Annotated in this window: 47 protein-coding genes (2 of these 47 cut by a window edge); 30 read left to right on the forward strand and 17 right to left on the reverse strand. The window is 71.9% G+C overall.

The features are described from left to right. Nucleotides 1–505 carry the 3' portion of a sugar ABC transporter permease gene (locus tag ABZT93_RS17035; protein WP_356104963.1) on the forward strand. It extends 509 nt beyond the left edge of the window, so the window shows 505 of its 1014 coding nt (coding positions 510–1014); its start codon lies beyond the left edge, outside the window; it ends in the stop codon at nucleotides 503–505. Next, nucleotides 502–1386, forward strand: coding sequence for a carbohydrate ABC transporter permease (locus ABZT93_RS17040; protein ID WP_356104966.1), 885 nt, complete (start codon nucleotides 502–504; stop codon nucleotides 1384–1386). Before ABZT93_RS17035 ends, ABZT93_RS17040 begins: the two co-directional genes overlap by 4 nt. Here the strand turns inward: ABZT93_RS17040 and ABZT93_RS17045 are convergent. Continuing rightward, nucleotides 1350–3566: a glycoside hydrolase family 3 N-terminal domain-containing protein gene (locus ABZT93_RS17045; RefSeq protein WP_356104969.1), complete on the reverse strand. Its 2217-nt coding sequence runs from the start codon at nucleotides 3564–3566 to the stop codon at nucleotides 1350–1352. The two genes, ABZT93_RS17040 and ABZT93_RS17045, sit on opposite strands and share 37 nt — an antisense overlap. Beyond that, nucleotides 3563–4639, reverse strand: coding sequence for a BadF/BadG/BcrA/BcrD ATPase family protein (locus tag ABZT93_RS17050; protein WP_356104971.1), 1077 nt, complete (start codon nucleotides 4637–4639; stop codon nucleotides 3563–3565). The genes ABZT93_RS17045 and ABZT93_RS17050 overlap by 4 nt, the downstream gene beginning before the upstream one ends. Nucleotides 4640–4744: 105 nt before the next feature. Between ABZT93_RS17050 and ABZT93_RS17055 the strand changes: the two genes are divergently transcribed. Continuing rightward, nucleotides 4745–5968 (forward strand): glycosyl hydrolase, encoded by a 1224-nt coding sequence (locus ABZT93_RS17055; RefSeq protein ID WP_356105351.1) that lies wholly within the window; start codon nucleotides 4745–4747, stop codon nucleotides 5966–5968. Nucleotides 5969–6054: 86 nt separating this feature from the next. On the opposite strand, the gene ABZT93_RS17060 is transcribed toward ABZT93_RS17055, so the two are convergent. The 7 genes from ABZT93_RS17060 to ABZT93_RS17090 form a co-directional block, all read right to left on the reverse strand. Then, nucleotides 6055–7533, reverse strand: coding sequence for a glycoside hydrolase family 3 N-terminal domain-containing protein (locus tag ABZT93_RS17060; RefSeq protein WP_356104974.1), 1479 nt, complete (start codon nucleotides 7531–7533; stop codon nucleotides 6055–6057). Nucleotides 7534–7589: 56 nt separating this feature from the next. Next, the gene (locus ABZT93_RS17065; protein ID WP_356104976.1) at nucleotides 7590–9065 is read right to left on the reverse strand and encodes a tryptophan 7-halogenase; all 1476 of its coding nucleotides are present in this window, start codon (nucleotides 9063–9065) and stop codon (nucleotides 7590–7592) included. A 60-nt stretch (nucleotides 9066–9125) separates the two neighbouring features. Further along, complete coding sequence (locus ABZT93_RS17070; protein WP_356104979.1) at nucleotides 9126–17144, reverse strand: SDR family NAD(P)-dependent oxidoreductase; 8019 nt, start codon at nucleotides 17142–17144, stop codon at nucleotides 9126–9128. Nucleotides 17145–17421: 277 nt separating this feature from the next. After that, entirely contained in the window at nucleotides 17422–17829 is a 408-nt protein-coding gene (gene msrB / locus ABZT93_RS17075) for a peptide-methionine (R)-S-oxide reductase MsrB (protein WP_356104982.1), read from the reverse strand. A 5-nt stretch (nucleotides 17830–17834) separates the two neighbouring features. Beyond that, nucleotides 17835–19235: a UDP-N-acetylmuramate--L-alanine ligase gene (gene murC / locus ABZT93_RS17080; RefSeq protein ID WP_356104985.1), complete on the reverse strand. Its 1401-nt coding sequence runs from the start codon at nucleotides 19233–19235 to the stop codon at nucleotides 17835–17837. A gap of 118 nt (nucleotides 19236–19353) precedes the next feature. Next, entirely contained in the window at nucleotides 19354–19827 is a 474-nt protein-coding gene (locus ABZT93_RS17085; protein WP_356104988.1) for an indole-3-glycerol phosphate synthase, read from the reverse strand. Between the two features lie 153 nt (nucleotides 19828–19980). After that, nucleotides 19981–20778, reverse strand: coding sequence for a pyrimidine reductase family protein (locus ABZT93_RS17090; RefSeq protein ID WP_356104991.1), 798 nt, complete (start codon nucleotides 20776–20778; stop codon nucleotides 19981–19983). A gap of 73 nt (nucleotides 20779–20851) precedes the next feature. Here ABZT93_RS17090 and zapE point away from each other — a divergent pair, with 73 nt between their 5' ends. The 14 genes from zapE (at nucleotide 20852) to ABZT93_RS17160 (ending at nucleotide 34313) form a co-directional block, all read left to right on the forward strand. Then, nucleotides 20852–21916, forward strand: a complete 1065-nt coding sequence (gene zapE / locus ABZT93_RS17095; RefSeq protein WP_356105354.1) for a cell division protein ZapE — start codon at nucleotides 20852–20854, stop codon at nucleotides 21914–21916. Between the two features lie 185 nt (nucleotides 21917–22101). Beyond that, nucleotides 22102–22494, forward strand: a complete 393-nt coding sequence (locus ABZT93_RS17100; RefSeq protein ID WP_356104993.1) for a hypothetical protein — start codon at nucleotides 22102–22104, stop codon at nucleotides 22492–22494. 112 nt (nucleotides 22495–22606) lie between these two features. After that, nucleotides 22607–23185, forward strand: coding sequence for a carbonic anhydrase (locus ABZT93_RS17105; RefSeq protein WP_356104996.1), 579 nt, complete (start codon nucleotides 22607–22609; stop codon nucleotides 23183–23185). Between the two features lie 5 nt (nucleotides 23186–23190). After that, entirely contained in the window at nucleotides 23191–24672 is a 1482-nt protein-coding gene (locus ABZT93_RS17110) for a SulP family inorganic anion transporter (RefSeq protein ID WP_356104999.1), read from the forward strand. A gap of 99 nt (nucleotides 24673–24771) precedes the next feature. Beyond that, a complete protein-coding gene (locus ABZT93_RS17115; RefSeq protein WP_356105002.1) occupies nucleotides 24772–25548 on the forward strand; it encodes a slipin family protein in 777 nt (258 codons plus the stop codon). 100 nt (nucleotides 25549–25648) lie between these two features. After that, nucleotides 25649–27016: a PhoX family protein gene (locus ABZT93_RS17120; RefSeq protein WP_356105005.1), complete on the forward strand. Its 1368-nt coding sequence runs from the start codon at nucleotides 25649–25651 to the stop codon at nucleotides 27014–27016. Nucleotides 27017–27096: 80 nt separating this feature from the next. Beyond that, nucleotides 27097–27984 carry a polyphosphate kinase 2 family protein gene (locus ABZT93_RS17125; RefSeq protein WP_356105008.1) on the forward strand — a complete coding sequence of 296 codons (888 nt, stop codon included), beginning with the start codon at nucleotides 27097–27099 and terminating at the stop codon, nucleotides 27982–27984. Nucleotides 27985–28005: 21 nt separating this feature from the next. Continuing rightward, nucleotides 28006–29523 carry an FAD-dependent oxidoreductase gene (locus ABZT93_RS17130; protein ID WP_356105011.1) on the forward strand — a complete coding sequence of 506 codons (1518 nt, stop codon included), beginning with the start codon at nucleotides 28006–28008 and terminating at the stop codon, nucleotides 29521–29523. 60 nt (nucleotides 29524–29583) lie between these two features. Further along, nucleotides 29584–30408: a polysaccharide deacetylase family protein gene (locus ABZT93_RS17135; RefSeq protein WP_356105013.1), complete on the forward strand. Its 825-nt coding sequence runs from the start codon at nucleotides 29584–29586 to the stop codon at nucleotides 30406–30408. A 10-nt stretch (nucleotides 30409–30418) separates the two neighbouring features. Beyond that, on the forward strand, nucleotides 30419–30598 hold the full coding sequence (locus ABZT93_RS17140; RefSeq protein ID WP_356105016.1) for a hypothetical protein: 180 nt from the start codon (nucleotides 30419–30421) through the stop codon (nucleotides 30596–30598). A 16-nt stretch (nucleotides 30599–30614) separates the two neighbouring features. Then, nucleotides 30615–31331: an aminoacyl-tRNA hydrolase gene (locus ABZT93_RS17145; RefSeq protein WP_356105018.1), complete on the forward strand. Its 717-nt coding sequence runs from the start codon at nucleotides 30615–30617 to the stop codon at nucleotides 31329–31331. Continuing rightward, nucleotides 31328–31930 carry a TetR/AcrR family transcriptional regulator gene (locus ABZT93_RS17150; RefSeq protein WP_356105021.1) on the forward strand — a complete coding sequence of 201 codons (603 nt, stop codon included), beginning with the start codon at nucleotides 31328–31330 and terminating at the stop codon, nucleotides 31928–31930. The genes ABZT93_RS17145 and ABZT93_RS17150 overlap by 4 nt, the downstream gene beginning before the upstream one ends. 255 nt (nucleotides 31931–32185) lie before the next feature. Continuing rightward, nucleotides 32186–32800 carry a TIGR03086 family metal-binding protein gene (locus ABZT93_RS17155; protein WP_356105024.1) on the forward strand — a complete coding sequence of 205 codons (615 nt, stop codon included), beginning with the start codon at nucleotides 32186–32188 and terminating at the stop codon, nucleotides 32798–32800. Nucleotides 32801–33002: 202 nt separating this feature from the next. Further along, nucleotides 33003–34313 (forward strand): DUF692 domain-containing protein, encoded by a 1311-nt coding sequence (locus ABZT93_RS17160; protein ID WP_356105027.1) that lies wholly within the window; start codon nucleotides 33003–33005, stop codon nucleotides 34311–34313. Nucleotides 34314–34682: 369 nt separating this feature from the next. Here the strand turns inward: ABZT93_RS17160 and ABZT93_RS17165 are convergent, their stop codons facing one another. Next, nucleotides 34683–35135, reverse strand: coding sequence for an ACT domain-containing protein (locus ABZT93_RS17165; RefSeq protein WP_356105030.1), 453 nt, complete (start codon nucleotides 35133–35135; stop codon nucleotides 34683–34685). A gap of 255 nt (nucleotides 35136–35390) precedes the next feature. On the opposite strand from ABZT93_RS17165, the gene ABZT93_RS17170 reads away from it, so the two are divergent. From ABZT93_RS17170 to ABZT93_RS17180, 3 genes are all read left to right on the forward strand, one after another. Continuing rightward, nucleotides 35391–36179: a DUF4142 domain-containing protein gene (locus ABZT93_RS17170; protein ID WP_356105032.1), complete on the forward strand. Its 789-nt coding sequence runs from the start codon at nucleotides 35391–35393 to the stop codon at nucleotides 36177–36179. A gap of 99 nt (nucleotides 36180–36278) precedes the next feature. Next, nucleotides 36279–37118 (forward strand): TIGR04222 domain-containing membrane protein, encoded by an 840-nt coding sequence (locus tag ABZT93_RS17175; RefSeq protein ID WP_356105035.1) that lies wholly within the window; start codon nucleotides 36279–36281, stop codon nucleotides 37116–37118. A gap of 116 nt (nucleotides 37119–37234) precedes the next feature. After that, nucleotides 37235–38845, forward strand: a complete 1611-nt coding sequence (locus tag ABZT93_RS17180) for an alpha/beta hydrolase (protein WP_356105037.1) — start codon at nucleotides 37235–37237, stop codon at nucleotides 38843–38845. Here ABZT93_RS17180 and hemQ read toward each other — a convergent pair whose 3' ends face one another. Both hemQ and hemG read right to left on the reverse strand, forming a co-directional pair. Beyond that, entirely contained in the window at nucleotides 38846–39577 is a 732-nt protein-coding gene (gene hemQ, locus ABZT93_RS17185; RefSeq protein ID WP_356105040.1) for a hydrogen peroxide-dependent heme synthase, read from the reverse strand. A gap of 5 nt (nucleotides 39578–39582) precedes the next feature. After that, nucleotides 39583–41022 carry a protoporphyrinogen oxidase gene (hemG, locus tag ABZT93_RS17190; RefSeq protein WP_356105042.1) on the reverse strand — a complete coding sequence of 480 codons (1440 nt, stop codon included), beginning with the start codon at nucleotides 41020–41022 and terminating at the stop codon, nucleotides 39583–39585. A 157-nt stretch (nucleotides 41023–41179) separates the two neighbouring features. Here hemG and ABZT93_RS17195 point away from each other — a divergent pair, with 157 nt between their 5' ends. Together ABZT93_RS17195 and ABZT93_RS17200 are read left to right on the forward strand one after the other, a co-directional pair. After that, the gene (locus ABZT93_RS17195) at nucleotides 41180–42199 is read left to right on the forward strand and encodes a DUF4349 domain-containing protein (RefSeq protein WP_356105045.1); all 1020 of its coding nucleotides are present in this window, start codon (nucleotides 41180–41182) and stop codon (nucleotides 42197–42199) included. 27 nt (nucleotides 42200–42226) lie between these two features. Beyond that, the gene (locus tag ABZT93_RS17200; RefSeq protein WP_356105047.1) at nucleotides 42227–43621 is read left to right on the forward strand and encodes an FAD-dependent oxidoreductase; all 1395 of its coding nucleotides are present in this window, start codon (nucleotides 42227–42229) and stop codon (nucleotides 43619–43621) included. Nucleotides 43622–43633: 12 nt separating this feature from the next. Here the strand turns inward: ABZT93_RS17200 and ABZT93_RS17205 are convergent, their stop codons facing one another. Next, nucleotides 43634–43960: a hypothetical protein gene (locus tag ABZT93_RS17205; RefSeq protein WP_356105050.1), complete on the reverse strand. Its 327-nt coding sequence runs from the start codon at nucleotides 43958–43960 to the stop codon at nucleotides 43634–43636. A 135-nt stretch (nucleotides 43961–44095) separates the two neighbouring features. Between ABZT93_RS17205 and ABZT93_RS17210 the strand changes: the two genes are divergently transcribed. Further along, nucleotides 44096–44923: a rhomboid family intramembrane serine protease gene (locus tag ABZT93_RS17210; protein WP_356105356.1), complete on the forward strand. Its 828-nt coding sequence runs from the start codon at nucleotides 44096–44098 to the stop codon at nucleotides 44921–44923. Between the two features lie 7 nt (nucleotides 44924–44930). Here ABZT93_RS17210 and hemE read toward each other — a convergent pair whose 3' ends face one another. Further along, a complete protein-coding gene (gene hemE, locus ABZT93_RS17215) occupies nucleotides 44931–45986 on the reverse strand; it encodes a uroporphyrinogen decarboxylase (RefSeq protein WP_356105056.1) in 1056 nt (351 codons plus the stop codon). Nucleotides 45987–46102: 116 nt separating this feature from the next. On the opposite strand from hemE, the gene ABZT93_RS17220 reads away from it, so the two are divergent. The 3 genes from ABZT93_RS17220 (at nucleotide 46103) to ABZT93_RS17230 (ending at nucleotide 49061) form a co-directional block, all read left to right on the forward strand. Continuing rightward, nucleotides 46103–46771: a DUF3000 domain-containing protein gene (locus ABZT93_RS17220; RefSeq protein ID WP_356105058.1), complete on the forward strand. Its 669-nt coding sequence runs from the start codon at nucleotides 46103–46105 to the stop codon at nucleotides 46769–46771. A gap of 211 nt (nucleotides 46772–46982) precedes the next feature. Next, nucleotides 46983–47645 (forward strand): response regulator transcription factor, encoded by a 663-nt coding sequence (locus tag ABZT93_RS17225; protein WP_356105060.1) that lies wholly within the window; start codon nucleotides 46983–46985, stop codon nucleotides 47643–47645. Nucleotides 47646–47780: 135 nt separating this feature from the next. After that, nucleotides 47781–49061 (forward strand): ribonuclease D, encoded by a 1281-nt coding sequence (locus ABZT93_RS17230; protein WP_356105062.1) that lies wholly within the window; start codon nucleotides 47781–47783, stop codon nucleotides 49059–49061. A gap of 16 nt (nucleotides 49062–49077) precedes the next feature. On the opposite strand, the gene ABZT93_RS17235 is transcribed toward ABZT93_RS17230, so the two are convergent. From ABZT93_RS17235 to ABZT93_RS17245, 3 genes are read right to left on the reverse strand one after another with little or no spacing between them, the layout of a single operon-like run. Next, nucleotides 49078–49908: a carbohydrate ABC transporter permease gene (locus ABZT93_RS17235; RefSeq protein WP_356105064.1), complete on the reverse strand. Its 831-nt coding sequence runs from the start codon at nucleotides 49906–49908 to the stop codon at nucleotides 49078–49080. Next, nucleotides 49905–50846: a sugar ABC transporter permease gene (locus ABZT93_RS17240; RefSeq protein ID WP_356105067.1), complete on the reverse strand. Its 942-nt coding sequence runs from the start codon at nucleotides 50844–50846 to the stop codon at nucleotides 49905–49907. Before ABZT93_RS17240 ends, ABZT93_RS17235 begins: the two co-directional genes overlap by 4 nt. Next, the gene (locus ABZT93_RS17245; protein ID WP_356105070.1) at nucleotides 50846–52159 is read right to left on the reverse strand and encodes an ABC transporter substrate-binding protein; all 1314 of its coding nucleotides are present in this window, start codon (nucleotides 52157–52159) and stop codon (nucleotides 50846–50848) included. Before ABZT93_RS17245 ends, ABZT93_RS17240 begins: the two co-directional genes overlap by 1 nt. Before the next feature lie 154 nt (nucleotides 52160–52313). Here ABZT93_RS17245 and ABZT93_RS17250 point away from each other — a divergent pair, with 154 nt between their 5' ends. The 4 genes from ABZT93_RS17250 to ABZT93_RS17265 form a co-directional block, all read left to right on the forward strand. Further along, nucleotides 52314–54713, forward strand: coding sequence for a glycoside hydrolase family 2 protein (locus ABZT93_RS17250; protein ID WP_356105073.1), 2400 nt, complete (start codon nucleotides 52314–52316; stop codon nucleotides 54711–54713). Further along, nucleotides 54710–55747: a LacI family DNA-binding transcriptional regulator gene (locus ABZT93_RS17255; RefSeq protein WP_356105075.1), complete on the forward strand. Its 1038-nt coding sequence runs from the start codon at nucleotides 54710–54712 to the stop codon at nucleotides 55745–55747. The genes ABZT93_RS17250 and ABZT93_RS17255 overlap by 4 nt, the downstream gene beginning before the upstream one ends. A 118-nt stretch (nucleotides 55748–55865) precedes the next feature. Further along, the gene (locus tag ABZT93_RS17260) at nucleotides 55866–57092 is read left to right on the forward strand and encodes an acetyl-CoA C-acyltransferase (RefSeq protein WP_037720402.1); all 1227 of its coding nucleotides are present in this window, start codon (nucleotides 55866–55868) and stop codon (nucleotides 57090–57092) included. After that, nucleotides 57089–57671, forward strand: partial view of a 3-hydroxyacyl-CoA dehydrogenase NAD-binding domain-containing protein gene (locus ABZT93_RS17265; protein WP_356105078.1) — the beginning only. It continues 1544 nt past the right edge of the window; the window shows 583 of its 2127 coding nt (coding positions 1–583); its start codon is at nucleotides 57089–57091; its stop codon lies beyond the right edge, outside the window. The genes ABZT93_RS17260 and ABZT93_RS17265 overlap by 4 nt, the downstream gene beginning before the upstream one ends.

The raw sequence follows: 57671 nt of genomic DNA on the forward strand, positions 1-57671 counted from the left end.
CGACGACGGCCTGGTCAACACCTGGCTGGAGAAGGCCCACTTGATCAAGTCGGCCATCCCCTTCCTCTCCGACTCCTGGCTGATCCTGCTCTCCGCGATGGGCCTGACCCTGTGGAAGGGCCTCGGCTGGTACATGATCTTCTACCTGGCCGCCCTCGGGAACGTGCCGAGGGAACTGCACGAGGCCGCGCAGATGGACGGCGCCGGTGCCGTGCGCCGCTTCTGGCACATCACGGTCCCCGGCGTCCGGCAGGCCATGATGCTCGTCGGCACCCTCACCGGCATCGGCTCGCTCAGGGTGTTCACCGAGATCTACATGCTCGGCAGCTCCACCGGCGGCCCCGGCGGCGCCGACCGCACCCTGCCGTTCTACATCCGGGACGTCGGCCTGGACCCGATCACCGGCAACGCGGGATACGGCTCGGCCGTCAGCGTGGCCCTGTTCGCGCTGACGCTGGGGCTGACCCTGCTGGCACAGCGTCTGACCAAGGAGGACGAGTCATGACGACGACCGTCGTCGAGACCAAGGGCCGTCGCCTGATGCCGCGTTGGCGGGACTACGGCCGTCCGCGCGAGCTGGTCGTCCGCTATCTGCTCCTCCTCCTGGTGCTCGGCCTCACCGTGGGCCCGCTGCTGTGGCAGCTGCTGGCCTCCCTGAAGGGCACGAGCGAGGACGTCTTCGGCGCGGACGCCACCCTGCTGCCGCACCACCCGACGCTGCGCGCCTACCGGACCGTCTTCGACCAGGTGCCGGTGTGGTCGTACATCAAGAACAGCCTGATCGTGGTCGCCCTGTCGATCACCAGCCAGCTGGTCTTCTCCACGACGGCCGGCTACATGCTCTCCAAGCCCGCCTGGAAGGGCCGCAAGGCGGTCTGGGTGGTGCTGGTCGCCTCGATGATGTTCCCGTTCGAGTCGATCATGGTGTCGCTGTTCATCAGCATCCGCGACCTTGGTCTGGTCGACAGCCTGGCGGGCGTGTGGCTGCCCGGCTTCGTCGGCGCCATCAACGTCCTGCTCATGCGCGGCGCGTTCCTCGCGGTCCCGCGTGAGATCGAGGACTCGGCGATGCTCGACGGCGCGAACGAGTGGCAGCGCTTCCGGTACCTGTATCTGCCGTCCGCGTGGGGCGCGATCATGGTGGTCGTCATCAACACGTTCATCAGCGCCTGGGACGACTTCCTGTGGCCGCTGATCGTGCTGCGCTCCGAGAGCAACATGACGCTGACGCTGGGGCTTTCCCGTCTGCAGAGCTCGTCGTTCGGCTATGACCAGCGGATGGTCATGGCCGGTTCGGTGATCTCCGTGATCCCGGTGCTGGTGCTGTTCGTGATCACCCAGCGGTGGTTCTACAAGGGCGTGTCGTCGGGGGCCGTCAAACTCTGACCCCGGGCTTCGAGCGCCTCCCGGGCGGAGGCGGCGACCCTGATCTCGACCGTGCCGCTGAGGCCTTCCAGCGGCACGGTCACCGTACGGCGCTCGCCCGGCGCCAGGCCGACACCCTCGAACGCGCACAGTTCGAGGGTGCGCGGCCAGGTGGGGGTGATCAGGCGGCGCAGGTAGACCTGGACGACCGAACGCCCGTACCGATGACCGGTGTTGGTGACATCAACCTCGACCGCCGGTCCCGTCAGGCGTGGCTCGCCGTACGCGAAGCTCGTGTACGACAGCCCGTGCCCGAAGGAGTACCGCGGCTCGGCGCTCTCGTCGACGTATCCGGCGTACTCGGTGTCCTTGTGGTTGTAGTAGACGGGGAGCTGGGCCGCCGAGCGGGGCACGGAGACGGGCAGGCGGCCCGCCGGCTCCGTCAGCCCGAGCAGCACCTCGGCGATCGCCTCGCCGCCCCAGGGGCCGGGATACCAGGCGGACAGCAGGGCGGGCGCGGTGTCCGGGACGATGTGGGGGCGCCCTTGGACCAGCACGACCGCGGTCGGCGTGCCCGTCGCCACCACGGCGTCCAGCAAGGCGTACTGGGCTGCTCCGAGCCGCAGTTCGGCCAGGTCGACGCCCTCGCCGCAGGTCATCTCGGAGACCGCTTTGAGCGCGGCCCCGTTGGCGTCGAACTCGGTCTCGGAGGTACGGGCGCTGCTGCCCCCCAGCACCAGTACGGCGAAATCGGACGCGGCGGCCTGGGCGATCGCCGCCGGGACGCCGGAGAGGTCGTCACCGGTGAGCGAGCAGCCGGGGGCGTGGCGGATGTCGAGGCCGGGCGGGGCGAGCCTGCGCAGGGCGTCCAGGACGCTGCTGCCGGTGCCGGGGCGCTGCGGGGCCGTGTAGTCGCCCGACTGGTGGGCGGTGGTGGCCGCTTGGGGGCCGAGTACGGCGATCCGTGAGACGTGCCCGCCGACGGGGAGCACCCCGTCGTTGCGCAGAAGGGTGACGGCGGCCCGGGCGACGTCCTTGCTGAGCTCCTCTCCGCCGGGCGGAGCAGAGCGCGTCGTGTGCTGCGGATCGAACAGCCCCAGCCGGAACTTGAGCCGCAGCACGCGGGCGACGGCGGTGTCGAGGTCGGTCTCCTTGACGAGCCCTCGCTCGACCGCCTCCTCCAGGTGGGTGAAGCCCTCGTCCCAAAGGCTCAGATCCACCCCGGAGTTGAGGGCGAGGGCGCCCGCGGAGACCTTGTCGCCGGTGATCCGGGCCAGCCGGTCGACGGCGAGGCCGTCCGCCATGACGAGTCCGTCGAAACCCCACTCCTCGCGCAGCAGTCCGGTGAGCAGGGCGCGGTTGCCGGAGCAGGGCATGCCGTCGACCTCGTTGTAGGCGGCCATCACGGCGGCGGCGCCCGCGCGGACACCGGCCCGGGCGGCGGGGAGGTGGATCTCGTGCAGCTCACGCCAGCCCAGCTCGGACTCGGCGGAGTTGCGGCCGCCGACGGTGGCGCCCTGCCCGGCGAAGTGCTTGAGGACGACCGGGGCCTTGTCGGCGGCGAAGAGGCCGTCCGGAGAGGCGCCCTGCATTCCCCGGACCAGCGCCTGTGTCAGCCGGCCCGCGAGATGGGGGTCCTCTCCGAAGCACTCCTCGGTACGGCCCCAGCGCGGGTCGCGGGCGATGTCCAGTGCCGAGACGAGGGCCACGTGGCCGCCACGGGCGCGCAGTTCGGCGGCGGCGTGGGCGGCGGCGCGCTCGTACAGCTCGGGATCCCAGGTGGCGCCGACCGCCAGGTTGACCGGGAGGACCGTGCCGTCGAGGGCCATGAGGCCGTGCGGGACCTCCTCCACGAACAGTGCCGGGATGCCGAGCCGGCTCCGGGCCACGACATGCCGCTGCACCAGCTCGGCGAGGGCGGCCCCGTCCTCCGCCCCCGGTCCGCTCCCGTGATCCACGCCGGACCAGGCGTCGGCGCGCTGGACGCCGTACAGGGCGCCGAGTCCCTCGAAACGGTCGGTCTCGGCGTGCAGGGCCTCGGTGAGTTCGAAGCCGCCGTCGGGGGTGCGGCGATAGGCGTCCCAGCCGCACATCCGCTGGTTGAGCTGGCCGACCTTCTCGCGCAGGGTCATCCGGGACAGCAGGTCCCGGACCCTCGCGTCGGTCGGGGCGGTGGGGTCGCGGTAGGCGGCGTCGCTCATGACGGGTGCGCCAGCCGTGCGAGGGCGACCGCGCCGGGGCAGCCGTCGGCCACCCAGTCCAGGCTCAGGCCGTGCGCGTGGAGGCGTTCGGCCAGCGGGGCGGTGAGCGGCCCCTCGGGTCCGAGGAGCCCGCCCGTGGCGACGATCCGCTCACCGGGTCGCGGTTCCAGCGCCCGTACGGCCTCCAGCAGGTGGTCCGCCGCCTCGTTCAGGATCGTCTGAGCCACGGTGTCCTTCTCGGCGGCGGCCTCGGCGACCAGCGGGGCGAAGCGGGCCAGCCGGATCGGCGGATCGGCCATGACGGCGGGCAGCAGATGGCGGCGGAAGTCCTCACGCCGGGCGCGTGCCCAGCCGGGGACGCCGGTGGGGTGGGGCGCGGTACCGCTCGGCGGGACGGTGCCGCCGCGGTCGTAGGAAGGGATTCCGCCCTTCGGGAGGACGTCGACCGGCAGGCCCAGGGTGCTGCCGACCCAGCCCGCGAGGACCGTCGGACGGCCGCGGCCGTCGGCCATGCGCAGGGCGGCGCGGACCGCGCTGCGGCCGATCCAGAAGCCGCTGCCCTCGTCGCCGAGGAGCCAGCCGTCGCCGTCCACGGTGGTCGTGGCGTGCCGGCCGGTGATGCGCATGGCGACCGCGCCCGTGCCCGCGACCAGGGCGAGGCCCTCGGAGGGGGTGCCGGGGGCGGCGGCGAAGGCGGCCTCGATGTCGCTGCAGACGCCGACCCGGCCGGTCGGGATGCCCAGGCGGCGCAGCGCCTCGGTGAGGGCCGTGCGGGCCCTGCCGGTGCCGGGGTCGTCCTCGGAGGCCGCCGTGGCGCCCGCGAAACCGCCGGTCACGGCCACGACGCGGACGCGCGCCTCCTCGGGCACCACCCGGGCCAGTGCCTCGGTGAGGTGGTCGGTGAGCTGCGGGACCGGGACCGTCATGGCGTTGCCGGCCCCGCCGGTGCCCTCGCCCAGCACGCGGCCGTCGGCGGCGGCGGCGAGGACCACGCGGGTGCGGGTGCCGCCGGCGTCGAGGCCGATGACCAGGTCGCGCCCGTCGCGCGGTTCGTGGTTCAAATCATTACCCATCGATGACTATGGTGATTGATACATTCGCGCAGGACAAGAGCAGGACTCAAGCCGGACCCGCGCAGAACTAGAAGCCGGACCGGGCCCGAACCCGAGGAGGATCCCATTCCCACGCTCCGCTTCGGCGTCAACTACACGCCCCGCCACGGCTGGTTCCACGCCTGGCACGACTTCGATCCGGACCGCACCCGCGAGGATCTGGCCCAGATAGCCGGGCTCGGCCTCGACCACGTCCGGGTCTTCCACCTCTGGCCGCTCCTGCAGCCCAACCGCACACTGATCCGCACCGCCGCCGTGGACCAGCTGGCGCAGCTGGTCGACCTGGCCGCCGAGGCCGGCCTAGACGTGCTGGTGGACGGCGTGCAGGGCCATCTGTCGAGCTTCGACTTCTACCCGGAGTGGACCCGCAGCTGGCACCACCGCAATGTCTTCACCGACCCGGACGCGATCGACGCCCAGGCGAGTCTGCTCCGCACCCTCGGCCACGCCCTCGCCGGCCGTCCCAACCTCATCGGCCTCCAGCTGGGCAACGAGCTCAACAACCTCGTCGAGCACAACCCGGTGACGGTGGCGGAGGTCGACCACTACCTGGACTCGCTGCTGGCGGCCGCCCGGGAAGGCCTCGGCACCGACGGCGGCCTGGTCACGCACTCCGCGTACGACGCGGCCTGGTACGGCGACGACCACCCCTTCACCCCGGAGGCCTCGGCCCGCAAGGGCGACGTCACCACCGTCCACCCCTGGGTCTTCTCCGGCGGCTGCGCGAGCCTGTACGGCCCCCGCTCCCCTCAGGTCCTGCACCTCGCCGAGTACGGTACGGAACTCGCCAAGGCCTACGCCGAGGACCCGTCCCGCCCGGTCTGGGTCCAGGAGACGGGCGCCCCCGAACCCCACATCCCGGCCGCCGACGCCCCGCACTTCGCCCGCGAGACGATCCTCAACGCGTCGGGGTGCGAGGACCTGTGGGGCGTGACCTGGTGGTGCTCCCACGACGTGGACCGGTCACTGGCGGACTTCCCGGAACTGGAGTACACGCTGGGGTTGTTCGACTCGGACGGCAGGCCCAAGCCGATCGCGCGGGCGCTGTCGACGACGATCGCCGAACTGCGGGCGGGGCCGCCTTCGGTGGAGCCGCGCGCCACGGCCCTGGTCCTGGACTGCACGCCGTCCACGCGGTCGGTGTCGGGGCCGGGCGGGGCGTACTTCGAGGAGTGGATGCGCCTGCGCCTGCAGGGGGTGCGTCCGGCGGTGGTACTGGCGGAACGGGCGCAGGACGCCGAGTATCTCGCGGCCCGCGGGATCAAGGAGGTCATGGGTCAGGGCTTCTAGGGGCGCGGGGCTGTCTCGATGTGCGGCTCCGCCGCGTGAGCACGACCAGCCCCCACCGACCCCCACCGGCCCCCACCGGCCCCCGGCTAACGCGCGGCGTTGAGCACTTCGGCAACGGCCCGCAGATTGACCTTCCCGCGGCCGTAGGAACACAACGCCCCGTCCTCCGGCAGCCCGGTGGCGACCCGCACCGCCCCCGGCCTCCGGACCAGCAGCTCGTCCCGCACGCGGGCCTGCCACGGGTACAGGCCCGCGTCACACGTGGCCACGACCAACGGCGCGCTCCCGGCCTCGGCCAGTACCACGTCCACGAGCGCGGAAGGATCAACCGGTTCCCCCGCCACCGCCGTCCCCGTGGCCGTCGGATCAAGCGCGAGCAGCTGGGTCAGCAGATCCTCCCCACCCCAGTTCAACGCGGGATGCGGAGCCGGGAACAGGTCGACGACGTGCGCGCCGGCCACGGGTACGGGGAGCGCCTGCGAGCACACCGCCCGCCGAGCCGCCTCCAGCCCCGCCCCCTCGTCCCATACGGCGATCTCGCTCGCCGGGGTCGCGTACCGCTCGACCAGCCGTTGAACCCGCCGGGCGGCCTCCGCCACCCGCTCCTCGCCCAGCACCCCGTCCCGCAACGCCTCCAGAAGCGCGTCCCGGCACTCCAGGGTGACCCCCAGATCCGCCACGGCGACGATGACCTGGTCCGCCCCGGCCGCGAGAGCGATCCGCGCGCCCGCCGCCTCCCCGTACAGGTCGGAGATCGCCTTCATCTCCAGCGCGTCGCTGACCAGCACCCCGTCGAAGTCGAGCTCGTGCCGCAGCAGATCCCCGAGGACGCGCCGGCTGAGCGTGGCCGGACGGTTGGCGTCCAGTGCCGGGAAGACGACGTGCGCGCTCATCAGCATCGGCACGCCCGCGGCGATCGCGGCCCGGAAGGGTTCGAGGTCGAGTTCGTCGTACGGCCGCGGGTCGACGGCGAGTTCGTGGTGGCTGTCGGTGAGGGTGCCGCCGTGCCCGGGGAAGTGCTTGGCGCAGGACGCGATGCCCCGGGCCTCGGTGGCCGCTATCCAGGCGCCGAGGTGCCGGGACACCAGCGTGGTCTCCTCGCCGAAGGCACGGGTGCGCACGATCGGGTTGCCGGCCTGCCGCTGCACGTCGGCGACGGGGGCGTAGGAGGCGGTGATGCCGAGGGTGGCCAGGTGTCCGGCTAGGGCGTCGGCGCAGCGGGCGGTGAGGTCCAGGTCGTCGACGACGCCGAGGGCGTAGGAGCCGGGGACCTCCGGGGCGCCGGCGGCGACCAGGTGTCCGATGCCGCCGCCCTCGTTGTCGATGGCGACCAGCAGGTCGGGGCGCAGGGCCCGCAGGGTGTCGGTGAGCCGGCGCACCTGTTCCGCGTCGCGCACGTTGCGGGTGAACAGGATGACCCCGCCGAGGCCGCGGTCGATGAGCCGCTTCAGGGTGTCGGGGACGGCCGTGGTGCCTTCGAACCCGGCGACGAGACAGCGGTGGGCGGCCTCGTCGAGGTCGACGGGGAGGGCGGTGCGGGCAGACGGGTGCTCGGAGTGGGTCACCCCCGGAATCCTCTGGCTCGCTCAGCCGAAAGTCAACATACCAATGGTTCGGTCATTCATCCCGCGCTCTCCCAGCCCAGCCCGTCGGCGGAGGCGAGGAGGTGGCCCGACGGGGTGGGCACGGTGTCGTCCAGGGGGCCGCCGTACAGGGCCTGCTCCTGGAGGTCGTTGCCGGTCCGGAAGGTCTCGCCGACGACCCGCGTGGACAGCAGCGGGTTCGTCCGGTCGCCCGAGGACGCCAACCGGCCCACCGCGCCGTCCAGTTCGGCCGCGGCCGCACTCCACCGGTCCCCGAACCGCTCGGCTCCCAGCACCGCCGTGTCACCCGAGACCAGTCCGCCCGCCAGCTCGGCGAAGGCCGCCGCCTCGGTGCCGTCGACCTTCGTGACCTTCTTCGCGGACCAGAAGTACGACTCGTCGTTGCGTTCCATGTCGTAGAAGGCGATCAGGAACTCGTAGAACACCCCGTACTCGCGCCGGTAGCGGTCCTCGAACTCGGCGAAGCCGCGCTCCTCGGGCACACTGCCGTCGAGCGCGGAGTTGACCGCGCGGGCCGCCAGCAGGGCGCCGTAGGTGGCCAGATGGACCCCGGAGGACAGCACCGGGTCCACGAAGCAGGCGGCGTCGCCGACGAGCGCCATGCCGGGCGTCCAGAAGGACGTCCTCCAGTACGACCAGTCCTTGCGCACCCGCACCCGGTCGTACGGCGGCTCGGTCGCGGCCGGCACGCCGTCCAGCAGCTCGGCCACCTCCGGGCAGGCCCCGATCATGTCCTGCCAGGCGGCGCGCGGATCCCGCTGGACGGCCGGGTTGTGCTCGGGCGAGATCACGGCGCCGACGCTGGTCAGGTCGTCGCGCAGCGGGATGTACCAGAGCCACCCCGCGTCGAAGGCGGCGCAGAAGATGTTGCCCCGGTTCGGTTCGGGCAGCCGGCGTCCGCCCGCGAAGTAACCGAACACGGCGAGGTTGCGGAAGAAGTCGGAGTACACGCGCCTCCCGCCCACCCCGGAGTGGACCCGGCTGGTGTTGCCGGACGCGTCGATGACGTGACGGCCGTACGCCGTACGGGAGTTGCCGTCCTTGTCGGTGTACTCGACCCCGCGCACCCGCTCTCCGTCGGCGACGATCCGGCGCACCGGGCTGCCCTCGCGCACCTCGGCGCCGACGCGGACGGCGTTGCGCAGCAGGATCTCGTCGAACCGGGACCGCTCCACCTGGAAGGCCGTCGCCGTGGGCTCGGGCAGCCGGGGCGTCATGGCGAAGGAGAACTGCCACGGCTTCGGATCACGCCCCCAGCGCAGTGTGCCGCCGCGCTTGAGGGTGAACCCGGCCGCGGCGACCTCGTCGGCGACACCGAGGATGCCGCACAGGCCGTGCACGGTCGCGGGCAGCAGCGACTCACCGATCTGGTACCTCGGGAAGGTCTCCCGCTCCAGCAGGAGCACCCGGTGTCCGCGCATCGCGACGGCGGCCGCGGCGGTCGATCCGGCCGGGCCGCCACCGACGACTATCAGGTCGTACTCGGGGTCCATCGGGAACTCCTGTTCTCGGTCGGCGTCAGTCGTGTCAGGGATCAGCCGTCGTTCTCGGGGTCATTCGGTCAGCCAGGCGCGGATCGCCTCGGCCGTCGCGTCGGCGTCCCGGTGGACGACGGAGTAGTGGTCACCGGGGACGTCGGCGGTGTCGTGCGGCAGCGGCCAGTGCGGCAGCCAGTCGCCGTCGGGGTCGGCCCGCCGCATCTCGGCGGTCGGGCGGCCGCGCAGCAGCAGCGTCGGCACGGGCGGGGACCCGGGGACCGGCTCGGGGCGCCATCCCTCGAGAACGCGCGCATAGCCACCGCCCGCGATCAGCAACGAGTCGTCGAACTCCTCGACCACGTCCTCCGGCAGGGTGGCGCCCGCGGCCATCAGGGCGAGTGCGCGTGCGTCTCCGCGCTGGAGGACGCCCGCGTGCGAGTCGACCAGCACCACACCGGCCGGCGGCTCTCCGGCGCTCGCCAGGTGGCGGGCCACCTCGTGGGCGATCACACCGCCGGCGCAGTAGCCGACCAGGACGACGGGACCGCCCCGGGCGATCTCGCGCACCGCGTCGGCGTGCGCCCGCCTCAGCGTCTCCATCGAGTCCGGAACGGCCCTGCGGGCGCCGAGTCCGGGGTGTTCCAGCAGGTACAGGTCCCGTTCCCCGTCGAAGTGTGCGGCCAGCCCGGTCGGGACCCGCTGGAAGGGCGCGAGGTAGTCGGGGAGGTAGGCGAGCGCCGCGGCACCTCGGCCCTCGCTGGTGCCGCCCCGGGCGAGCCGGACGGGCCCGACGGCATGCCGGGCACGGTCGGCCGCGGTGAAGGACGGCAGGGCGTACGAGGCGACGTACCGCAGGGTCATCGCCTCCAGCGGGCCCCGCTCGCGCAGGACCCGGTGGTAGAGGGCGCTGAACCGGTAGGCGGAGGACGGCACTTGAGCCGCCGTGTCCGTCGCCGGAGTGTCCTTCGACTCCGCGGGCTCCTCCGGCTCCCCCGGCTCCCCCGGCTCCCCCGGCTCCGGCAGCGCGCCCGCCTTCCCCAACGCACCGAGGATGTGCGCCGAGAGCCCTTCCAGCGTCGGATGTTCGAGGACGACCGTGGGCGCAAGCCGCACCCGGGTGAACGCGCTGAGCCGGTTGCGGAACTGAAGGGCCGTCAGTGAGTCGAAGCCGAGCTGTCCGAACTCCCGGTCGGCGGGGAACGCGTCCGCGTCCGGGAAGCCGAGCACCGCGGCCAGTTCGGCGCGGAGCAGACCGGCCAGCACTTCCTCGCGGTGGCCCTGGGGAGTCGCGGCGAGCTTCTTGCGCCAGGCGCCGGGAGCCTGGTCGGCCGCCGGTGACACGGCGACCGGGGCCGGTCGCGACGGGCGTAGGTCCGCGAGCAACGGCAGGGGCGAGCCGCTCTGCGTGGCGCGGGCGAACGGCACGGGCACCAGCACCGGTGCCGCCGTTCGCAGCGCGGAGTCCAGCAGTTCGACGCCCTCCCGCTCGGTGATCGCGGGCACCCCGCCCTCGGCCAGCAGGTCGGGCGCGACCCGGCCCGCCATGCCGTCGTCGTGCGCGGTGGTCCACGGGCCCCAGGCGAGGGACCGGGCGGGCAGCCCGCGGGCGGCCCGGTGCCCGGCGAGCGCGTCGAGGAAGCCGTTGGCGGCCGCGTAGTTGGACTGTCCCGGCCTGCCCAGCACTCCGGCGGCCGAGGAGTACAGCACGAACGCGGACAGTGCCAGGTCCGCGGTCGCCTCGTGCAGATGCCAGGCGGCGTCCGCCTTGGGCGCCAGCACTTCGGCCACCCGCTCGGGCGTCATCCCGTGCACCACACCGTCGGCCACCACCCCGGCGAGATGGAACACGCCGGTCAGGGGCGGCCTGCAGGACGCGACCAGCGCGTCGACGGCCGCGCGGTCGCTCACGTCACACGCCACCACCCGCACGTCCGCGGGGAGTTCGGCGGCCCAGTCCGGAGTGCGGCCGCCACGGCTCGCCAACAGCAGGTGCCGGACCCGGTGTTCGGTCACGAGATACCGGGCGAGGCTCGCGCCGAGCGCTCCGGTGCCGCCGGTGATCAGCACGGTGCCGTCGGGGTCGAGGGCGGGTGGGGCGGCAGGCGCGGGGCCGGTGGTGACCAGCCTGGGCACCAGGACGGTGCCGTCGTGCAGGGCGAGTTGGGGCTCGCCGGTGCGCAGGGCCGCCTCCAGTGCCGTCGCAGTGGCGGTGCCGCCGCGGAGGTCGAGCTGCACGATACGGCCGGGGTGCTCGGACTGCGCGCTGCGCAGGAAGCCGGCCAGCGCGGCCTGCGCCGGGTCCGGGTCGTCGCCGGTGGCCTGATGGGTGAGCACCAGCAGTCGGCCCGGACGGGTGTCGGCGACCCAGTCGCGCACCCGGGCCAGGGCGGCCGTGACGAGATCCCGGGCCCGGCCCGGCATGTCCTCGGGCGGCTGGGCCGAAAGGTCTGCCGTATCGAGCAGTTCGTGCTCGACATCGGCGTCGCCGGCTTCCGTGGCGGGCCGCCAGGCCACCTCGTACAGCTCGGTGGGCCGGACCTTCATCACCCGCGTGACCAGGGATTCGACGGTGGCCAGCGGCCGCCCGTCCACGCCGGTCAGCGTCACCCGTACCTCGTCGGCCCCGAGCCGCTCCAGACGTACCCTCGCGGCGGTGGCGCCGGTCGCGTGCACGGTCACGCCGGTGCAGGCGAGCGGGACCCGCGCCTCGCCCGGCCCGTCGGCCAGCAGCGCGGCGTGCAGGGCTGCGTCGAACAGCGCGGGGTGCAGGGTGTACGAGCCCACGCCCGCCGCCTCCTGAGGCCGCAGCGCCACCTCGGCGAACGTCTCGGCACCGCGCCGCCAGAGCCTGGTGACCACACGGAAGGCGGGCCCGTAGTGGTGCCCGTACGCGGCGAGCCGCTGATAGTCGACGGCGAGCTCCTCGGCGCCGACAGGGGGCCACGGCGTGTCCTGAGCCGCTGCGGGAGGCGTACCGACCGGGGCGACCGACGCACCGGCATGGCGGGTCCACGTCTCACCCGTTCGCGCCCACACGGTGACCGGGCGGTTGCCCTCCCGGTCCGGGGCGTCCGCGACCACCTGGATCCGCACCTGGTCCGACGCGGGCAGCACCAGCGGCTCGTGGAAGGTCAGCTCGGACAACCGTGGCGGCCCCTGCTCCGGCGGTGTCCCCGCCGCCCGGAGGGCCAGCTCGGCGAAGACCGTCGCGGGCACCAGCACCCGGTCGCCGATGACATGGTCCGCGAGCCAGGGCTGCCGCGCGGTGGACAGCACGCCGCTGTACCGGGTGCCGGGCCCGTCGGCGTCCGGCTGCGCCTCACCGACCAGCTTCCGGTCGTCGCCGTCGCCGTGGTCACGGACGTCGAGCCAGTAGCGCTGCCGCTGGAAGGGGTACGTCGGCAGCGGCCGCCGCCGGGCGCCGGTTTTGGCGTACACGGACCGCCAGTCCACCGGCACCCCGTGGACGTGCAGCTCCGCCAGGGCCACGGCCGTCTCGGCACCGGACGTGAACAGGGCTCCGGAGCCCGGCTCGACGCACTCCTCGGCCGCCGTGATCAAGGCCGCGGAAGGACCGGTCGCCACGTAGGCCGTCACACCCCTCCGCGCCAGCCACTGCACCGCGTCGGCGAACCGCACGGTCTCACGCGCCTGCCGTACCCAGTACTCGGCGGTCCGGATCGCGTCCGGCTCCGGGCGGCCGGTCAGCGTCGACACCACCGGTACGGACGGCCGGTGGTAGGTGACCGACTCGGCGACCTCCCGGAACGCGTCCAGCATGGGGTCGAGCAGCGGTGAGTGGAAGGCGTGGCTGACCCTCAACCGGGTCGCGGACCGACCGAGTCGGGCAGCCAGGGTCGACACCGTCTCCTCGTCGCCGGACAGCACCACGGACTCGGGTCCGTTGACCGCCGCGACGGCGATCCGGGCACCGGGCACCTCGTCGAGCCGCTTCAGCACGTCCGCCAGCGGGGCCCGTACGGCGAACATGGCGCCCCCTGCTGGCAGTTCGGCCATCAGACGGCCACGCGCGGCCACCAGCCGTACCGCGTCGGCCCGCGAGAACACACCCGCGATGTGTGCGGCGGCCAGTTCGCCGATCGAATGGCCGACCAGGAAGTCCGGCCGTACACCGCAGTGAGCGAGGAGCGTGTGGAGGGCGACCTCATAGGCGAACAGGGCGGCTTGGGTGTAGTCGGTGCGGTGCAGGAGGTCGCTGTCGGGGTCGTCGATCACCTCCCTGAGGGGGCGGTCGAGCAACGGGGTGAAGGCGGCGCACAGTTCGTCGAAGGCGTTGGCGAACACGGGGAAGGAGGTCGACAGTTCGCGGCCCATGCCCGTCCGCTGGGAGCCCTGGCCCGCGCAGAGCAGCGCCACCTTGGAGGTGCCGCGTGCGGTGTCCTTGCGCAGTGCGGGGCTGTCGGTGCCTTCGGCCAACTCCCTCAGCCCGGCGAGCAGTCCGTCGGTCCCGGTGGCCAGGACGGCCGCTCGGCGCTGAAGGGGGGCGCGGGTGGTCGCGAGCGAGTACGCGACATCCAGGGCCGCCGTCTCCCCGTCGACGTCGGCCAGCGCTGTGGCCAACTCCCGGGCGTGGGCGCGGAGTCCGGCCTCGTCGCTGCCGCCGACGAGCCAGGAGGTGACGGTACGCGGGCCCGAGCTAACGTTCCGGGGCTCCTCCTCGGCGCCCGCCGGCTCCTCGATGATCACGTGCGCGTTGGTCCCGCCGATCCCGAACGACGAGACCGCCGCCCGGCGCGGCCGGTCGCGTTCCGGCCAGGGCCGGGCCCGGTCCAGCAGCCGTACCGCCCCGTCCGACCAGTCGACGTGCGGCGACGGCTGCTCCGCGTACAGCGACCTGGGCAGTTCGCCGTGGCGCATCGCCTCGATCATCTTGATGACGCCGGCCACCCCGGCCGCGGCCTGGGTGTGCCCGAAGTTCGACTTGACCGAGCCGAGCCACACCGGGTCCGCGGGCTCGCGGTCCTGGCCGTATGTGGCCAGCAGGGCGCCCGCCTCGATCGGGTCGCCGAGCGCGGTGCCGGTGCCGTGGCCCTCGACGACGTCGACGTCGTCCGTGTTCAGCCCGGCATCGGCCAACGCCAGCCGGATCAGCTCCCGTTGGGCCTCGCCGTTGGGGGCGGTCAGGCCGTTGGAGGCACCGTCCTGGTTGACGGCCGAGCCGCGCAGAACGGCCAGCACCGGGTGTCCGTTGCGCCGGGCGTCCGACAGCTTCTCCAGGAGCACCAGGCCGACGCCCTCGGCCCACGCGGTGCCGTCGGCGCCGTCCGCGAAGGACCGGCAGCGGCCGTCCGCCGACAGGCCGCGCTGCCGGCTGAACACCACGAACGGCTTCGGACTGGCCAGCACGGTCACCCCGCCGGCCAGCGCGAGGGTGCACTCACCCGCGCGCAGGGCGGCCGCGGCCAGGTCCATGGCGACGAGGGAGGACGAACAGGCCGTGTCGACGGTCAGGGCGGGACCGCGCAGGCCCAGCACGTAGGAGATCCGCCCGGAGGCCACGCTGCCGGCCGACCCGACGCCGATGTGCGACTCCAGCGCGTGCGCCGAGGCCCCGCCGCCGTATCCGCCGTGCATCAGACCGACGTAGACGCCGGTGGCGCTGCCGCGCAGGGAGGGCGCGGGGATGCCCGCGCGCTCCAGGGTCTCCCAGGCGACTTCGAGCAGCAGCCGGTGCTGCGGGTCGGTGGCCGTGGCCTCGCGCGGCGAGATGCCGAAGAACAGCGGGTCGAAGTCGGCCGCGTCGGTGAGGAAGCCGCCGCGTCGGGTGTACGTCGTCCCGAGCCGGTCGGGGTCGGGGTGGTACAGGGCGTCGACGTCCCAGCCCCGGTCGGCCGGGAACTCGCCGGTGGCGTCCGCCCCCTCGGACACCAGCCGCCAGAGGTCCTCGGGCGAGCGCACCCCACCCGGGTAACGGCAGCCGACGGCCACGATCGCGATCGGCTCGGCGGCGGGGCCGCGGCGCGGGTGTGCCGTCTCACGGGCACCGCCGTGCAGGCGCTCGTCCAGGTGTGCGGCGACGGCGGCGGGGGTCGGGTGGTCCCAGACCAGGGTGGCGGGCAGCCGCAGTCCGGTACGGAGGCCGAGCCGGTGCCACAGGGTCATCGCCCCCATGGAGGTGAGACCGAGGTCGGCGAAGGCGGTGTGCGGATCGATCGCCGCGGCGTCGGTGCCGGGCGCCTCACCACGGACGGCCGACGGGGCGCTCACGGAACGGCCGGGGACCGGCGGGGCGCTCGCGGAACGGCCGGGGACCGGCGAGGCGCTCGCGGCTCGACCGGGGACCGGCGAGGCGCTCGCGGAACGGCCGGGGACCGGCGAGGCGCTCGCGGAACGGCCGGGGACCGGCGGGGCGCTCGCGGCTCGACCGGGGACCGGCGGGGTAGTCACAGAACGACCGGGGACCGGCGGGGCGCCGGGCGGGAACGGCTCACCGGGGTTCTCCGGCCCCCCGGGCCTCCCCGCCCCACCGACGGTGGCCGTCTCCGCGCACACCAGCTCGGTCAGTACCGCGCGTCGCTCCGCCGGGGTCCGGTCGGCCAAGCCCGCGAGGGTCTCCTCGGACGGGCGGGCGGCGAGGCCCTCGCGGAGGACCGCCCGTCGTGGCTTGCCGGCCGCGGTGCGTGGGACGGCCGGGGTGAACAGGACGTCCTCGGGCACCTTGTGCGCGGAGAGCACCTCGGCGCAGGCCCGCAGCAGCTCGCCCGTGTCGAGGCCCCGTCGCGCCGGTACGACGAAGGCGACCGGGACCTCGCCGAGCAGCGGATGCGGTCGCGCCACCACGGCCGCGTCCAGTACCCCGGGCAGCCCGCGCAGCACCTGCTCGACCTCGACGGGATCGACGTTCTCCCCGCCCCGGACGATCCGGTCGTTCGCGCGTCCGGTGACGGTCAGGTGTCCGTGCTCGCCCAGCCGCCCCAGGTCACCGGTGCGGTACCAGCCGTCACCGTCCGCCGCCGTCCCGTCGTGGAGGCCGAGCATGAGGCCGGGCCCGCGCACCCAGATCTCCCCCTCGCCGCCCACGACCTCCGCCCCGGTCCCGGGATCGACGAGCCGCACCTCCATGCCGGGCAGCACGGCCCCGCTGCTGCCCCGCACCCGCGGCCCCGCCAAGGACTCCATCGCGATCTTGCCGCAGGTCTCGGTGCTGCCGTATCCGTCGAGGAGCGGTGCCCCGAACCGCCCCTCGACCCGCTCCCGCAGTTCCGGCTCGCTCGGCGCCCCGGCGGTGACGCACACCCGCAGCGAGGGCACCTCGCCGAGTCCGGCGTCGAGCAACTGCTGGTAGGTGAGCGGCACTCCGCCCAACACGGTCGGCGCGAACTCCTCGATCAGCCGTACCAGTGCGGCCGGTTCCCGCTCCGCGGTGATCCGCGCGCTGCCTCCCGCCACGGTCGTACCGAGTACACAGAGCGAGTGGGCGTAGGTGTGTGCGAGCGGCAACGGCCACAGCAGCCGGTCGTGCGCCGAGAGCCCCAGCCGGGGCACATAGCAGGCGACCGGGGACCAGAGCGCGGAGCGCTGACTGGCGACGGCGGCCCTGGGGGTGCCCGAGGTGCCGGAGGTGTACAGCAGCCAGGCGGGCTCGTCCAGACCGAGATCGTCGGGGGGTTCGGGTGCACGGCCGTCCGCCACGAGGTCGTCGAAGTGCACGACTCCCTCCGGCACCGGGCCGTCCCCGGTCACCACCAGTCGCGGTGACCGCTCCCCGACCACGCTGGCGATCCGCGCCAACTGCCGCCGGTCGACGACCAGTACGTCCGGATCGCAGTCGGCGAGCAGCGCCGCGAGCTCGGCATGGGTGCCCCGCGGACTCAACGGCACCCCGACCGCGGCGGCCCGGGCCGTGGCGAGCAACCCCTCGACCAGCTCCACGCTGTTGTCGAGACAGAACGCCACCCTGGCCCCACGCCCCACCCCGAGCGCGCCCGCCAACCGCCGCGTCCGGAGCTCCAGTTCGGCCCAGTTCACCGCCCGCCGGTCGTCGGCGAACGCGAGCTTCCCGCCGTACCGCGAGGAGTTCTCGACCAGTAACTCCGCCACGGGCCGGACCTCGGCCACTGCTCCGACGCGCATCGGGCCTCCTTCTGGATCACCGATTCCGCACCGTATCCCGCCCGCACGCCCGACATCGCATCGCAAATGGGTGCCGGGCGAGCGGAGTTGGCGGAACCAGCCACCGGAACTCGGCACACCCGGCCCCCGCGCCCACCGGGGCGCGGCGCGCCGGTCGGGAGGATCAAGAGTCGGTCATCCGGCCGGAGCGAGCCACACCGCCACCGGCACGGGAGAGCGGCCGTACCCACGGACCGGCCGCGGCGACCGGAAACGCCCGGGCCGCGACCGCTCGGCCTCAGCCCTCGTCCGGCGTCAGCCGCAACGAGATGCTGTTGATGCAGTACCGCTGGTCGGTGGGCGTCGGATACCCCTCACCCTCGAACACGTGCCCGAGGTGCGAGCCGCAGCGGGCGCAGCGCACCTCCGTCCGCACCATCCCGTGCGAGCGGTCCTGGATCAGTTCGACGGCGTCGGTGTCCTTCGGGTCGTAGAAGGACGGCCAGCCGCAGTGGGACTCGAACTTCGTGGTGGAGGTGAAGAGTTCGGCACCGCAGGCACGGCAGGAGTACACACCGGTGGTCTTGGTGTCGGTGTACTCACCGGCGAAGGCGGGTTCCGTGCCGGCCTGGCGGAGTACGGCGTACTCGGCCGGGGTCAGCTCCGCACGCCACTGCTCGTCCGGCTTGTCGACGTCGTACGACATGACTCTCAGCCCCTTTGGTTCGCGAGACGGTCCAGGATCAGCGGGCCGAGGTCGGTGACATCGCCCGCGCCCATGGTGAGAACGAGATCACCGGCCTTCGCCATTCCCGCGACCTGCTCCGGCACGTCCGCCTTGTCGTGGACCGGCGTCACGTCCGCGCCCGCGGCCCGCGCCGCCCCGATGATCAGCTCGCTCGTCACCCCGGGGATCGGGTCCTCGCGGGCCGGGTAGATGTCCAGGACCAGGGAGCCGTCCGCGAGCGCGAGGGCCTCGCCCATTTCCTTGCCGAGCTCCTGCGTCCGCGAGAACAGATGGGGCTGGAAGACGACCAGGATGCGGGCGTCACCGGCGGCCGCGCGCATGGCCTCCAGGTCCGCCGTCATCTCGGTGGGGTGGTGGGCGTAGGAGTCGATGACCTGCACCCCGGCCGCCTCACCCTTGAGCTGGAGGCGCCGCTTGACGCCGGTGTACGCGGCCAGGGCGGGCGCCAGCTCGGCGGCGGGGACCCCGAGCGCCATGCCCGCGGCCAGGGCGGCCACCGCGTTGTGCGCGTAGTGGCGGCCGGGCACGGACACGGTGAAGGTGAGCGGCGAACCGTCCAGCTCCACGGTGACCTCGCTCCTGAGGCCCTGCGCGACGACCGAGAGCACCCGCACGTCGGCGTCCTCGGCGTCGCCGTACGTCACCACGCGCACGCCGCTCGCCGTGACTCGCCGGGTCAGTTCCCGGGCGCCCTCGTGGTCCGCGTTGACGACCAGGGTGCCGCCCTCGGCGATGCGGTCCACGAACGTCTCGAAGGACTCGTAGATCTCGTCCATCGACGCGTAGTTGGCGTGGTGGTCGAGCTCGACGTTGAGGACGATCGCGACCTCGGGGGCGTACTTGTGGAAGCTGCGGTCCGATTCGTCCGCCTCGGCGACGAAGATCTCGCCCTCGCCGTGCAGGGCGTTGGAGCCGGGGGCGTCCAGGTCGCCGCCGATCGCGTACGACGGCTTCAGGCCCAGCTCGGACAGGGAGACCGCCAGCATCGAGGTCGTGGTCGTCTTGCCGTGCGTGCCCGCGACCGCGATCGGCCGCAGGCCGTCCATCAGCGAGGCGAGGGCGTCGGACCGGTGCACGACCGGGATGCCGAGCTCGGCCGCCCGGGCCAGCTCGGGGTTGTCGGCCCGGATCGCCGACGACACGACGACACAGGTGGCGTCGGACGCCAGGTGCTCGGCCGCGTGCCCGATGTGCACGGTCGCCCCGAGCGCGCGCAGCGCCTCCGCGGTCGCGGACTCCTTGGCGTCACTGCCGGCCACCTTCGCCCCGCGCTGCGCGAGGATCTTCGCGATCCCCGACATCCCGGCCCCACCGATCCCGATGAAGTGCGGTCGGTCCATGGCGGTAGGAAGGCCGGGTGCCATGCGTGTTCTCCCCAGATGCGGTACGACGGTGAGTCCTCAGCCTATTGCGTACGGGCGCGTGCCCGGCCCCAGGGGCGCGGGACCGTCCCCACCGTGAGGGTCCGGCCCGGCGGCAGGGCTACGCCTTGCTGTGCGAGAACAGCTTCAGCACCGGTACGCCCACCTTGTGACGGGCCCGGGACGCCCAGTCGCGGTGGAAGAACTCCTCGACGTAGTGGGGGTCGGTCAGCACGATCACCTCGTCCGCGCCGATCTCGCCGACCAGGGCCTTGAGCGCGTCCAGGGGGTGGTCCTCGATGAGCCGCCCCTCCGCCTCGCTCCCGGAGGCTCTGAGCGCCTGCAGGGACACCTCCAGGGCTCGCTCCCCCACGCCCTTCGCCGCGTCGCCCTCGGGCGTCTCCCGCTCCCGTACGGCCTCGTCCAGCTCGCCCAGCGCCACGTCGTCGATGGCCCGCAGCAGCCGGTCGGCCTGGTCCCCCCGCGGCTGGAGCAGCACATGGAACGCGACCGACTCGTCGCCGTGCAAAGTGGTGACGAAGTCCACGTCGGCGGACGTCAGGGCCTTCTCGATCATCAAAACGCTTGTGAACACCGGGCGTCCCCTTCTCTGCTCGCTGCGGAAACCATCCTGCCCCGTGATCGCACGGGTACTGCCGGATTCAGTGTGCCCGCCGGAAGCTAATCGGAACGGCAGATTCCGCCAAGGTCGGCCTCGGCGGTACCGATCGAACCCGCGCCCGGACGGTCACGGCCTGCGATACCTGCTGAAGAGGAATCCGTCCTCCTCCAGCAGGGAGTCCAGTGCGAACCGCGCCGGGACCGCCACCGAGGGCCCTCCGGCGATCCGCTGCGCGTCCCCCGCGGTGAGCATCGGGGACAGGGTCAGACAGAGCTCGTCGAGCACCCCGGCGGCCACCAGCTGCCCGAGCAGCCGGGGTCCGCCCTCGGTCAGCAGCCGGGTGTGTCCCAGCTCGGCGAGCGCCCGTACGGCTCGCGCGGGGTCCACGCCGACGCCGTCCCCGGCGATCACCACCCGCGCGCCCGCCTTCTCGGCCGCGGCGATCCGGTCCGGGGCCGCCGCGGCGCCGGTGAGGATCAGCGTGGGCACCAGGGGCGAGGTGTAGAGCGGGAGCGAGAAGTCCAGGTCCAGGCTCGCGGTGATCACCGCGATCGCCGGGACCGGGCCCTGTCCGGCCGCCTCCCGCATCGCAGCGAACTCGTCACGCACGCGTGCGGGCCGGTACCCCTCCTGCCGGACCGTTTCCGCACCGGCGATCACCACGTCCGCCAGGGCCCGTAGCGTCCCGAAGATCCGCATGTCGGTCGCGGTGGAGATGGGGTGCGACCGGCCGTCGTGCTGGGCGGCCCCGTCCAGCGTGGAAACCATGTTGGCGCGCAGCCACACCTCGGGGGTCCCGGGTCCGGGTCCGAGCTCGGGGTACGCGTAGGCGGCGGCCAGCTCGTCGAGGCTCCAGTCATGGCCGGTCTCCCCCTCGGAGCTCCGGATCGCTGTCTCGTCGGTCACAGGGAACAGGCGTCGCATGTCGTGCAGTGTGGCACGGCGCTTAGCATGGTGAACCGTGTCTACTTCCCCCGCCGCGTCCGGGTCCGGTTCGATGACCGACACCGCCCCGCCGTCCCTGTGCGACCGTGAGCCGCACGTCCCCGCGGACCGGCTGGTCGCCGAGATGGTGCCGCCGCCGCGGTTCGACTCGGTGCGTTTCGACACGTACATCCCGGACCCGAACCAGCCCAGCCAGACCGAGGCCGTCCGGGTCCTTGCGGGCTTCGCGGCGGGTCTCGGCGGCGCGCACGCGGTCGGCGGCGGCAAGCGCGGCTTCCTCGGGTTCGGCAGGGCCAGGACCCCGAAGACCCCGGCGGGCCCCCGCGGCGTCTACCTCGACGGCGGTTACGGCGTCGGCAAGACCCATCTGCTGGCCTCCCTCTGGCACGCCACCCCCGCCGAACCCTCCCTGAAGGCCTTCGGCACCTTCGTCGAGCTGACCAACCTGGTCGGCGCCCTCGGCTTCCAGAAGACGGTCCAGACGCTCTCCGGCCACCGCCTGCTGTGCATCGACGAGTTCGAGCTGGACGACCCGGGCGACACCGTCCTGGTCTCCACCCTGCTCGGCAAGCTGGTCGACGCGGGCGTGGCGCTCGCCGCCACCTCCAACACGCTGCCGGGCAAACTCGGCGAGGGCCGGTTCGCGGCCGTGGACTTCCTGCGCGAGATCCAGGGCCTGTCGGCGCACTTCCGCCCGCTGCGCATCGACGGCGAGGACTACCGCCACCGCGGGCTGCCCGAGGCCCCGGCGCCGTTCACCGACGAGGAGGTCACCAAGGCGGCGTACGCCACCGAGGGCGCCTCGCTCGACGACTTCCCGAGGCTGCTGGCCCACCTCGCCAGGGTCCACCCGAGCCGCTACGGCGCCCTGACCGACGGCCTCGGGGCGGTCTGCCTCACCGACGTGCAGCCGGTGCCGGACCAGTCGACGGCGCTGCGGCTCGTGGTGCTCGCGGACCGTCTCTACGACCGCGAGATACCGGTGCTGGCCTCCGGACTGCCCTTCGACCGCCTGTTCAGCGAGGAGATGCTGAACGGCGGCTACCGCAAGAAGTACTTCCGCGCGATATCCCGGCTGACCGCGCTGGCGCGCGACGCGAAGGGTCTTGTCGCTTAATCACAGCGAAACCTCGCACGTCAAGGGCCAGTTCGCGTCAGCGACCCGGCTCGCTTCAGCCTCTCTTCAGCCGGAAACGTTAAGTTAACCCTGCAAACAACTTTGCCGAGCTAAGGTGTTTCTTGACCAGCCGTTGACCAACGGTTGGTCTGGGCTAGAAGTGTGAACCATCGAGAGGGGGACGCGTGTTCCGAGGTGCGACGGTACGGACCGTGGTAGCGGCCCTCGCCGCCGTTCTTCTGGCGCTCCCTTTCTTCGTGTCCACCGAGGAATTCGCAACCGCGCACACAGGCCGTCAGGCTGAGGCCAAGGCTCAGGCCGGGACCAAGTTCTCCGGCAAGGCCTCACGCGCCGAAGCCTCCGGCAAGCGCCACTGCAACCACGTCGGGGGCCCGACCGGCCCCCTGCGCACCCGCGACCGGCACCGCGCCGTCGACTTCGCCCCCGAGGGGCCCGAGCGCTCACTGTCGGCCGAGGAGCCGACGGCCCCGCCCGAGCGGGTCGCAGCAGGCGCGTTCCCCCTGTCGAGACCCTCGACAGCCCATGCTCCGGCGGCACTTCAGGTTTTCCGCTGCTGACAGCAGAGCAGTGCCCCACCTCTGTTCCCCCACCTGTCATGTAAGCCGACGCGCCCTTCGGCGCGCCAGGTAACCCGACGCGCCCCCACGGCGCGCCAGGAGGAGTCACCACATGCAGCCCCTCATCGACAACGCCCGTACGTTCGGACAGCGCCCTGAGGAGTTCGCCAAGCTGGCCGAAGGCCAGTCCCCCCAGGTTCTGTTCATCACCTGCTCGGACTCCAGGGTCGTCCCGGCCCTGATCACGGGCGCCCGCCCGGGCGAGCTCTTCGAGCTGCGCACCGCGGGCAACATCGTTCCCCCCTACGCCTCGGAGCACCCCACCAGCGAGGCGGCCACCATCGAGTACGCCGTGGAGGTGCTGGGCGTCCGCGACATCGTGGTCTGCGGGCACTCGCACTGCGGCGCCGTCGGCGCCCTGGTCCGCGGCGACGACCTGGACGCCGTCCCGGCCGTGCGCGACTGGCTCAATCACGCCACCCCGCGCCCGTCCGGCACGACCGAGGACCCGGAAGTGGCCGAGGGCGTGCAGAACCACGTCCTGGCCCAGGTGCTGCGCCTGCGGTCCTACCCGTTCATCGACAAGAAGCTGGCGGAGGACCGACTGACCCTGCACGCCTGGTACTACGAGGTGCACACGGGCGCGGTGCGCGTCCACCGCGCCGAGACCGACGCGTTCGAGGGTCTGTGATCGCCATGATGACCAAGTACCCTCACCTGCGGCAGGACTTCGCCGCCTCCCTGGTCGTCTTCCTGGTCGCACTCCCGCTCTGCGTGGGCGTGGCCGTCGCCTCCGGTGTACCGGCGGAGCTCGGCCTCATCACCGGCATAGTCGGCGGCATCGTCACCGGTCTGATGCGCGGCAGCAGCCTCCAGGTCTCCGGGCCCGCGGCCGGTCTGACCGTGCTCGTCTTCGAGGCGGTCAACGAGTTCGGGCTGCCCGCGCTGGGTGTGATCGTCCTCTCCGCCGGACTGCTCCAGCTCGCGATGGGCGCCCTGAAACTGGGGCGCTGGTTCCGGGCGATATCCGTCTCGGTCGTCGAGGGCATGCTGGCCGGTATCGGTCTCGTGATCATCGCGGGCCAGCTGTACTCGGCGGCCGGTCTGAAGGCTCCCGCCTCCGGACTCGACAAGATCCTGGGCCTGCCCGGCGCCGTCGTCGACGCGCTCGGCAGCACCACGGCCCTCCTCTCGCTCGCCGTCGGCGCGGGCACCATCGCGGTGCTCGTGCTGTGGAAGAAGCTGCCGAAGAAGGCACAGACCGTGCCCGGCGCGCTCGCCGCGGTCCTGTTGGCCACCCTGGTCACCCAGGTCTTCGGCCTGTCCATAGCCACCGTCGAGGTGAACGGCCTGCTGGCCTCCGTCCAGCCGCCCGGCATGGACGCCTTCGGTGAGCTGGCCAGTCCCGCCATCTTCGGCACGATCATCGCCTTCACCCTGATCGCCTCCGCCGAGAGCCTGTTCAGCGCCGCGGCCGTGGACCGGCTGCACGACGGTCCGCGCACCGAGTACGACAAGGAGCTCATGGCCCAGGGCGTGGGCAACACGGTGTGCGGCGCGCTCGGCGCGCTGCCCATGACCGCGGTCATCGTGCGCAGCTCCGCCAACGTCCAGGCGGGCGCGAAGACCAAGGCGTCCCGGGTCATGCACGGCGTGTGGCTGCTGCTGTTCGCGGCCCTGCTGCCCTCGACGCTGGCGCTGATCCCGCTGCCCGCGCTCGCCGGCATCCTGGTCCACGCGGGCTTCAAGCTGATCCCCTTCCGGGAGATCGTGTCGCTGTGGCGCGGCCACCGCGGTGAGGCGCTGATCCTGGTCGCCACGGCCGTCTCGATCGTCGCGGTGAACATGTTCGAGGGCGTGCTGATCGGTCTGGCCCTGTCGGTCGTCAAGACCGCGTGGGAGGCCTCGCACCTCAAGCTGGAGATCGTCGACAAGGGCGCGGGCCCGATCCAGGCGCACCTGTCGGGCAACGCGACCTTCCTGAGGCTGCCGAAGATCCTCGACAGCCTGGAGTCGCTGCCCCAGGACCGGCCCGTGGAGCTGGACCTCTCCGGTCTGCACCACCTGGACCACGCTTGCCGTACGGCCCTGGAGAACTGGGCCGAGCGGCACAGTGCGGTCGGCACGGAACCCGTGCGGGTCACGGAACCGGAGCTGGCGAAGGCCACCGCCCCGTAGTGCTCTCAGCCCGGTCAGGGGCCTGTCGTGGCCCCGGACCGGGCACCGGGCATATCGTTGCAGGAGCAGACATACGGACCTCTGGACGAGGAGGTCGGAATGCTCCAGGAACTGGTGACGGCGGCCGTGGCGGTCGGTTCCGCGGGGGTCGTCTACCTCGCGGCGGCGGCCAGGGTCGTCAAGCAGTACGAGCGCGGGGTGGTCTTCCGCCTCGGACGGCTCGGGGGCGAGGTGCGCGAGCCCGGCTTCACGGCGATCGTGCCGTTCGTGGACCGGCTCCACAAGGTGAACATGCAGATCGTCACGATGCCGGTGCCGGCCCAGGAGGGCATCACCCGGGACAATGTGACGGTGCGCGTGGACGCGGTCGTCTACTTCCGGGTCGTCGACGCGGCGAGCGCCCTCGTCAAGGTCGAGGACTACAAGTTCGCCGTCTCCCAGATGGCCCAGACCTCCCTGCGTTCGATCATCGGCAAGAGCGAGCTGGACGACCTGCTCTCCAACCGCGAGAAGCTCAACGAAGGCCTGGAACTGATGATCGACAGCCCGGCTGTCGGCTGGGGCGTGCAGGTGGACCGCGTCGAGATCAAGGACGTGTCGCTGCCGGACACGATGAAGCGGTCGATGGCACGCCAGGCCGAGGCCGACCGTGAGCGGCGGGCCCGGGTCATCAACGCCGACGCCGAACTCCAGGCCTCGAAGAAGCTCGCGGAGGCCGCCAAGGAGATGTCCGAGCAGCCCGCCGCACTCCAACTCAGGCTGCTCCAGACGGTCGTGGCGGTGGCCGCCGAGAAGAACTCGACACTCGTCCTGCCCTTCCCGGTGGAGCTGCTGCGCTTCCTGGAGCGGGCGCAGGAGCATCCGACCGGGACGTGAGGGACGGGGACACGCTACGCGCGTGGTTCCCGCGGGCCGACCCAGGTGATAGACACAGCGAGGTCACAGTCCTGTCCGCCAGCAGGAAGGTTGCTTCGCCATGTCCGCAACACGACGTCAGGTCCTGGCCCGCTCCGGTGCCTTGGGCGTGGGCATCGCCTTCACCGGCGCCCTCTCCGAACTGTTCGCCGGCACCGCCGCCGCCCACCCTCTCGGACACACCGGCTACGGCCCCCTCGTACCCGACCCGAAGGGCCTGCTGGACCTCCCGAAGGGCTTCCGCCACAAGGTCCTCTCCCGCGAGGGCGACCAGCTCCGCTCCGGTGAGGGCAAGGTCCCCTCCAACCACGACGGCATGACCGCGCTGCCCGGCAGACAGGGTCGCGTCCACCTGGTCCGCAACCACGAGAACCGCCCCACCGCGGCCATCGCCGTCCCCACCGTCGAGGGTCTGACCTACGACCCGGCGGGCAAGGGCGGCTGTACGGCCCTCACGCTGGACTCTCGCAACAACGTGCTGTCGGAGCGAGTCGCCATCGCCGGTACCGCCGTCAACTGCGCGGGCGGGCCCACCCCTTGGGGCACCTGGCTGACCTGCGAGGAGACCGAGGACAGGGCCGGCACCAACGGCTACACCAAGGACCACGGCTTCATCTTCGAGGTCGATCCGACGGACCCGCACAGAAGTGGCGCGGTCCCGCTGACCGCGATGGGCCGCTTCCAGCACGAGGCCATCGCGATCGACCCGGGACGCGGCATCGTCTACGAGACCGAGGACGCCTTCCTCAAGCCCTTCGGCCTCTTCTACCGCTTCCTGCCCAACAGGCCCGAGGGCGGCCTCGGTTCACTGCGCGCGGGCGGCCGGCTCCAGGCGATGCGGGTGCCCGGCGTACCGGACCTGTCCGCGATCCAGGAGACCGGCGCCTGCTTCGAGGGCATCGAGTGGGTCGACGTACCGGACCCGCTGGCCACCGAAACCCCCGTCCGGCTCCAGGACTTCGGCCCGAAGGGCATCACGCACGCCCAGAAGCTGGAGGGCTGCTACTGGGGCGGGAAGTCCGTCTACTTCGTCTCCTCGTTCGCGCACAGCGCCGACGGTTCGGCCGCCGACCACTACGGGCAGATCTGGCGCTACGACCCCTCGGCGCGCCGGCTCACCCTGGTGATCGTCTTCGGCCCCGACACCGACGTGCAGCTGCCCGGCGAGTCCCCGGACAACATCTGCCTCGCCCCGAGCGGCGGCCTGATGGTGTGCGAGGACGGCAACGGCGCCCAGCACGTCTTCGGCGTGACCCGGCACGGCGAGGTCTACGCGATGGCCCGCGGCCGACAGAACATCGGATCCCCGGAAGCACCGGAGTGGGGCGAGTTCGCCGGCGTCACCTTCTCCCCCGACGGGCAGACGATGTACGTCAACTGCTACACGCCCGGGACGACCTTCGCGGTGACGGGGCCCTGGCGCAGGTAGCCGCCCTCCCCGACGGCTGGCGCGCCCCGGTCCCCCGGCGCACGATCGAGGGGCCGGACCCGGGCCGGAAGGGGTGCCCCATGTCGAAGAAGGGCTCGAAGACCCGCGCGGCGAAGAAGGGCGGGGACGATCTCGCCCTGCGCGAGCTGCTGCGCGTACCGGGCGGCAAGCCGGTGGACCTGGCCGCCCACGACGCCCGGGAGACCCCGGCCGGCCCCCGTCACAAGCGGGCGGGCGTGGCCGCGATGACCGAGCTGGCCAAGCCGCTCGCCGACCTGCAGGAACGCCTGTGGGCGGCGAGCACGGCGGGCGACCGGCGCCGGGTCCTGCTGGTGCTCCAGGGCATGGACACCAGCGGCAAGGGCGGCACGGTCAAGCACGTCATCGGCCTGTTCAACCCGTCCGGCTGCCGTATCCACGCCTTCAAGGCCCCCACGCCGAAGGAACTCACTCACCCCTTCCTCTGGCGCATCAAGAAAGCTCTGCCGGAAGCCGGCGAACTGGGCATCTTCGACCGCTCGCACTACGAGGACGTCCTCATCGCCCGCGTCCGCTCGCTGGCCCCGCCCGCGGAGATCGAGCGCCGCTACGACGAGATCAACCGCTTCGAGAAGTCCCTCACCGACGACGGCGTCACCGTCATCAAGTGCTTCCTGCACATCTCGTACGGCGAACAGCGCGACCGTCTCCTCAAGCGCCTGGACCGCCCGGACAAGCACTGGAAGTTCAACCTCGCGGACATCGACGAACGCGCCCTGTGGCCCGCCTACCAGCATGCGTACGAGCTGGCCCTGGAGCGCTGCTCGACCCCGCACGCCCCCTGGTACCTGGTCCCCGCCGACCGCAAGTGGTACCGGAACTGGGCGGTGAGCCGGCTCCTCCTGGAGCACCTGTCGGAGCTGGACCCGCGCTACCCGGAGGCCGACTTCGACGTGGAGGAGGCCCGCAGGCGGCTGCTGGAACAGTGAATCCCGGGGTACTCGGGGCGCATGACCGAGAACCGGCATGTCAAGGGCTCGTACTGGCTGGAGACGGCACCCGGCGGGGCCCGGCCGCCGCTGACCAAGGATCTCGACGTCGACGTGGCCGTCATCGGCGCCGGTATCGCCGGGCTGAGCACGGCGTGGGAGCTGACGCGGGCCGGGCGGCGGGTGGCGGTCCTGGAGGCCGGGCAGGTGGCCGCCGGGGTCACCGGGCACACCACCGCCAAGCTGACCGCCCTGCACACACTGATCTACGACAAGGTTCGCCGCACCCGTGGCCCCGAGGGCGCCCGGTTGTACGCCCGCTCACAGTCCGAGGCGATCGAACGGGCCGCCGAGATCGCGGCCGAGCTGGGCGTCGACTGCGACTGGGAGCAGCGCAGCGCCTACACCTACGTCCGTGACGACAGCCGGGTCGAGGAGCTGCGGGCCGAGGCGGCGGCCGCCCGGGAGGCGGGGCTGCCGGCGTCGTTCGTGACGGAGACCGGGCTGCCCTTCCCGGTGGCGGGCGCGGTACGGGTGACCGGGCAGGCGCAGTTCCATCCGCGCAAGTACCTGCTGGCCCTCGCCGAGGACCTCGTCGCCTCCGGGGCGGCCGTGCACGAGCACACCGCCGTCCTCGGGCTCGACGAGGGCGAGCCGTGCCGGCTGTCGACGGACACCCGGGCCACGGTGACGGCCCGGGACGTCGTGGTCGCCACCCACTACCCGATCTTCGACCGGGCCCTGCTGTTCACCCGGCTCTCCCCGCGCCGCGAGCTGGTCGTCGCCGGGACGATCGAGCGGGAGCGGGATCCGGACGGCATGTACATCACGCCGGACGAGGGCACCCGCTCGGTGCGTACGGCTCCCTGGGACGCCGACCGGCGGCTGCTCATCGTGACCGGCGAGCACTTCACCCCCGGCACGGGCGACACCCGGGCCCGGTTCGACGACCTGTCCGCCTGGGCCGCCCGGCACTTCCCCGGCGTCGAGCTCACCCACGCCTGGGCCACCCAGGACAACGACCCCACCGACACGGTGCCGCTGGTCGGCCCGCTGCACCCGGGGGCCCGGCACTCCTATGTCGCCACCGGCTTCGGCGGCTGGGGCATGAGCGGCGGCATCATGGCGGGCCGCCTGCTCGCGGCCCAGATCACCGGCGAGGAGTGCGCCTGGAGCGACCTGTACGACCCGCGCCGTCTGCTCTCCCAGGTCCGGGAGGCCCCGTCCTTCCTCAAGAACCAGGTCCAGGTGGCCCGCCACTTCGTCGGCGACCGCCTGCGTCCGGCGCCCCCGCTGGAGTCCCTCCCGCCTGGAGAGGGTGCCGTGGTCCGCGTGAACGGCGACCGTCTCGCGGTCTACCGCGACGACGACGGCAACCTCCACGCCGTCTCCCCGCGCTGCACCCACCTGGGCTGTCTGGTCTCCTTCAACGGAGCCGAGGACGCCTGGGAATGCCCCTGCCACGGGTCCCGCTTCGCCACGGACGGCAAGGTGATCCAGGGACCGGCGACCAAGCCGCTGGAGCAGCGGGACATCTGAGCGGGTGACGTCACGGCCAGGGTGAGCGGCAAATAAGACAGTTTGCCCTATTTTCATACAGTGATCACTCTTGTACGACGCGTCACCGCCGCCTGTGTCCTCGGCGCCGCCCTCACGGCCTGTGCCGCCACCTCCCACCCGGCGGCCCCTCGCCCGGCCCACCCGGCCCCCTCCGCGACCTCCGCACCCCCCACGCTCGCCCCCGGCCCCGGAGGCCTGACCCCTGTCTTCAAGAACGGCTCCCGCACCCACGGCAGGACGGTCGCGCTCACCTTCGACGCCGACATGACCGCCGACCAGGGGGCCCGGGCGGCGGCCGGCGAGCACTTCGACAATCCCGGGCTGATCGCGGCGCTGCGGGCCCTGAAGGTACCGGCCACCGTGTTCATGACCGGGCGCTGGGCCGAGGAGTATCCGGAGCAGGCCCGCTCCCTCGGGCGGGACCCGCTCTTCGAGATCGCCAACCACTCCTACAGCCACTACGCCTTCACCGCCGACTGCTACGGGCTGCCGACGGTCTCCGGTGACCGGATGCGGGCGGACGTGGAGCGGGCGTACGCGGCGTTCCGGAAGGCGGGGGTGCCCGACGCGAGACCGTATTTCCGCTTCCCCGGCGGGTGCTACGACCGCCGTGCGCTGAAGGCGCTGACCCCGGTCGGCGTGACCGCCGTCCAGTGGGACGTGGTGAGTGGCGACGCGTTCGCGACCGACGCGGAGGCGGTGTCCCGGCAGGTGCTGGAGGGGGTGCGGCCGGGGTCGGTCGTGGTCATGCACTGCACGCGCAGCGCCGCGCCGACGACGGAGCGGGTGGTGCGGACGGTCGTGCCGCAGCTGCGGGAGCGGGGGTTCCGCTTCGTGAAGGTGTCCGAACTGATCGGGTCCTAGGCTGGAAGGCATGAGCGAGGACTACTGCACGATCGGCGACATGCCGAAGCCTCCGGTCGCCGAGGGGCCGCCGTACGCGGAGTGCGTGCTGTGCCGGAAGCCGACCGAGTACCCGGAGTCGTACAAGGGGATCACGCTGTGCCCGGTGTGCGAGTGGCAGGAGGCACAGCGGACGGCTTGTTCGGGGTGACCTTAGGCTTGTCCGGGTGAGCCACGACGTGACGCCCTCGACCGACAGCCCCTTCCGCCCCGAGCCGACCGCACGCGACCAGGCACCCCAGTTCGTGCTGCCCCTGGTCGTGCGTATCGAGAAGGCCGCTCCGCCCGCTCGGACCGACGCCCTGGAGACCGCCGCCCGCGCCGTTCTCGTCATGCTCGGCGACGAGCGTTCGGTCGGCGACGGGGAGTGGGCCGAGGCCGTGCGGGACTGGCAGGACGCCCGCATCCGCAAGGTCGTACGGCGGGCCCGGGGGGCCGAGTGGCGACGGGCCGAGGCGCTGGCCGGGATCACCGTGACGGGGAAGGCGGCGGAGGTGCGGGTGTTCCCGCCGGTGCCGCTCGACGGGTGGCCCAAGGAACTGGCCAGGCTCCAGGTCTCCGGCACCGATCTCGACGATCCCGAACCGCCCGTCGAGGCGGACCCGACCGCTCCCGTGCTGTGGCTCAGCCCGGACCTCGACATGTCGGCCGGCAAGGCGATGGCCCAGGCCGGTCATGGCGCTCAACTCGCCTGGTGGGAACTGTCGGACGAGGAGCGGGCCGCCTGGCGGGACGCCGGGTTCCCGCTCGCCGTACGGACCGCGGACCCCGGGCGCTGGGCCGAACTCACCGTCAGCGGGCTGCCGTTGGTCCGCGACGCCGGGTTCACCGAGATCGCGCCCGGCTCCTGCACGGTCGTCGCGGACCATCCGGCGCTGCGATGACCAGGGTCGACGGGCGCGTCGAGCGGGGCAACCGCACCCGGCGGGCCGTGCTGCGACGGGCCGTCGACATCGCCTCGGTCGAGGGTCTGGAGGCGTTGTCCGTGGGGCGGCTGGCCGGGGAACTGGAGCTGAGCAAGAGCGGGGTGTTCGCGCTGTTCGGCTCCAAGCAGGAGCTCCAGCTGGCGACCGTGCGGGAGGCCTCGCGGATCTTCGTCGCCGAGGTGCTGGAGCCGGTCTCCGAGGCAACCGACGGGGTCGATCGGCTACGTGGCCTGTGCGAGGGCTGGCTGCGCTATTCGGAGCAGCGCGTCTTCCCGGGGGGCTGCTTCTTCTACGGCGTGATGGCCGAGTTCGACGCCCGCGAGGGAGCGGTCCATGACGCCCTCGTCGAGGCACAGCGCGCCTGGCTCGGGGAGTTGGAGAGGTGCGCCGAGCGGGCGAGGGCCAGGGGTGAGCTGGGCGCGGACACCGATCCTGCGCAACTCGCCTTCGAGGTCGTCGCGTTGATGGAGACGGCGAACGCGATGTCGGTGCTGCACGGTGAGAACGCGCCCTACGTCAGGGCCCGGCGGGGCATCGCCGCGCGGTTGCGGGCCTGACAGCTGAAGCACTGCTGGGCCGGAGGTCTTTCGGCGCGAAAACTAGTAGCACGATCGTTCGTCTAGTTTTATGGTCGGGGCATGGGCACTCCTCACACATCCTGGCCGTCGACTCCCGGCGCGGTGGGGATGTGGCTGTGGCTGGGCGGACCCGCTGTGCGGGCGGTCAACTGCGTTCGGTGCGGCGGGAGTTCGAGGGGTTCATCCCGATGCCGTGTGGGCGTACGCCCTGGATCTGATCACCGAGGAGCGCTGATGGATGTGGTCGAGCTGGACCGGATCGCCGTACAGGAGGCTGCGCGGGTGGTGGAGCTGGCCCGGGGCGGGGACGACGGGGATGACAGGGACTGGGCGCGGGACACCCCCTGCGCGGGATGGGACTTGCGGCGGCTGGTGGCCCATATGACCGCGCAGCACCACGGGTTCGCGGCCGCCGCACGTGGCGTGGGCGGCGAGTCGGGGTACTGGCGGGAACGGGAGGAGGCGGTCGAGCCCGCTCGGGCGCATCGCGCGGCCGCGGAGGCGGTGCTCGTGGCGTTCGCCGAACCGGGCGCGTCGGAACGGGAGTTCGTGCTGCCGGAGCTGGGCGGAGGGTTCACCGGCCGTACGGCGATCGGCTTTCACTTCGTCGACTACGTCGTGCACGCGTGGGACGTGGCTGCCGCGCTAGGGGTGCGGCTCCGGCTGGCCGACGAGGTGTGCCGGGCGGCGCTGGCGGTGGCCCGGCGCGTTCCGACCGATCCCGTCGGCCGGGGGCCGGGGTTCGCGTTCGCGCTCGCACTGAAGGTCCCGGAGGGGGTCGCACCGCTGGCGGAGACGCTGCGGCTGCTGGGCCGGGAACCGGAGGCGTGGCCCGGAACAGGCGTCTGACGTCGCCAGCCACGGGCATGATTCGGCCTCGGTCTCGGGGAGTGTTCGTCGCGGCACCTGGCCGTGGCCCCGCGTGACGCACGGGTGATCCCACCAGCCGAACCTCAAATGTTGCTCTGAACGTCCCCCCGGCGCGGTTCGGGGCCGGACCCCGGGGCCATACCTCCGTCACGTCGGGAGAGGCCGAGGAGGGGGACGGACCATGGAGCGACTGGGCACGGGGATCGGGTGGCGGCCGGAGATCGCGGACGCCGTGGAGGAGATGCCGGGCATCGACTGGGTCGAGGCCGTGGCCGAGAACGTCTGCCCCGGGCACCTGCCCGAGTCGCTGCGGCGGCTGCGCGAGCGCGGGGTGACCGTGGTGCCGCACGGCGTCTCGCTCGGCCTCGGCGGGGCGGACCGGCCCGACGCCGGGCGGCTCCTGGCTCTCGCCGAGCGGGCCGAGGCACTGGGCTCGCCGCTGGTCACCGAGCACATCGCGTTCGTCCGGGCGGGCGGCCCGCTGACCGCCTCCCCGCGCCTGGAGGCAGGACATCTGCTCCCCGTCCCGCGCACCCGGGACGCCCTGGACGTTCTGTGCGAGAACATCCGCATCGCGCAGGACGCCCTGCCGGTGCCGCTCGCCGTGGAGAACATCGCCGCACTGATCTCGTGGCCGGGCGAGGAGATGACCGAGGGGCAGTTCCTCTACGACCTCGCCGACCGGACGGGCGTACGGCTGCTGATCGACGTGGCCAACCTGCACACCAACCACGTCAACCGCGGCGAGGACCCGGCCGAGGCACTCGCCGAACTTCCCCTGGAGGCCATCGCGTACGTCCATGTCGCGGGCGGGTTCGAGCGGGACGGGGTGTGGCACGACAGCCACGCCCACCCGGTTCCCCGGCCGGTCATCGACATCCTCACCGACCTCGCATCCAGGGTCTCGCCGCCGGGAGTGCTGCTGGAGCGGGACGAGAACTTTCCCGAACCGGTCGAGCTGGAGGGGGAGTTGGCGGCGATCCGGGACGCGGTGGCGAAGGGGGGCGGGGTGCGGGCCCCCGAAGGTGCGTTGCGCACGCCCGCCGCCGTGGAGCCGTCGGGCGTCCCGACCGGCCCCGCCCGCCAGCGGCTCGCCCTCGCCCAGACCGCCCTGCTGTCCGCGCTCGTGGCGGGGACGCCGGTGCCGGAGGGGTTCGACCGGGTACGACTGGGGGTGCAGGCGCGGGCGCTCGCCGGGAAGCGGGCGGATGTGGTGGCGAAGGTGGCGCCCGAGTTGCCGGTGATCCTCGGGGCGGGTTATCGGCCGGCGTTCCTGGCGTATGCGCAGGCGGCGCCGATGACCGACGGATATCGGCGCGATGCGCTGGACTTCGCCGAACATCTGTTGCTGTTCGAGAAGTCGGGGGACACGAGGGCTCGGCGGGAGCTGCGGGAGTGGTGGCTGGAGCGGTCCGGACCGGCACCGAGGTCCCGGAGGCCGGGGGTGCGGCTGGCTCGGGCCACGCGCAGGGTTCTGCTGGGGCACCGTTGACCGGCGAGGCGTCCGCAACCGGGTGCGGCTACCGTCAGACCGACGAACACCGCCATGCCGTCGAGCGACGCGACAACCGCCTCATCTGGTCGCTCAGAAGAGATCGGGCGTTGCCCGCGTCGCATCATCGGGAAACGCACTCACCATCGGCGCAAGTGCCGCCGACTCCCCGAAGATGCCCACGTGGGTCGTCGGCAGAATCACCAAGCGTGCGGCCGGAACCCTGCCCGCGACATGGACGCGTCCGCGTCGCCGCCGCCGCGCAGCCTGAACGCATCTCGGCGTCCTCCGGCACCCACGGATACCAGCCGTCCTGCGGTAGGCGGCCGACAGCGTGAAGGCTGCAATGCCACCCCTGTCTCGGATCGGTCACACGGCCACACGGTGGCCCGCCCTGCGAAGTACGCCGACGGCTTCCTCGAGCCGGGCCGCCGGGACGAGTACGAGGTCTCCGTCGTAGCTCGCGGCGGTCCAGACCGGAAGTTCGCCGGCGGCGAGTGGCGCGACGATGGCGCTGAGCATCCCCGTGGCCTCCGGGTCGTGCGCGTCATCGCCGTTCCACAGCGCCGCCCAGCCGTCCTCGGCGGTGTCGTCGCGTCGCATCGCCGCGCCTCCGTCCGGACCGAGCACGAGCGCGAGCAGGCCGGATCCGGGGGTGACCTCGCGGACGTCGGACACCCGCTCCAGAACGAAGCGGCCTTCGAGCACCCGCAGGTTCTGCGTCCGGGCGACCGGCACCGGACTCACGCGCCGCGCGGCCGACGCATGTGGTGGTGCGGCATCCGCATCCGTGTGACTGCCTTCGTCGCCGTCCTGAGCCATTCGCATGTCCTCCGATTGCGGCATGGCGATCCCGAGGGGTGGCCGAGGGCGTCGCTGCCGTCAAGAGGGCACGATATTAGGCTGATCTGCGATGCACCACGGCCGACGCTCCGCGCGGGTCACCTGTCACGTGGGGAGCCGCGCGACCGGCTCCCCACCGTCCCGCGGCCGACGCGGAGCCGCACGGACCCGGCAGTAATATGTCAGTCCCGCACCTGAAACTCACTAGCGTGCGGTGCCGCAACAGGAGGCACCATGCGACCGCGACCGCCCGTCAAGGGGCGAGGCATATTCTCCGGCACCGGGGTCATCATCGCCGGACTGACGGCGACCCTCGTGGCCCTGCTCATCCCGATCTGGTCGTACGCCGACCGCTCCGGCACGGGACTGAGCGTGCTCAAGGCCGGGACCGTGACGACGCCGTACGGACCGCTCTCCGCGCTGGATCGGGAGTTCGTCACGAAGGTGCGGCTGGCGGGACTGTGGGAGCTGCCCGCGGGTCAGCAGGCGCAGGTGAAGGGGACGACGCAGGCCGTGCGGACGGCGGGGCAGCACCTCGTGGAGGGGCACACGTTCCTAGACGCACGCGTGCGTGACGTGGCGTCAAAGCTCGGACTCGCCCTGCCCAACGAACCCAACGACCAGCAGAAGCAGTGGCTCGCCACCCTGGACCAGGCCCAGGGCGTGGACTACGACCGCCAGTTCGCCAACATCCTGCGCCTCGCGCACGGCAGGGTGTTCTCCGTCGTCGCCGAGGTCCGCGCGAGCACCCAGAACTCCCTGGTCCGCGCCCTGGCCGACGACGCCAACACCACCGTGCTGGACCACATCAGGATCCTTGAGGCCACCGGGTACGTCGACTTCGGCGCCCTGGCCCAGGACATGGCCGCGGGCAGCACCCCGCCGATCACCAACTCCCCCGCCCCACCCGGCCCGACGGGCGACCCCGGTCAGGTCGTACCGGTGACCCCGTCGCCGTACGCGCCGACCTTCACCCTTCCCCCGGCCGCCTCCAGCCCGCCCCCGACCCCTGTGCCGTCGTAGTTCACTTCCGGACAAACGGAACGTCACACACCGACAACACTCCGTCCGGATCGTGAACAGCCCATGGCGCCGTCAGGGCCTTTGGCATAGAAACGCGGCATGTTCTGGGTTCTTCTTCTGCTGCTGGCCTGGGCCACCGCCGGCACCGCGTGTACACGGCTGTGCCTGGCCGCCGTACACACGGCCGCGGACGCGGACACCCGGGCACATGATCTGACGCTGTACGAGGCCGCGTTCCTGTCCGGCGGCCCGCGACGGGTCGCCGATCTGACGCTCGTCTCCATGGCCCGGCAGCGACGGCTGCTGCTGGCCCACACCGGCTGGGCGACCGTCGTCGATCCGCGCGGCCGGGACGAGATGGAGCGCACGGTCATCGGGGCCATCGGGCCCGAGGGGCAGTCCCGGATCGCTCCGGTGCGGGCGGACGCGGCCTCGGCGGACGCGGTGCGCAGCCTCGCCGACCGGCTCGTGGACGCGGGGCTCGCCGTGCCCGACGGCGCCCGCTCCGGCATCGCGGCGGCCGTCCACCAGGTGCGGCTGGCCGCGGTGGCCGTCGTCGCGCTGGGCGCGATCGCCCTTCTGGCGCCCGCCCAGTCGGAGATGCCGCGCCACCTGGTCGCCCTCTGGTTCGCGCTGCCGCTCGCCCTGACCATGAGCTGTCTGGCCATCGCACGCATGGAGGTCCACCCGTACTCGCGCTGGGCGTCCCCGGCGGGCCAGCGACTGCTCGGCGCCCTGACCCGACGCCCAGCCGGCACGGACGAGCGGCGGTATCTCACCTCCGTCGCCGTACGCGGAATCAGCGCGATCGGCGAACCGGGTCTGCGCGCGGCCTTCGCCCACCGTGAGCAGCACCACGGCCCGCACGGCGAGCACTGGCGAGGGGCACGGCCCGGCGGACACCGCGAGGAACACCGCCGTCCGCACCGGCGCGACTGAGCCCACCCGGGGGCGCACGGAGGCATTGGGGCCGACACCGGCGGGGCGGTGCTTGCCTTCCTTCACAGTCGAACCAAACATCCCTTTTGTCGCTGCCGCGCACCGAAGGGATACCGATGAGAGCCCCCGCCCTCTACACGGCCGCCGCGTCACTGCTCCTGACCACGCTCGCCGCCGCACCGGCCGGGGGCGCTCCGGCCGCCCCGGGCGCGGCGGAACTCCGCGGCACCGTGATCGCCGCCGCGCGCGCCGGGACGGCCGGAATCCGCTTCGGCGCCTGTCCCACGGCGGAGGACCTGCCCGACGCCGTCCAGTGCGGCACGGTGTCCGTCCCGCTCGACTACGCGCGCCCCGACGGCCGACAGATCAAACTGACCGTCAGCCGGATGCGGGCCACCCACAAGGACGCGCACAACAGCAAGCGCAGGGTGCCCCGGCAGGGCGCCCTGGTCTACAACCCCGGCGGTCCCGGCGCCTCCGGCATGTACTTCCCGCTGGTGGGCGCGCTCCCCGAGTGGAAACGGCTCGCCGCGGCGTACGACCTCGTGGGCTACGCACCGCGCGGGGTGGGCCGTTCGGCGCCACTGTCCTGCGCGGACCCGAAGCACTACTTCAAGGCGCCCACACAGGCGCCGTCGCACCCCTCGGAGTCGTACAAGAAGGAACGCGTCGCGCAGGCGAAGGCGTACGCGCGCGGATGCGCGAAACGGTCGGGCGCGGCCCTGCGCCACTACACCTCCCTGAACAACGCCCGGGACCTCGACGTCCTGCGGGCCGCGCTGGGCGAGCAGCGGCTGACGTTCATGGGGGCGTCGTACGGGACCTACTTCGGCGCGCTGTACGCGACGCTGTTCCCCTCACATGTGCGGCGGATGGTCTTCGACGCGGCGGTGAACCCGGCCCCGGAACAGATCTGGTACCGCAACAACCTGAATCAGTCGGCCGCCTTCGAAGGGCGCTGGACGGACTTCCGGGAGTGGGTCGCCCGGCACGACGACGTGTACGGGCTGGGGGCCACGGCCGACGAGGTGCTAAGAAGCTACGAGAAGGCGGCGGCGCGGCTGGCCGTCGAGCCGGCCGGCGGGAAGGTCGGGCCTGGCCAGCTGCAGGAGGCGTTCCTGTCGGCCGGTTACTACGACGACTACTGGCCGCACCGGGCGCAGGCCCTGTCGGCGTATCTCAAGGGTGATCCGAAGCCGCTGATCCAGCAGGCGGGGCCGCATCAGGAGGCGGCGAAGGAGGCCGAGAACTCGAGCGCGGTGTACACGGCCGTCGAGTGCAACGACGCCTCCTGGCCGACGGACTGGAGGGTGTGGGACCGGGACAACACCCGGCTGGCGCGGGTGGCACCGTTCGAGACGTGGGACAACGTGTGGACGAACCTGCCCTGCGCGTACTGGCCGGCGCCCCGTCAGCAGGCCCTGGACGTGCGGACCGGGCCCGGTGAGATGCCGCGGACGCTGATCCTGGCCGCCGAGCGGGACGCGGCGGCCCCCTACGACGGCGCTCTGGAGCTGCACCGGCGGCTGTCCGGCTCGGTGCTGGTGACCGAGCGGGACGCGGGCACGCACGGCATCGCGGGCGGCCCGAACCCCTGCGTCAACGGATACCTGGACGCCTACCTGCTTCAGGGCCGCCTCCCGGTGCGGCGCGCGGCGTGCTCGCCGCACCCGGAGCCGAAGCCGAAGGCCACATCCCGGAAGGCGGCCGGCAAGGCGACTCGCTGATCAGGCGAGACCCGCCACGAGATCACCGAGGTCCTTGCGGCGGCCCGTGTAGAACGGGACCTCCTCGCGGACGTGCATACGGGCCTCCGAGGCGCGCAGGTGGCGCATGAGGTCGACGATGCGGTGGAGCTCGTCGGCCTCGAACGCCAGGATCCACTCGTAGTCGCCGAGCGAGAAGGAGGCGACCGTGTTGGCGCGGACGTCCGGGTAGCCGCGGGCCATCTTGCCGTGGTCGGCGAGCATGCGGCGACGGTCCTCGTCGGGCAGGAGGTACCAGTCGTAGGAGCGGACGAACGGGTACACGCTGACGTAGTCGCGAGCGTGCTCGTCCGCCAGGAACGCCGGGATGTGCGAGCGGTTGAACTCGGCGGGGCGGTGCAGCGCCATGTTCGACCAGACCGGCTCCAGGGCGCGGCCCAGCTTGGTGCGGCGGAAGAGGTTGTACGCCTCCTGCAGCTGGTCGCTGGTCTCCGCGTGCCACCAGATCATGACGTCGGCGTCGGCGCGCAGCCCGGACACGTCGTAGGTGCCGCGGATCGTGACGTCCTTGGCGGCGAGCTGGTCGAACAGCTCCTGGACCTCGTCCGCGTAACCGGAGCGGTCCTCGGGGAGCACGTCCTTCAGCTTGAAGACGGACCAGAGCGTGTAACGGATGACCTCGTTGAGGTCCTTGGCCAGCTTGCCCTTGTTCGGGACCCTGCCGGACTCGGGGGTGGGGGCGTCGTTGCTCATGGGTCTCATTCTCCCGCTCCGCCATGCAGACTCTGCACCGGGTTGGCCGTGAGCTCCCCTACGGCGGTCAGGTCGCCCTGGATCTGGTCCACGGCCGCGTACGCGCTCGCGATGCAGGCCGGGATGCCGACGCCGTCGTACTGCGCGCCGCACACCGCGAGGCCGGGGAGCTTGGCGATGTGCTCGCGGATGCGCTCCACGCGCGCGTGGTGGCCGACGGGGTACTGGGGCAGGCCGTCGGTCCAGCGGGTGACGCGGGTTTCGAGAGGGGTGGCGTCAAGACCGGTGGCCGCCTTGAGGTCGTGGCGGGAGACGTCCACCAGGTCGGCGTCGTCGCGCTCCAGGATCCTCGTCTCGCCGTAGCGGCCGACGGAGGTGCGCAGGACGACCATGTCCGGGTTCTCGTCGGCGATCCAGCCCCACTTCTGGGAGGCGAAGGTGGACGCCTTGATGGTGCGGCCGTCGACCGGCGGGACGAGGAAACCGCTGCCCGCGGGCAGGGCGGTGTCGGAACGGCGGTAGGCGAGGGTGACCAGGGCCATGGAGGCGTACTCCACGGTGTCGAGCTCGGTGGCGGCCTCGGGGGCCTCGGCGCGCAGCAGGCCCGCGGCGGCCGGGGCGGGGGCGGCGACGATCACGGCGTCGGCGTGCAGGACGCGGTCCCCGGTGACCACCTTCCAGCCGCCGGACGACTCGCGGCGCAGCCCGGTCACCGGGGCGCCGGTGCGGATCTCCCCGCCGCGCGCGCGGACCGCGTGGGCGACGGCGAGCGGGAGGGTGCCCACACCGCCCTCGATGCCCATGAACACGGGCCCGGTCTGCTGGTTCGCCGCCATCCTCGCCTGGATCTCGCGGACGCCCTCGGTGAGCGAGGTGCGGGTCCTGGCGACCTGGAAGAGCTGCGGGACCGCCGAGCGCATCGAGATGCGGTACGCGTCGCCCGCGTAGACCCCGCCGAGGAGGGGCTCGATGAGTCGGTCGACGACCTCGCGGCCCAGGCGCGCCGCCACGTACTCACCGACCGCCACGTCGTCGCCGACCTCTGTGCGGGGCAGTTCGGCGTCCTGCTCGATGCGGGCGAGGCCCTCGTCGGACAGCACTCCCGCGAGGGCCTCGGCGGTGCCGGGGACGCCCATGACGTGGCCCTTGGGCATGGGGCGCAGGGCACCGCGGGTCCAGATCGAGGCGGTCGCGGTGGCGGGCGGCTGGAGGCGCTCGTCGAGGCCCACCTCGCGCGCCAGGGCCACTGCTTCCGGCCTGCGGGCCAGCATCGACTCGGCGCCGAGGTCGACGCGCGCGCCCGCGATCTCGCCGGGCAGCAGCTTGCCGCCGACACGGTCCGACGCCTCAAGGACGGTGACGTGCGCACCGCGCTGCGTCAGCCGGTGGGCCGCGGCGAGTCCCGCGATGCCGGCTCCGATGACGACGACGTGTGATCCGCTCATGGATCCAGCCTCTCAGACCCCACTGACAGTCCACCGGCGGCCCGGTGTCCTTCACGAGTCCTGACCGTGACCGCATCGGAACCACCGAGGTCCAACGTACGCACCCCTTCAGGCGTCGAAGGAGCGTCAGTTGTTCACGACCCTCGGGGGAACGCCCATGCGCACACCATGTTCACGCCGTTCACGAAGCTCCGTGCGACCCGTTCAGGCCCTGTCCGGGCTGCTGCTGGCCGCGGCCCTGACGCTGACCGGATGCAGCGGAGCGAGCGACTCGGGCGCCGACAGCAGCAGCCTCTCCCAGGAGGACCGGGCCGGCTCCCAGGCCGACAGCAAGGGCGCGGCCGGGGCCGAGAACAGCGCGGGCGCCCAGCGGGCCACCGCCGCGCCGAACCCCGCCACGAACCACATCATCCGCACCGCCACGCTGACCGTGCAGGTCAAGGACGTGCCGAAGGCCCTCGCCGCGGCCCGCACCAGCACCGAGAACGCGGGCGGGTTCGTCGGCAAGGAGTCCACCTCCCGGGACGAGGAGGGCCAGGAGCAGACGGAGGTGGTGCTGCGGGTGCCCGTCGAGAAGTACGACGAGGTCCTCGCCGACCTGGAGGGTGCGGGCAAGCTCCTGGAGCGCACGGCGAACGCGCAGGACGTCACCGACCAGGTCGTCGACGTGCAGAGCCGGATCGCGACGCAGCGCGCGAGTGTGGCGCGGATCCGGGAGCTGATGGACAAGGCGACCAAGCTGAGTGATGTGGTGACCCTGGAGGGCGAACTGAGCACCCGTCAGGCCGACCTGGAGTCGCTGCTGGCCCGCCAGGCGTCCCTGAAGGACCGCACGACCCTCGCCACCATCACCCTGTCCCTGTCCGAGAAGCCCGTCGTCAAGGCCGAGGAGGACGACGACCCCGGCGTCGTCGACGCGCTGGCGGGCGGCTGGGACGCGTTCGTGACCATGCTGCGCTGGATCGTGATGGCGCTGGCCGCGGTGCTGCCGTTCCTGGCCGGGATCGCGCTGCTCGTGCTGGTGTGGCTGCGGCTGATCCGCCCCCGGCTGCCGCGCAGGCCCGCTCCCGCCGCCGCCTCGGCCGCTCCGGGCCCGCTGCCCATGGCGCGTCCCGTACCGGCCCCAGGACGCGCACAGGACCCGGAAGGGGCGCAGGAGCGGGGCGAGCGGGACTGAAATGCCCCGCCCTCGTAGCGTGTTCGCATGAACATGAGCCGTACGCGGGACACGAGGGAACGTCTGGTCGTGATCGGTGGCGACGCCGCGGGGATGTCCGCGGCGTCGCAGGCCCGCCGGATGAGGGACCCCGACGAGCTGGAGATCGTGGCGTTCGAGCGGGGTCACTTCACCTCCTACTCGGCGTGCGGGATCCCGTACTGGGTGGGCGGGGACGTCGACGGGCCGGACCAATTGATCGCCCGTACGCCCGAGGAGCACCGGGCCCGCGGCATCGACCTGCGCATGCGCACCGAGGTGACGGAGATCGACGTCGACCGGCAGCGGGTACGCGCGCGTGACCTCGATGCGGGGGCCGAGTCCTGGACGTCGTACGACAAGCTCGTGATCGCGACCGGCGCCCGCCCGATCCGCCCTGACATGCCGGGCGCCGACGCCCCCGGGGTCCACGGGGTGCAGACCCTCGACGACGGCCAGGCGCTCCTCGACACGCTGGCACACACGCGTGGCCGCAAGGCGGTGGTGGTGGGCGCCGGTTACATCGGCGTGGAGATGGCCGAGGCCCTGATCAACCGCGACTACGAGGTGACGGTCCTCAACCGCGGCAGCGAGCCCATGTCCACGCTCGACCCGGACATGGGCCGACTGGTGCACGAGGCCATGGAGGGTCTGGGCATCACCATGGTCAACGACATCGAGGTGACCAAGATCCTCACCGGCGAGGACGGCCGGGTGCGCGCGGTGGCCACGCAGGACGCCGAGTATCCGGCGGACGTGGTGGTGCTCGGCATCGGGGTGCGCCCGGAGACGACGCTCGCGAGGGCGGCCGGTCTGCCGCTGGGCAGCCACGGCGGCCTGCTGACGGACCTGGCGATGCGGGTGCGCGGTCACGAGTACATCTGGGCGGGCGGCGACTGCGTGGAGGTCCTCGACCTGGTGTCGGGGCAGGAACGTCACATCGCGCTCGGCACCCACGCCAACAAGCACGGCCAGGTCATCGGCACGGGCGTCGGCGGCGGCTACGCCACCTTCCCCGGGGTCGTCGGCACGGCCGTCAGCAAGGTCTGCGACCTGGAGATCGCCCGCACCGGGCTGCGGGAGAAGGACGCGCGCCGGGTGGGACTGCAGTTCGTGTCGGTCACGATCGAGTCCACCAGCCGGGCCGGCTACTACCCGGGCGCCTCACCCATGACGGTCAAGATGCTCGCCGAGCGCCGCACGGGGCGGCTGCTCGGCGTGCAGATCGTCGGGAGAGAGGGCGCGGGCAAGCGGGTCGACATCGCCGCGGTGGCGCTGACGGCGGGGATGACGGTGGAGCGGATGACGGCCCTGGACCTGGGGTACGCGCCGCCGTTCAGCCCGGTGTGGGATCCGGTGCTGGTGGCGGCCAGGAAGGCCGCCGCGAAGGTGCGGGCCTCCTGACGGGCCTGAGCGCTACGCCGTTCCGTTGATCCGCTCGATGGCCTGGCGGGCCTGGTCGGCGGGCGGTCGGGGCGGCAGCGCCGAGACGGAGGCGCTGGTACCGGCGGGCATCGCGGACGGCTGCTCGCCCGCCGGCTTGGCGTGCGCCGCGGACCGGGCGGACCTGAGCCGGTTGCTCACCGCCTCGTCGAGGGTCACCGGCCGCTGCATCTGGGACGCCAGCCGCCCGGCCTCCTGACCGAGCCTGGCCACGTCCTCCCACGGCAGTCGCACCACCAGGGAGAGCTCCGCCTCACCGTCGGGAAGAGCGTGCATCGGAGGAGTAATACGGTCGTTCATCGCTGTTCCTCACGTAGTCCCCGCGGCCCGCCTTCCCCGTGCCGCGGGCGGTTGAGGAGACATACGCACGTGTAGGTGCGGGTGTTCACCGAAGCGGCACCGATTCGCGGAGCCCATCGCGGGCAGTACTTCCTTGTGGTCATCCCCGTCCATGATGTGAACCCCGTGCGCCGCACCCCCGTGGTGACGTACGCGCTCATCGCCGCGAACGTCCTGGTGTTCCTGTACACGCCCGGCCTGGCCGGCTCCGTGGCGGGCGACAGCAGCCTGTCCCAGCTGTGCCATCTCCAGGCGTTCCTGGACCACTGGGCGGCAATCCCGCAGGAGTTGATCCACCATCAGATGCCGCGGCTCGTCCCCACGGGCGACGTCGGCACCAGCGCACAGGGCACGGCGGGCTGTGTGGTGGCCCCGCCGGACTACGACAAGTCCCCCGCCCTGTCGGTCCTGACGGCGATGTTCCTGCACGGCGGCTGGCTGCACCTGCTGGGCAACATGCTGTTCCTGCTGATCTTCGGCAACAATGTCGAGGACCGCATGGGGCATGTGCGCTTCGCGCTGTTCTACGTCGTCTGCGGCTACGCGGCGTCGTACGGCTTCGCGCTTTTCAACGACGACTCGGGCGACCCGCTGATCGGCGCCTCGGGGGCCATCGCGGGAGTCCTCGGCGCCTATCTGGTGCTGTACCCGAAGGCCAGGGTGTGGGTCCTGGTGCCGTTCCTGGTGTTCCTGCCGCTGAGACTGCCGGCCTGGCTGGTGCTGGGCTTCTGGTTCGTGCTCCAGGCGGTGTACTCGTCCGGCGAGGGCGTCTCCACGGCGGGCACGGTGGCCTACGCGGCGCACGTCGTGGGCTTCCTCGCCGGGATGCTGCTCGCCTGGCCGCTCAAACCGGGCACTCCCCCGCCGCCGGAACCGCGCGGCCTGCTGTTCGGCAGGAAGGCGCGGCCCCGGCACACGTGGTGAGGGCTCGTTATCGGGCCGTCCGGGTGTGGACGTACTCCACGAGGCGGGTCAGGGCGTCCGGGTCGGTGGACGGCATGACGCCGTGGCCGAGGTTGAAGACGTGGCCCTCCAGGCCCTCGGCCGACTCGAGGACCTCGCGGGTCTTGGCCTCGACGGCCTCCGTGGACGCGAACAGGACCGTCGGGTCGAGGTTGCCCTGGAGCGCCTTGCCGGGGCCGACGCGGCGGGCGGCCTCGTCGAGCGGGACACGCCAGTCGACGCCGACGACGTCCGCGCCCGCCTCGCCCATGAGCTGCAGCAGCTCGCCGGTGCCGACGCCGAAGTGGATGCGGGGGACGCCGTACCCCGCGACCGCCTCGAAGACCTTCGCGGAGGCGGGCAGGACCGAGCGGCGGTAGTCGGCGGGGGCGAGGGCGCCGGCCCACGAGTCGAAGAGCTGGACCGCGGAGGCGCCGGCCTCGATCTGGACCTTCAGGAAGGCGGCGGTGATCTCGGCGAGGCGGTCGAGGAGGTCGGCCCACAGCTCGGGGTCGCCGTACATCATCGACTTGGCGTTCTCGTAGGTGCGCGACGGGCCGCCCTCGACGAGGTAACTCGCGAGGGTGAAAGGCGCGCCGGCGAAACCGATGAGGGGGGTCGGACCGAGCTCGCGGGTCAGCAGGCCGATGGCCTCGGTGACGTAGGAGACGTCCTCGGGGGTGAGGTCGCGCAGCTGAGCCAGGTCGGCGCGGGTGCGGATCGGGCGCTCGACGACCGGGCCGACGCCGGGCTTGATGTCGAGGTCGATGCCGATGGCCTTGAGCGGGACGACGATGTCGCTGTAGTAGATCGCCGCGTCCACGCCGTGCCGGCGCACCGGCTGGAGTGTGATCTCGGCGACCAGCTCGGGCCGCGTGCAGGACTCGAGCATCGGGATGCCCTCGCGGACCTTGCGGTACTCCGGCAGCGAGCGCCCGGCCTGGCGCATGAACCACACCGGGGTGTGCGGCACGGGTTCGCGCCGGCAGGCCTTGAGGAAGGCGGATTCGTACGTGGCCGGCGGCGGCGTCTGGTGTGCACTCACGTCGGAAAGTCTCGCACGGTGCGATGAGTGCCGAGTGCGCGGTGTCTGTGTGGGCATGGAGCCGAGTCAGGGTGTCTAGGCCCGCACCGGGCCCCCGTTCCCCTTAACCTTCCCGCATGGCTGCGGCACAGGGACGACTGTCGGACGACACGGGCGGAATGGACGACGCGAAGGGGAGTGACCGGGATGGGAGCGGTGCGGCTCCGCCGGCCTTCCAGGCCGCGGTTCAAGCCCTGCGCGGCAGTCGGCTGCGGCCGCAGATCGAGATCGAGCCGACCCGGGCCCCCCAGCGGCTCGCCCCGCACGCGTACGCGTTGGAGGCGGCCGTCGTGGACGGCGACCAGGACCTCGCCGACGGGCGCCTCGTGCTGCTGCACGACCCGGACGGCCACGACGCCTGGCGGGGCACGTTCCGGCTGGTGACGCTGGTGCGCGCGGAGCTGGAGCCCGAGATGGCCGCCGACCCGCTGCTGCCCGAGGTGTGCTGGTCGTGGCTGACCGGCGCGCTCTCGGCGCGCGGGCTGTCGTACGGCGAACCGAGCGGCACCGTCACGCGCGCGAGCTCGCACTACTTCGGCGGCCTGTCCGAGCGTCCCGCGGCCTCGCAGATCGAGATCCGCGCCTCCTGGACGCCTCGTGAGGGCCTCGGCGGGGTGCCGGACACGGCGGCGCATCTCGCCTCCTGGTGCGATCTGCTGGCCCAGGTCGCGGGCCTGCCGCCGGCCGGTCCGGGTGACGCGTCGGTCGTGACGTTGCCACAGCGGCGGGACCCGCAGGCCCGCTGACCACCCGTGCGGAGCATCAATTTGTCGATACGGCCACTTTCAGTCAGGAGTGGGCTCTCGAACGAACCGATATGTTCACCGAACGATCGACCGTACGTCCGAATTGCACGAATTGTTACTCACTAGATCGTGATCATTCTCTAAAGGACGCCGGGTTCGGTGCCGAAGACGTCTGTGACCTTCCAAGCCGTCCCGCACCCCAGGAGGCCCGGTGTCCGTTCTCCTCGAGCAGCCCGCAAGCCTGGTCGCCTACCGCCCTAACAAGCCCACCGCCATGGTGGTCGTGGCCGACCCGCGTGTCCGCTCCACCGTCACCCGTCATCTCTGGGCGCTCGGTGTGCGCGATGTCATCGAGGCCTCGTCCGTGGCGGAGGCCCGTCCCCGCATCGGCAGCCCCAGAGACATCTGCGTCGCCGAGGTCCACCTACCCGACGGCTCCGGCCTGACGCTGCTCTCGGAAACCCGCGCCGCGGGCTGGCCCAACGGGCTCGCCCTCTCCGCGGCCGACGACATCGGCGCCGTACGCAACGCCCTCGCGGGCGGCGTCAAGGGCTACGTCGTCACCGGCACCCGTACCAACGTCGGGCTCCCCACCCGGCCTGGAGCCGCCCCCATCGGCGCCGCCGCCGCCCGTATGCACCGCCGTCCCCCGGGTGCCCCGAGCCACCCGGGCGGCTACCGCGAGCTCTCCGGCCGTGAGGTCGAGGTGCTGCGGCTGGTGGCCGAAGGGCAGTCGAACAAGGCGATCGGCGTCTCGATGGGCCTGTCCGCACTGACCGTCAAGAGCCACCTCGCCCGGATCGCACGCAAGCTCGGCACGGGAGACCGCGCCGGCATGGTGGCGGTGGCTCTCCGTACCGGAATCATCCACTGAGGCTCACCCGAAAGCCTCACTGTTCACGGACGTGAACCAGTGCTTTCTCCGAGCTGACTGGTTTACGACCCCCAGGCGCCTGCCGACGGAACGTTCCGTCGGCAGGCGCTGTCCATACACAGATACCCTTGACATGTGACCGACGCCCAAGAGACCGCAGCAGACGTTTCACTGCGAACCACCGGAGGCGCCCCTCCGGACGATGGCGGATCTTCTGTCGCGGAGGCTCCGACCCCTCTGCTGGAGCCGCGCGAGGGCATTCCGCCCGTGATCGCCGACGAGGACTCGCTCGCCGAGGTCATCGCCGCGTTCGCCGCGGGCTCCGGCCCCGTCGCCGTCGACGCCGAGCGGGCGTCCGGCTACCGCTACGGACAGCGCGCGTATCTCGTGCAGCTGCGCCGCGCGGGAGCGGGGACAGCGCTGATCGACCCCGTAGCCTGTCCCGATCTCTCGGGCCTGGGTGAGGCACTCTCCGGTGTGGAGTGGGTGCTGCACGCCGCCACGCAGGATCTTCCGTGTCTTCGCGAGATAGGCATGATCCCCTCCCGCCTCTTCGACACCGAGCTGGCCGGGCGGATCGCCGGGTTCCCCCGGGTCGGGCTCGGCGCGATGGTCGAGGGAGTGCTGGGCTTCGTACTGGAGAAGGGGCACTCGGCCGTCGACTGGTCGACCCGTCCGCTGCCCGAGCCCTGGCTGCGGTACGCCGCCCTCGACGTGGAACTGCTCGTCGATCTGCGGGACGCGCTGGAGAAGGAGCTCGACCGGCAGGGAAAGCTGGAGTGGGCGCTCCAGGAGTTCGACGCGATCGCCTCGGCTCCCCCGGCCGAGCCGCGCAAGGAGCCCTGGCGCCGGACCTCGGGGATGCACAAGGTACGGCGGCGTCGGCAGCTGGCCGTCGTGCGGGAGCTGTGGGAGGCGCGGGACCGGATCGCCCAGCGGCGCGATGTGTCGCCGGGCAAGGTGCTGTCCGACGCGGCGATCGTCGAGGCCGCGCTCTCGCTGCCGGTCAACGTGCACGCGCTGGCCGCGTTGAACGGGTTCGGGCACCGCATGGGGCGGCGGCAGCTGGAGCAGTGGCAGGCGGCCGTCGACCGGGCCAGGGCCCTCGCCGAGGCGCAGTTGCCGCAACCCGGGCAGCCCGTGACGGGACCGCCGCCGCCGCGGGCCTGGGCCGACAAGGATCCCGCCGCCGCGGCCCGGTTGACCGCGGCGCGCGCGGCCGTCTCTGCGTTGGCCGAGACGTTGAACATGCCGCAGGAGAACCTGATCACTCCGGACACCGTGCGGAGGGTGTGCTGGGAGCCGCCGGCCGCCGTCAGCGCGGAGTCGGTGGCGGCCGCCCTGGCCGGCTTCGGCGCACGGGCCTGGCAGGTCGAGCAGGTGACTCCGGTGCTGGTGGCCGCGCTGTCCGCCTAGCCGCGGCCCCGGCAGGTCATCTGGTCGCTCCTCGCATGAAGCCGTTGTAGATGAAGCGCTGCAACGACAGGAACACGATCAAGGTCGGGAGTATGACAAGGACCGCTCCCGCCGAGATCACCTCCCAGTGGGCCGCGTACGGGCCCTTGAAGCGGAACAGCGACGTCGAGATCACGCCAAGATCTTCCGAGGGCATGTAGAGGAACGGGATGTAGAAGTCGTTGTAGACGGTGATGCCCTTCACGATCACCACGGTCGCCGTCGCCGGTTTCAGCAGCGGGAAGATGATCTTGCGGTAGATCGTGAAGGCGTTGGCTCCGTCCAGGCGGGCCGATTCGTCCAGGGAGATCGGGATCGAGCGGACGAACTGCAGGAAGATGTAGATCGAGACGATGTCGGTTCCCATGTAGAGGACGATCGGCGCCCACAGGGAGTCGAACATGCCGAAGCTGTTGACGATCTGGAACGTGGCCACCTGGGTGGTGACGCCGGGGACCAGCGCGGCCGTCAGGAAGAGCGCCACCACCAGCTTCTTGAAGCGGAAGGTGAAGCGGTCGATGGCGTAGGCCGTCATCGAGCCGATAAGGACCGTGCCGCCGACCGAGACCAGCAGGATGATCGCCGTGTTGGTGAAGGCGGAGAGCATCCCGCCGTCCTGGAAGGCCGCCACGTAGTTGTGGAAGTTCAGCGGATCGTCCGGGAGGTCGAGGGCCCCGCTCGTGTTCGCCATCTCCCTCTCCGACTTGAGGGAGGTGAGCAGGACGACGACGAGCGGGAGCAGGACGACCACCGTCGCGGCGATCAGCGACAGGTGGACCAGGGCTCGGGAGATCGTACGGCGGGTCATACGAGGTCCACCTTGTCGTCGGGGACCAGGCGCCGCTGCACCCAGGTCACCAGCAGGATGATCAGCAGGAGGACGACGGCGGCCGCCGAGGCCAGGCCCGTCTTGTTGAAGCGGAAGGCCAGGTTGACCGTCTGGATCACGAATGTCTCGGTGCCGGTCGCGCCGCCGGTCATGATGTACGGGATCTCGAAGACCGAGAGCGAGCCGGAGATCGAGAGGATCACCGTCAGTGTCAGGACCGGCTTGATGCCCGGCGCGATGATGTAGCGGAACTGGTGCCAGCGGCCCGCGCCGTCCAACTCCGCGGCCTCGTACAGCTCCCCCGGGATGGACTGGATCGCGCCCAGGAAGAGCACGAAGTTCAGGCCGAGATAGCGCCAGACCGAGACGCCGGCCAGCGAGGTGTTCGCGGAGGCCGGGGTGCCGAGCCAGGCGTGGTCGGTGTGGACTCCGAACAGGCTCAGTACCGAGTCGAGGGTGCCGCCGTCCTGGAAGAAGTAGAGGAACACGAAGCCGATCGCGACCCCGTTGATCAGATACGGGAAGAAGAGCACGCCTTTGAAGAAGTTCCGGAAACGGACGTCGAAGCTCAGGACCGTCGCGAAGTAGAGCGCGAGGACGATCTGGACCGCGGAGGCGGCGAGGTAGTAGCCGCTGACCCAGAAGACCTCGAAGAGATCCGGGCGGGTGAAGACCTCCTGGTAGTTCTCGACGCCCGTGTAGTGCAGTACGGGGCTGACGCCGTCCCAGTCGGTGAAGCTGTACGCGAGCATGTTGACGATCGGCGCGTAGGTGAAGGTGATCAGCAGGGCGAGCGGGGCGATCAGGAACAGCCAGGGGGTCACGCCCCGCCACCCACGGGTCCGGCGCGAGGCGGGCGCCGGGACGGGGGCGGCCGTGGTCACCTCCACGGCCGCCTTCTGTGTCGTGTCCGTCATCAGGACCCCAGGTTCTTCTGGGCGTCCGTCCAGCGCTTGCTGAGGTCGCCGAGGAAGCCGTCGAGGCTGCCCTTGCGGGCTCCGCGAGCGAGGTCGACGAGGTTCTGGCGGTACTCGGGGGCGTAGATGCCCACCTCCGAGTCGCTGTCGATCTGCTTGACCCGGGCGCCCTTGGCGTCGTCGACCTCGATGAGCTTCACACCCTGCTCCTCGTACGGCTTGAGGACCTCGGGCATGGCGGCGTTCTTCAGCGGCGAGATCGCCAGGTTGTCCCGCCCGTACGTCGACTTGTCGGTGAACCAGTCGATCCAGGCGCGGGCGGCCTCCTTGTACTTGGAGTGGACGTTGACGGCCTGGTTGTAGTCCGGTGCGACGGTCGCGCAGAACTTGCCGTCCGTCTGGGACGGGAACGGCATGAAGCCGATGTCGTCCGGGTTCACGCCTGCCTTCTTGGCGGCGTCCTGGAACTGCACGATCGCCCAGGTGCCGAGCCACTGGGTGGCGATCTCGCCCTTGGCCGTGCGGGGCTTGGACTCCTCCCAGTTGCTGGTCGTGGGGTCCTTCTCGACCAGGCCCGCCTTCACGATGTCGTGGAGCAGGGTGTCGCCGACGCGCAGGTCGGCGTCCTTCCCCCACGGGTCGCCCTCGGCGAGCTTGGTGGTGGCCTGCGGGTCGCAGTGGACGGCGCCGTCCACGTACGTCCACGAGGTGAGCGTCCAGCCGGCCGCGAAGTTGGTGTAGTACGGGATCGCGTCGGTCTTCGCCTTGATGGCCTTGAGGTCCTGGATGAACTCGGCCGGGGTGGTGGGCCATTCGGTGACCCCGGCCTCCTTCCAGATCCGCTTGTTGTAGACGAAGCCGGGGGCCACGCCGATCGGGCTCTGTCCGTAGACCTTGCCGTCGACGGTGGTGTAGTCGGTGAAGCGGTACTTCTTGCCGCGCTCGGCCTGGGTGCCCAGCGAGGCGAAGAACCTCGGGTAGTCGGCCTTCTTGATGACCGCGGGGATCAGCAGGACGTCACCGTAGTTCTCGGTGTTCATCCGGATCTTGACCTCGGCCTCGTAGTTGGTGAGGGCCTCGAACTCGACCTTGACCTTGGGATAGGTCTTGTTGAACTCGGCGGCGTACTTCTTCATCGTGCCGTCCTGCACGAGGTCGGTGCGGACGGTGAGGACCTTGATGGTGCCGGTGACCTTCGACGGGTCGTCAGGGGCCTTGGCGTCGGCCCCCTTCGACGATCCTCCGGTGCCGGTGCACCCCGGGATCAGCAGGGCGGTTCCCACGGCCAGGGCCAGGACTGTACGGCGGTTCATGTGCATCAGCTCCGTTCACGGGACGGACGAGCACGAGCGGGTTGGCTGGTTCGGTACTCTGACAACGTTTTCTTAACCGGTAAAGTCCCTATCTCGCCAACGATGCCGAAAAGCTTTCGGACCACTGGACTTGATCGGTTTAGGGAGTGTGTACATGCTTCAGGCAACACCGCTCACCGACGGATGGATCCTGCGGTACGAGGGCGGCGCGCTGCCGGCCGTCGTGCCGGGCTGTGTGCACACCGACCTGCTGGCGGCGGGGGTGATCCCGGATCCCTTTCTCGGGCGCAACGAGAGTGAGGTCGCGTGGGTGGGGCGGCGGGAGTGGACCTACGAGACCGACCTCGCTGCCACCGACGGGCATGAGCAGACCGACCTCGTCTTCGACGGTCTGGACACCGTGGCCGAGGTCCTGCTCGACGGCCAACTCCTGGGCCGGACCAGGAACATGCACCGCTCCTACCGCTTCGACGTGACCGGGATGTCCGGGCGGCTCGCGGTGCGGTTCGTCTCCGCCTACGCCGAGGCCGAGGCGGTGCGCGGGAAGCTGGGCGAGCGGCCCGCCGCGTATGCCGAGCCCTATCAGTACCTCCGCAAGATGGCCTGCTCGTTCGGCTGGGACTGGGGGCCCACGCTGGTGACGGCCGGGATCTGGCGGCCGGTGCGGCTGGAGCGGTGGTCGACGGCCCGGATCGCCCGGGTGCGGCCGCTGGTCACCGTCGAACAGGGCCTGGGCGTCGTCGACTTGGCGGTCGAGGTGGAGCGGGCCAGGGTCGAGGCGCCGCTGACGGTGGAGGCCTCCGTGGGCGGGGTGCGGGCACGCGCCGCGATCGACGGAACCTCGGGGACCGTGCGGCTGGAGGTACCGGACGTGCGGCTGTGGTGGCCGCGTGGGTACGGTGAACAGCCGCTCTACGACGTCGAGTTGAGGCTGCTGCACGAGGGCCGCCCGCTGGACGTGTGGCGGCGCCGGGTGGGCTTCCGGACCGTCGAGCTGGACCGGTCGGCCGATGAGCACGGCACGGGGTTCACGTTCGTCCTGAACGGCGAGCGGCTCTTCGCGCGGGGCGTGAACTGGATCCCGGACGACGTGTTCCCGTCCCGGATCACCCGCGAGCGGTACCGGGAGCGGCTCGGGCAGGCGGCCGACGCCGGTGTCGACCTCGTACGGATCTGGGGCGGGGGAATCTACGAGAGCGCGGAGTTCTACGACGCCTGCGACGAGTTGGGGCTGCTGGTCTGGCAGGACTTCCCGTTCGCGTGCGCGGCCTATCCGGAGGAGCAGCCGCTCAGGGGTGAGGTGGAGGCGGAGGCCCGGGAGAACGTCGTACGACTGATGCCGCATCCCTCGCTCGTGCTGTGGAACGGCAACAACGAGAACCTGTGGGGCTTTCGGGACTGGGGCTGGGAGGCGCGGCTGGCCGGGGACTCCTGGGGCGAGGGGTACTACCTGGGCGTACTGCCGCGGGTGGTGGCCGAGTTGGATCCCACGCGTCCGTACACGGCGGGCAGTCCCTGGTCCGGATCGTGGGAGCACCACCCGAACGACCCGGCGCACGGGACGCACCACTCGTGGGAGGTGTGGAACCGTCTCGACTACGCCGGGTATCGCGACGACGTCCCGCGGTTCGTGGCCGAGTTCGGCTGGCAGGCACCGCCCGCGTACGCCACGTTCGCGCGTGCGCTGCCCGGGGAGGAACTCGCGGCGGACTCCCCCGGGGTGCTGCACCACCAGAAGGCGGACGACGGGAACGGCAAGCTGCGGCGGGGCCTGGAACGCCATTTCGCCTTTCCCGAGGGGGACTTCGACCGCTGGCACTACCTCATGCAGGTCAACCAGGCGCGGGCCGTGGCCGCCGGGATCGAGCACTGGCGGTCGCACTGGCCGGTGTGCGCGGGGACGGTGGTGTGGCAGCTCAACGACTGCTGGCCGGTGACGAGTTGGGCGGCGGTGGACGGGGACGGGCGGGAGAAGCCGCTGTACCACGAGCTGCGGCGACTGTACGCGGATCGGTTGCTGACGGTTCGGGAGCGGGGGCCGGGGCTGGTATTGGCGGCCGTCAACCAGGCGGGTGATCCGTGGGCCGGGGTGCTGCGGCTGCGGCGGATGTCGGTGGACGGCCACGTGATCGACGAGGCCGAGGTGGACTTCCGCGCGGACCGGAGGGCGGTCGCGGAGGTCGCGGTGCCTGCGGAGGTGGTGCCGGTGGGGGCGAAGGAGTTCCTGGTGGCGGACGTGGATCCGTCCTCGGCCACGGGCCCGACACCGGACGCCACGCGCGCCCTGTACTTCCCCTCGCCCGACCGTGAAATCCCCTACCCTCGGCCCGAGTTCGACGTCTCCGTGGCACCAGGGGCCGTGATCGTGACGGCCCGCACCCTCGTGCGGGATCTGCTGCTCCAGGCCGACCGGCTGGACCCGGAAGCGCGAGCGGACCGCGGGCTGGTGACGTTGCTGCCCGGTGAGGAGGTGACCATCCACGTCAGTGGCTGGGAGACTCCTGACGCGGACGCCGCCCGGTCCGCCCTGTACTGCCTGGAGCCCAGCCGATGACAGCCCAGCCGGCCTCGCGCGTCACCATCAAGGACGTCGCCGCGCGCGCCGGCGTGTCCAAAGGGGCCGTGTCGCTCGCCTTCAACCACAAGCCGGGGCTGTCGGAGGCGACCCGGGACCGGATCTTCCAGGCCGCCCGGGAGCTGGGCTGGGCGCCGAACCTCACGGCACGGACGCTGGCCGGGTCGCGGGTGGACGTCGTAGGGCTGGCGATCTGCCGGCCGGCGCGGCTGCTGGGGCTCGAACCCTTCTACATGGAGTTCGTGTCGGGCGTGGAGAGCGTGCTGATCGAGCGGAGCTGCTCGCTGCTGCTGCGGCTCGTGCGGAACGTGGAGGAGGAGGTCGGCCTCCAGGAGTCGTGGTGGCGGGGACGGCAGGTGGGGGGCTCGATCCTGGTCGACTTCCGGGCCGACGATCCCCGCGTCGCGGCGGCCGAACGGCTGGGGATGCCGGTGGTGGCCGTAGGGCATCCGTCGTTCACCGGCGGCCTCCCCTCCGTGTGGACCGACGACGCCACCGCCGTGACGGAGGCCGTGCGGTATCTGGCGGCGCTGGGACATCGTCGGATCGCCCGGGTGGGGGGCGCGGCGGCGCTGGGGCACACGGCGATGCGGACGGCCGCGTTCGACGACGCGGCGCGGGGGCTCGGCCTCGCGGGGGCCTGGCAGGTGACCACCGACTACTCGGGAGAGGCCGGTGGGCGGGCCACCCGGTCCCTACTGACCGCCCCGCCGTGCGACCGGCCGACCGCGATCGTCTACGACAACGACATCATGGCGGTGGCCGGGCTGTCGGTCGCGGCCGAGATGGGGCTGCACGTCCCGCGCGATGTCTCACTGCTCGCCTGGGACGACTCGCAGCTGTGCCGGCTCACCCACCCCACGCTCTCCGCGATGAGCCATGACGTGCACGGATTCGGCGCGGAAGCGGCCCGTACGCTGTTCGGAGTAATCACCGGGGAGGGGCCGGGATCGCACCCCGTGCCCACTCCGGTGCTGACACCGAGGGGCTCCACGGCGCCTCCCGCGATGTGACCTTCGCCGCTCCCGCCTCCAGGGGTGTGCAGTCACGTTACTGATAAGTAGCATGGGTCCTGAGCGCGCGCTCAGCGCATCGCAGCAGTGCAGATCCCGCATCTGGAGGAGAGCCATCGTGCCTCGTACCGTCAGGGACGTCGTCTTCGTCGACGGCGTCCGCACCCCGTTCGGCAAGGCGGGCCCGAAGGGCATCTACCACGAGACCCGTGCCGACGACCTCGTCGTGAAGGCGATCCGGGAGCTGCTGCGCCGCAACCCGGGTCTCGACCCCAAGAAGATCGACGAGGTCGCCATCGCCGCGACCACGCAGATCGGTGACCAGGGGCTCACCATCGGCCGTACCGCCGGGATCCTCGCCGGTCTCCCCCAGTCCGTGCCCGGTTACTCCATCGACCGTATGTGTGCCGGTGCGCTGACCGCCGTCACCACGGTGGCCGGTTCCGTGGCCTTCGGGGCGTACGACATCGCCATCGCCGGTGGTGTCGAGCACATGGGCCGCCACCCCATGGGCGAGGGCGTGGACCCGAACCCGCGGTTCGTGAGCGAGAAGCTCGTCGACGAGTCCGCCCTGTTCATGGGCATGACCGCCGAGAACCTGCACGACCGGTACCCGACGATCACCAAGCAGCGCGCCGACGAGTACGCCGTGCGCTCCCAGGAGAAGGCCGCCAAGGCGTACGCCAACGGCAAGATCCAGGCCGACCTGGTCCCGATCTCGGTGCGCCGCACCAACCCGGAGGCCGGTGAGACGGGCTGGGGCCTGGTCACCGCCGACGAGCCGATGCGCCCGGGCACCACCCTGGAGAACCTCTCCGGGCTGAAGACCCCGTTCCGTGTGCACGGCCGGGTGACCGCCGGTAACGCGGCCGGTCTGAACGACGGCGCCACCGCCTCCCTCATCGCTTCCGAGGACTTCGCCCGCGAGAACGACCTGCCGGTGAAGATGCGCCTGGTCTCGTACTCCTTCGCGGGTGTCGAGCCGGAGGTCATGGGCTACGGCCCGATCCCGGCCACCGAGAAAGCGCTCGCGCAGGCCGGTCTGTCGATCTCCGACATCGGTCTCTTCGAGATCAACGAGGCCTTCGCGGTCCAGGTCCTCGCCTTCCTGGAGCACTACGGCATCGCGGACGACGACGCGCGCGTCAACCAGTACGGCGGCGCCATCGCGTACGGCCACCCGCTGGCCTCCTCCGGTGTCCGGCTGATGACGCAGCTGGCCCGTCAGTTCGAGGAGCAGCCCGAGGTCCGCTACGGCCTGACCACCATGTGCGTCGGCTTCGGCATGGGCGCGACGGTCATCTGGGAGAACCCGAACCACAAGGACGCCGGAGGCAGCAAGTGAGCACCACTGAGCTCTTGAAGGGTGCGGCCGAGCTGTTCCCGGACGAGGTCGTCACCCAGGCGCACGTACGCCACCTGGACCTGCCGTTCAACGCGGGGCGCTTCGCGCTCATCACGCTGGACAACGGCTTCGACCACACCAAGCCGACCACCTTCGGCCCGGCCTCGCTGGCGAACCTGAACACCGCCATCGACCAGGTCGAGAAGGAGGCCTCGGCGGGCGAGATCGTCGGCGTCGGCATCACCGGCAAGCCGTTCATCTTCGCCGTCGGCGCCGACCTCAAGGGCGTCGAGCTCCTCAAGGAGCACAAGGACGCGCTCGCCATCGGCAAGGGCGGCCACGAGGTCTTCAAGCGCCTCGCGGGCATCGCGGTGCCGACCTTCGCGTACTACAACGGTGCCGCGATGGGCGGTGGCGTCGAGGTCGGTCTGCACTGCACCTACCGCACGGTGTCCGCGGCGCTGCCCGCCTTCTCGCTCCCCGAGGTCTTCCTCGGTCTGGTCCCCGGCTGGGGCGGCTGCACGCTGCTGCCGAACCTGATCGGCGCCGAGAAGGCCGTCTCGGTCATCATCGAGAACA

Source organism: Streptomyces sp. NPDC005303, from assembly GCF_040607335.1.
In the GTDB taxonomy this organism is placed as follows: Bacteria; Actinomycetota; Actinomycetes; order Streptomycetales; family Streptomycetaceae; genus Streptomyces.

Bases quoted from the DNA above. Each gene is read 5' to 3' on its own strand.
- hemQ (WP_356105040.1), bottom strand. From the start codon at position 39,577: ATGAGCAACGACGCCCCCACCCCCGAGTCCGGCAGGGTCCCGAACAAG.
- ABZT93_RS17065 (WP_356104976.1), bottom strand. From the start codon at position 9,065: ATGGACCCCGAGTACGACCTGATAGTCGTCGGTGGCGGCCCGGCCGGA.
- ABZT93_RS17040 (WP_356104966.1), top strand. From the start codon at position 502: ATGACGACGACCGTCGTCGAGACCAAGGGCCGTCGCCTGATGCCGCGT.
- ABZT93_RS17195 (WP_356105045.1), top strand. From the start codon at position 41,180: ATGCGCACACCATGTTCACGCCGTTCACGAAGCTCCGTGCGACCCGTT.
- ABZT93_RS17250 (WP_356105073.1), top strand. From the start codon at position 52,314: ATGCTTCAGGCAACACCGCTCACCGACGGATGGATCCTGCGGTACGAG.
- ABZT93_RS17165 (WP_356105030.1), bottom strand. From the start codon at position 35,135: ATGGCTCAGGACGGCGACGAAGGCAGTCACACGGATGCGGATGCCGCA.
- ABZT93_RS17115 (WP_356105002.1), top strand. From the start codon at position 24,772: ATGCTCCAGGAACTGGTGACGGCGGCCGTGGCGGTCGGTTCCGCGGGG.
- ABZT93_RS17235 (WP_356105064.1), bottom strand. From the start codon at position 49,908: ATGACCCGCCGTACGATCTCCCGAGCCCTGGTCCACCTGTCGCTGATC.
- ABZT93_RS17050 (WP_356104971.1), bottom strand. From the start codon at position 4,639: ATGGGTAATGATTTGAACCACGAACCGCGCGACGGGCGCGACCTGGTC.
- ABZT93_RS17130 (WP_356105011.1), top strand. From the start codon at position 28,006: ATGACCGAGAACCGGCATGTCAAGGGCTCGTACTGGCTGGAGACGGCA.
- ABZT93_RS17175 (WP_356105035.1), top strand. From the start codon at position 36,279: ATGTTCTGGGTTCTTCTTCTGCTGCTGGCCTGGGCCACCGCCGGCACC.
- ABZT93_RS17205 (WP_356105050.1), bottom strand. From the start codon at position 43,960: ATGAACGACCGTATTACTCCTCCGATGCACGCTCTTCCCGACGGTGAG.
- ABZT93_RS17255 (WP_356105075.1), top strand. From the start codon at position 54,710: ATGACAGCCCAGCCGGCCTCGCGCGTCACCATCAAGGACGTCGCCGCG.
- ABZT93_RS17070 (WP_356104979.1), bottom strand. From the start codon at position 17,144: ATGCGCGTCGGAGCAGTGGCCGAGGTCCGGCCCGTGGCGGAGTTACTG.
- ABZT93_RS17125 (WP_356105008.1), top strand. From the start codon at position 27,097: ATGTCGAAGAAGGGCTCGAAGACCCGCGCGGCGAAGAAGGGCGGGGAC.
- ABZT93_RS17105 (WP_356104996.1), top strand. From the start codon at position 22,607: ATGCAGCCCCTCATCGACAACGCCCGTACGTTCGGACAGCGCCCTGAG.
- ABZT93_RS17120 (WP_356105005.1), top strand. From the start codon at position 25,649: ATGTCCGCAACACGACGTCAGGTCCTGGCCCGCTCCGGTGCCTTGGGC.
- zapE (WP_356105354.1), top strand. From the start codon at position 20,852: ATGACCGACACCGCCCCGCCGTCCCTGTGCGACCGTGAGCCGCACGTC.
- ABZT93_RS17045 (WP_356104969.1), bottom strand. From the start codon at position 3,566: ATGAGCGACGCCGCCTACCGCGACCCCACCGCCCCGACCGACGCGAGG.
- ABZT93_RS17245 (WP_356105070.1), bottom strand. From the start codon at position 52,159: ATGAACCGCCGTACAGTCCTGGCCCTGGCCGTGGGAACCGCCCTGCTG.
- ABZT93_RS17155 (WP_356105024.1), top strand. From the start codon at position 32,186: ATGGATGTGGTCGAGCTGGACCGGATCGCCGTACAGGAGGCTGCGCGG.
- ABZT93_RS17150 (WP_356105021.1), top strand. From the start codon at position 31,328: ATGACCAGGGTCGACGGGCGCGTCGAGCGGGGCAACCGCACCCGGCGG.
- murC (WP_356104985.1), bottom strand. From the start codon at position 19,235: ATGGCACCCGGCCTTCCTACCGCCATGGACCGACCGCACTTCATCGGG.
- ABZT93_RS17170 (WP_356105032.1), top strand. From the start codon at position 35,391: ATGCGACCGCGACCGCCCGTCAAGGGGCGAGGCATATTCTCCGGCACC.
- ABZT93_RS17240 (WP_356105067.1), bottom strand. From the start codon at position 50,846: ATGACGGACACGACACAGAAGGCGGCCGTGGAGGTGACCACGGCCGCC.
- ABZT93_RS17140 (WP_356105016.1), top strand. From the start codon at position 30,419: ATGAGCGAGGACTACTGCACGATCGGCGACATGCCGAAGCCTCCGGTC.
- ABZT93_RS17200 (WP_356105047.1), top strand. From the start codon at position 42,227: ATGAACATGAGCCGTACGCGGGACACGAGGGAACGTCTGGTCGTGATC.
- ABZT93_RS17090 (WP_356104991.1), bottom strand. From the start codon at position 20,778: ATGCGACGCCTGTTCCCTGTGACCGACGAGACAGCGATCCGGAGCTCC.
- ABZT93_RS17220 (WP_356105058.1), top strand. From the start codon at position 46,103: ATGGCTGCGGCACAGGGACGACTGTCGGACGACACGGGCGGAATGGAC.
- msrB (WP_356104982.1), bottom strand. From the start codon at position 17,829: ATGTCGTACGACGTCGACAAGCCGGACGAGCAGTGGCGTGCGGAGCTG.
- ABZT93_RS17180 (WP_356105037.1), top strand. From the start codon at position 37,235: ATGAGAGCCCCCGCCCTCTACACGGCCGCCGCGTCACTGCTCCTGACC.
- ABZT93_RS17110 (WP_356104999.1), top strand. From the start codon at position 23,191: ATGATGACCAAGTACCCTCACCTGCGGCAGGACTTCGCCGCCTCCCTG.
- hemG (WP_356105042.1), bottom strand. From the start codon at position 41,022: ATGAGCGGATCACACGTCGTCGTCATCGGAGCCGGCATCGCGGGACTC.
- ABZT93_RS17160 (WP_356105027.1), top strand. From the start codon at position 33,003: ATGGAGCGACTGGGCACGGGGATCGGGTGGCGGCCGGAGATCGCGGAC.